Origin of the sequence: Mesorhizobium opportunistum WSM2075, from assembly GCF_000176035.2 — a bacterium.
Classification (GTDB): domain Bacteria; phylum Pseudomonadota; class Alphaproteobacteria; order Rhizobiales; family Rhizobiaceae; genus Mesorhizobium; species Mesorhizobium opportunistum.
This window is the reverse complement of record NC_015675.1, coordinates 6141457-6199127: the sequence shown is the minus strand read 5'-3', so window position 1 is coordinate 6199127 and position 57671 is coordinate 6141457. Positions and strand designations below refer to the sequence as shown.

The 57671-nt window shown below is 62.4% G+C and carries 50 protein-coding genes and 1 pseudogene (2 of these 51 only partly in view); 25 read left to right on the top strand and 26 right to left on the bottom strand.

Translation table 11 applies throughout. The features are described 5' to 3' along the window. The 6 genes from MESOP_RS29815 to ccoN all read right to left on the bottom strand — a co-directional run. Positions 1–298, bottom strand: the 5' portion of a protein-coding gene (locus MESOP_RS29815) for a FixH family protein (protein WP_013897071.1). The gene continues 200 nt to the left of window position 1, outside the view; 298 of the gene's 498 nt are visible here — the first part of the coding sequence; its start codon is at positions 296–298; its stop codon lies beyond the left edge, outside the window. Next, a complete protein-coding gene (ccoG, locus tag MESOP_RS29810; RefSeq protein ID WP_041165127.1) occupies positions 295–1854 on the bottom strand; it encodes a cytochrome c oxidase accessory protein CcoG in 1560 nt (519 codons plus the stop codon). The genes MESOP_RS29815 and ccoG overlap by 4 nt, the downstream gene beginning before the upstream one ends. 173 nt (positions 1855–2027) lie before the next feature. Next, positions 2028–2891, bottom strand: coding sequence for a cytochrome-c oxidase, cbb3-type subunit III (gene ccoP / locus MESOP_RS29805; RefSeq protein WP_013897069.1), 864 nt, complete (start codon positions 2889–2891; stop codon positions 2028–2030). Positions 2892–2893: 2 nt separating this feature from the next. Further along, entirely contained in the window at positions 2894–3043 is a 150-nt protein-coding gene (locus tag MESOP_RS29800) for a CcoQ/FixQ family Cbb3-type cytochrome c oxidase assembly chaperone (RefSeq protein ID WP_013897068.1), read from the bottom strand. A 10-nt stretch (positions 3044–3053) separates the two neighbouring features. Beyond that, the gene (ccoO, locus tag MESOP_RS29795; RefSeq protein WP_013897067.1) at positions 3054–3785 is read right to left on the bottom strand and encodes a cytochrome-c oxidase, cbb3-type subunit II; all 732 of its coding nucleotides are present in this window, start codon (positions 3783–3785) and stop codon (positions 3054–3056) included. 11 nt (positions 3786–3796) lie between these two features. Next, complete coding sequence (gene ccoN, locus MESOP_RS29790; protein WP_013897066.1) at positions 3797–5407, bottom strand: cytochrome-c oxidase, cbb3-type subunit I; 1611 nt, start codon at positions 5405–5407, stop codon at positions 3797–3799. Positions 5408–5614: 207 nt separating this feature from the next. Between ccoN and MESOP_RS29785 the strand changes: the two genes are divergently transcribed. Next, positions 5615–6049, top strand: coding sequence for a hemerythrin domain-containing protein (locus tag MESOP_RS29785; protein WP_013897065.1), 435 nt, complete (start codon positions 5615–5617; stop codon positions 6047–6049). A 2-nt stretch (positions 6050–6051) separates the two neighbouring features. Here MESOP_RS29785 and MESOP_RS29780 read toward each other — a convergent pair whose 3' ends face one another. Further along, a complete protein-coding gene (locus tag MESOP_RS29780) occupies positions 6052–6780 on the bottom strand; it encodes a Crp/Fnr family transcriptional regulator (RefSeq protein WP_013897064.1) in 729 nt (242 codons plus the stop codon). A gap of 162 nt (positions 6781–6942) precedes the next feature. Between MESOP_RS29780 and hemN the strand changes: the two genes are divergently transcribed. Further along, the gene (gene hemN / locus MESOP_RS29775) at positions 6943–8292 is read left to right on the top strand and encodes an oxygen-independent coproporphyrinogen III oxidase (protein ID WP_013897063.1); all 1350 of its coding nucleotides are present in this window, start codon (positions 6943–6945) and stop codon (positions 8290–8292) included. 50 nt (positions 8293–8342) lie between these two features. Here hemN and MESOP_RS29770 read toward each other — a convergent pair whose 3' ends face one another. From MESOP_RS29770 to MESOP_RS29760, 3 genes are all read right to left on the bottom strand, one after another. After that, positions 8343–8687 (bottom strand): DUF779 domain-containing protein, encoded by a 345-nt coding sequence (locus MESOP_RS29770; protein WP_013897062.1) that lies wholly within the window; start codon positions 8685–8687, stop codon positions 8343–8345. 65 nt (positions 8688–8752) lie between these two features. Continuing rightward, positions 8753–10270 carry an aldehyde dehydrogenase gene (gene adh, locus MESOP_RS29765; RefSeq protein WP_013897061.1) on the bottom strand — a complete coding sequence of 506 codons (1518 nt, stop codon included), beginning with the start codon at positions 10268–10270 and terminating at the stop codon, positions 8753–8755. Positions 10271–10414: 144 nt separating this feature from the next. Next, positions 10415–11383, bottom strand: a complete 969-nt coding sequence (locus MESOP_RS29760; RefSeq protein ID WP_013897060.1) for a GAF domain-containing protein — start codon at positions 11381–11383, stop codon at positions 10415–10417. A gap of 1005 nt (positions 11384–12388) precedes the next feature. Here MESOP_RS29760 and MESOP_RS35875 point away from each other — a divergent pair. From MESOP_RS35875 to MESOP_RS29745, 4 genes are all read left to right on the top strand, one after another. Beyond that, positions 12389–12556 carry a hypothetical protein gene (locus tag MESOP_RS35875; RefSeq protein ID WP_167313580.1) on the top strand — a complete coding sequence of 56 codons (168 nt, stop codon included), beginning with the start codon at positions 12389–12391 and terminating at the stop codon, positions 12554–12556. Between the two features lie 10 nt (positions 12557–12566). After that, positions 12567–16787 carry a beta strand repeat-containing protein gene (locus MESOP_RS29755; RefSeq protein ID WP_013897059.1) on the top strand — a complete coding sequence of 1407 codons (4221 nt, stop codon included), beginning with the start codon at positions 12567–12569 and terminating at the stop codon, positions 16785–16787. A 65-nt stretch (positions 16788–16852) separates the two neighbouring features. Next, complete coding sequence (locus MESOP_RS29750) at positions 16853–18547, top strand: type I secretion system permease/ATPase (RefSeq protein ID WP_013897058.1); 1695 nt, start codon at positions 16853–16855, stop codon at positions 18545–18547. A 19-nt stretch (positions 18548–18566) separates the two neighbouring features. Further along, positions 18567–19901, top strand: coding sequence for an HlyD family type I secretion periplasmic adaptor subunit (locus MESOP_RS29745; RefSeq protein ID WP_013897057.1), 1335 nt, complete (start codon positions 18567–18569; stop codon positions 19899–19901). 70 nt (positions 19902–19971) lie between these two features. On the opposite strand, the gene pqqE is transcribed toward MESOP_RS29745, so the two are convergent. Continuing rightward, positions 19972–20883, bottom strand: coding sequence for a pyrroloquinoline quinone biosynthesis protein PqqE (gene pqqE / locus MESOP_RS29740; RefSeq protein WP_245265005.1), 912 nt, complete (start codon positions 20881–20883; stop codon positions 19972–19974). Between pqqE and MESOP_RS35340 the strand changes: the two are divergent. Then, a pseudogene (locus MESOP_RS35340) lies at positions 20881–20989 on the top strand (IS5/IS1182 family transposase); the annotation flags it as partial. The gene pqqE and the pseudogene MESOP_RS35340 sit on opposite strands and share 3 nt — an antisense overlap. A 72-nt stretch (positions 20990–21061) precedes the next feature. Continuing rightward, positions 21062–22558 carry an aldehyde dehydrogenase family protein gene (locus MESOP_RS29735; RefSeq protein ID WP_013897055.1) on the top strand — a complete coding sequence of 499 codons (1497 nt, stop codon included), beginning with the start codon at positions 21062–21064 and terminating at the stop codon, positions 22556–22558. A gap of 299 nt (positions 22559–22857) precedes the next feature. Here MESOP_RS29735 and MESOP_RS29730 read toward each other — a convergent pair whose 3' ends face one another. The 4 genes from MESOP_RS29730 to MESOP_RS29715 form a co-directional block, all read right to left on the bottom strand. Continuing rightward, the gene (locus MESOP_RS29730; protein ID WP_013897054.1) at positions 22858–23670 is read right to left on the bottom strand and encodes an SDR family NAD(P)-dependent oxidoreductase; all 813 of its coding nucleotides are present in this window, start codon (positions 23668–23670) and stop codon (positions 22858–22860) included. A gap of 161 nt (positions 23671–23831) precedes the next feature. After that, positions 23832–24335, bottom strand: coding sequence for an SRPBCC domain-containing protein (locus MESOP_RS29725; protein ID WP_013897053.1), 504 nt, complete (start codon positions 24333–24335; stop codon positions 23832–23834). Between the two features lie 3 nt (positions 24336–24338). Then, entirely contained in the window at positions 24339–24938 is a 600-nt protein-coding gene (locus tag MESOP_RS29720) for an NADPH-dependent F420 reductase (protein WP_013897052.1), read from the bottom strand. Positions 24939–25025: 87 nt separating this feature from the next. Beyond that, positions 25026–25760 (bottom strand): SDR family NAD(P)-dependent oxidoreductase, encoded by a 735-nt coding sequence (locus MESOP_RS29715; RefSeq protein ID WP_013897051.1) that lies wholly within the window; start codon positions 25758–25760, stop codon positions 25026–25028. Between the two features lie 276 nt (positions 25761–26036). Between MESOP_RS29715 and MESOP_RS29710 the strand changes: the two genes are divergently transcribed. Beyond that, positions 26037–26945: a LysR family transcriptional regulator gene (locus MESOP_RS29710; RefSeq protein WP_013897050.1), complete on the top strand. Its 909-nt coding sequence runs from the start codon at positions 26037–26039 to the stop codon at positions 26943–26945. Between the two features lie 112 nt (positions 26946–27057). Here the strand turns inward: MESOP_RS29710 and MESOP_RS29705 are convergent, their stop codons facing one another. The 7 genes from MESOP_RS29705 to MESOP_RS29675 form a co-directional block, all read right to left on the bottom strand. After that, positions 27058–27870 carry an SDR family NAD(P)-dependent oxidoreductase gene (locus MESOP_RS29705; RefSeq protein WP_013897049.1) on the bottom strand — a complete coding sequence of 271 codons (813 nt, stop codon included), beginning with the start codon at positions 27868–27870 and terminating at the stop codon, positions 27058–27060. 19 nt (positions 27871–27889) lie between these two features. Continuing rightward, entirely contained in the window at positions 27890–28867 is a 978-nt protein-coding gene (locus MESOP_RS29700; RefSeq protein ID WP_013897048.1) for a sugar phosphate isomerase/epimerase family protein, read from the bottom strand. Positions 28868–28896: 29 nt separating this feature from the next. Then, complete coding sequence (locus MESOP_RS29695) at positions 28897–29676, bottom strand: SDR family NAD(P)-dependent oxidoreductase (protein WP_013897047.1); 780 nt, start codon at positions 29674–29676, stop codon at positions 28897–28899. 35 nt (positions 29677–29711) lie between these two features. Continuing rightward, positions 29712–30818 (bottom strand): ABC transporter ATP-binding protein, encoded by a 1107-nt coding sequence (locus MESOP_RS29690; RefSeq protein WP_013897046.1) that lies wholly within the window; start codon positions 30816–30818, stop codon positions 29712–29714. A 67-nt stretch (positions 30819–30885) separates the two neighbouring features. Further along, positions 30886–31791 (bottom strand): carbohydrate ABC transporter permease, encoded by a 906-nt coding sequence (locus MESOP_RS29685; RefSeq protein ID WP_013897045.1) that lies wholly within the window; start codon positions 31789–31791, stop codon positions 30886–30888. Beyond that, positions 31784–32719, bottom strand: coding sequence for a carbohydrate ABC transporter permease (locus MESOP_RS29680; protein WP_013897044.1), 936 nt, complete (start codon positions 32717–32719; stop codon positions 31784–31786). The genes MESOP_RS29685 and MESOP_RS29680 overlap by 8 nt, the downstream gene beginning before the upstream one ends. 59 nt (positions 32720–32778) lie before the next feature. Next, positions 32779–34032 carry an ABC transporter substrate-binding protein gene (locus MESOP_RS29675; protein ID WP_032922915.1) on the bottom strand — a complete coding sequence of 418 codons (1254 nt, stop codon included), beginning with the start codon at positions 34030–34032 and terminating at the stop codon, positions 32779–32781. Positions 34033–34189: 157 nt separating this feature from the next. On the opposite strand from MESOP_RS29675, the gene MESOP_RS29665 reads away from it, so the two are divergent. After that, positions 34190–35395 (top strand): ROK family transcriptional regulator, encoded by a 1206-nt coding sequence (locus MESOP_RS29665; protein ID WP_013897042.1) that lies wholly within the window; start codon positions 34190–34192, stop codon positions 35393–35395. Positions 35396–35463: 68 nt separating this feature from the next. Here the strand turns inward: MESOP_RS29665 and MESOP_RS29660 are convergent, their stop codons facing one another. Beyond that, positions 35464–36477, bottom strand: coding sequence for a LacI family DNA-binding transcriptional regulator (locus MESOP_RS29660; protein WP_013897041.1), 1014 nt, complete (start codon positions 36475–36477; stop codon positions 35464–35466). Positions 36478–36611: 134 nt separating this feature from the next. Here MESOP_RS29660 and MESOP_RS29655 point away from each other — a divergent pair, with 134 nt between their 5' ends. The 4 genes from MESOP_RS29655 (at position 36612) to MESOP_RS29640 (ending at position 41030) form a co-directional block, all read left to right on the top strand. Next, positions 36612–37598 carry a sugar ABC transporter substrate-binding protein gene (locus MESOP_RS29655; RefSeq protein WP_245265004.1) on the top strand — a complete coding sequence of 329 codons (987 nt, stop codon included), beginning with the start codon at positions 36612–36614 and terminating at the stop codon, positions 37596–37598. Positions 37599–37659: 61 nt separating this feature from the next. Continuing rightward, positions 37660–39171, top strand: a complete 1512-nt coding sequence (locus MESOP_RS29650; RefSeq protein WP_245265003.1) for a sugar ABC transporter ATP-binding protein — start codon at positions 37660–37662, stop codon at positions 39169–39171. Positions 39172–39187: 16 nt separating this feature from the next. Further along, positions 39188–40183 (top strand): ABC transporter permease, encoded by a 996-nt coding sequence (locus MESOP_RS29645; RefSeq protein WP_013897038.1) that lies wholly within the window; start codon positions 39188–39190, stop codon positions 40181–40183. Between the two features lie 10 nt (positions 40184–40193). Continuing rightward, positions 40194–41030: an N-acyl homoserine lactonase family protein gene (locus tag MESOP_RS29640; protein WP_013897037.1), complete on the top strand. Its 837-nt coding sequence runs from the start codon at positions 40194–40196 to the stop codon at positions 41028–41030. A gap of 93 nt (positions 41031–41123) precedes the next feature. Here the strand turns inward: MESOP_RS29640 and MESOP_RS29635 are convergent, their stop codons facing one another. Then, positions 41124–41774, bottom strand: a complete 651-nt coding sequence (locus MESOP_RS29635; protein ID WP_013897036.1) for a MarR family winged helix-turn-helix transcriptional regulator — start codon at positions 41772–41774, stop codon at positions 41124–41126. A 148-nt stretch (positions 41775–41922) separates the two neighbouring features. On the opposite strand from MESOP_RS29635, the gene MESOP_RS29630 reads away from it, so the two are divergent. From MESOP_RS29630 to MESOP_RS29585, 10 genes are all read left to right on the top strand, one after another. Then, a complete protein-coding gene (locus MESOP_RS29630) occupies positions 41923–43452 on the top strand; it encodes an MDR family MFS transporter (protein ID WP_013897035.1) in 1530 nt (509 codons plus the stop codon). 373 nt (positions 43453–43825) lie between these two features. Further along, a complete protein-coding gene (locus tag MESOP_RS29625) occupies positions 43826–44815 on the top strand; it encodes an ABC transporter substrate-binding protein (RefSeq protein ID WP_013897034.1) in 990 nt (329 codons plus the stop codon). Between the two features lie 246 nt (positions 44816–45061). Continuing rightward, the gene (locus MESOP_RS29620) at positions 45062–45814 is read left to right on the top strand and encodes an ABC transporter permease (protein WP_245265001.1); all 753 of its coding nucleotides are present in this window, start codon (positions 45062–45064) and stop codon (positions 45812–45814) included. Between the two features lie 13 nt (positions 45815–45827). Next, on the top strand, positions 45828–46631 hold the full coding sequence (locus MESOP_RS29615; RefSeq protein WP_013897032.1) for an ABC transporter ATP-binding protein: 804 nt from the start codon (positions 45828–45830) through the stop codon (positions 46629–46631). Between the two features lie 95 nt (positions 46632–46726). Then, a complete protein-coding gene (locus tag MESOP_RS29610; RefSeq protein ID WP_013897031.1) occupies positions 46727–48331 on the top strand; it encodes a GMC family oxidoreductase in 1605 nt (534 codons plus the stop codon). 141 nt (positions 48332–48472) lie between these two features. After that, the gene (locus MESOP_RS29605) at positions 48473–49747 is read left to right on the top strand and encodes a flavin-containing monooxygenase (RefSeq protein WP_013897030.1); all 1275 of its coding nucleotides are present in this window, start codon (positions 48473–48475) and stop codon (positions 49745–49747) included. 43 nt (positions 49748–49790) lie between these two features. Next, on the top strand, positions 49791–50231 hold the full coding sequence (locus tag MESOP_RS29600) for a RidA family protein (protein ID WP_013897029.1): 441 nt from the start codon (positions 49791–49793) through the stop codon (positions 50229–50231). A 5-nt stretch (positions 50232–50236) separates the two neighbouring features. Then, positions 50237–50911, top strand: a complete 675-nt coding sequence (locus MESOP_RS29595) for a DUF1028 domain-containing protein (RefSeq protein ID WP_013897028.1) — start codon at positions 50237–50239, stop codon at positions 50909–50911. 26 nt (positions 50912–50937) lie between these two features. Continuing rightward, positions 50938–52428 carry an aldehyde dehydrogenase gene (locus MESOP_RS29590; protein WP_013897027.1) on the top strand — a complete coding sequence of 497 codons (1491 nt, stop codon included), beginning with the start codon at positions 50938–50940 and terminating at the stop codon, positions 52426–52428. A 49-nt stretch (positions 52429–52477) separates the two neighbouring features. Further along, positions 52478–53413 carry a LysR family transcriptional regulator gene (locus tag MESOP_RS29585; RefSeq protein ID WP_013897026.1) on the top strand — a complete coding sequence of 312 codons (936 nt, stop codon included), beginning with the start codon at positions 52478–52480 and terminating at the stop codon, positions 53411–53413. A 6-nt stretch (positions 53414–53419) separates the two neighbouring features. Here the strand turns inward: MESOP_RS29585 and argE are convergent, their stop codons facing one another. After that, positions 53420–54589 carry an acetylornithine deacetylase gene (argE, locus tag MESOP_RS29580; protein ID WP_013897025.1) on the bottom strand — a complete coding sequence of 390 codons (1170 nt, stop codon included), beginning with the start codon at positions 54587–54589 and terminating at the stop codon, positions 53420–53422. Between the two features lie 280 nt (positions 54590–54869). Here argE and MESOP_RS29575 point away from each other — a divergent pair, with 280 nt between their 5' ends. Continuing rightward, the gene (locus MESOP_RS29575; protein ID WP_013897024.1) at positions 54870–56939 is read left to right on the top strand and encodes an oxidoreductase; all 2070 of its coding nucleotides are present in this window, start codon (positions 54870–54872) and stop codon (positions 56937–56939) included. Positions 56940–57124: 185 nt separating this feature from the next. Here MESOP_RS29575 and MESOP_RS29570 read toward each other — a convergent pair whose 3' ends face one another. Beyond that, positions 57125–57671 carry the 3' portion of an ABC transporter ATP-binding protein gene (locus MESOP_RS29570; RefSeq protein ID WP_013897023.1) on the bottom strand. The gene runs 530 nt beyond the window's last position, so 547 of the gene's 1077 nt are visible here — the last part of the coding sequence; its start codon lies off the right edge, out of view; the stop codon is at positions 57125–57127.

Here is a 57671-nt window from a genome sequence, read left to right as displayed (position 1 = left end):
CACCGTGTAGAGGAACCGGCTTGCCGGCTGCGTCGGAGAGGCTGTACCGGACTTCGCCCCATGCGATGGTCAGCTTGCCGGTCCAACCGAGCGCTGCTTGGGCGCGGCCGGCCTCGGCCTCCTTGTTGAATTGCTGGCTGGCCACATAGGTGTTCTCGACGACGAGGCCGGTCCAACTCGTATTGGCGAGCGTGGCCATGGTCAGGTTGACCGCGATGACCACCCCGAAAAAGGTGAGAATGATGGCCAGCATGTGCCTGCCTGTGAATTCGCGAGGCTTTTGGGCATTGGCGGTCATTTGGCGGCCTCTGGCGCGTTGAATGTGGCGGTGTACTCGTTCGACTCGAAGCTCGCTCCATCTTCGACACGGAACTTGAAGGTCTGTGCCGGTGCGTGGATCTGGTCCGCCGGCTGGCGAACGAAGACCTTCAACGTTTTCAGGCGGTCGGGCTCGACCGGGATGGCGAAAGACCGGCCGGCCGGGATGTCGTCGCCGACGACGGCCATATCGGCACCCTCCAGGCCCTGCATGGTGACGACGATTGTCCTTGGCTCAGGGATCATGTTGAGCAGCTTGACGGTATAGCCGTTGCGGATGGAGCCATCGGATAGCGTGACGAATTGCGGATTGCGGTCATGCAGCACGTTCAGCTCGAGCCGATCGCGCGTCAGCAGCGAATAGAGCAGGCCCAGCCCGATCAGCGACCACAGGCCCATGTAGACGTAGGTGCGCGGCCGGAAGATCTTGCGAATGTGAAAATGCGCCACCTGATCGGAGAAGGTGCCGACGCCAGTCCTGACCAGCGACGGATTGATTGAACTGGAGCCGCCTGCGGTCGCCAGCATCATATTGGCGTTGTAATCGGAGAGCGTCGCGTAGGAGATCAGCCCGCGCTCCTTGCCGAGCTTGTCCATGACGCCGTCGCAGGCGTCGATACACAGCGCGCAGGTGATGCATTCGAGCTGCTGGCCGTCGCGAATGTCGATCCCCATCGGGCAGACCGCGACGCAGGCATTGCAGTCGACGCAGTCGCCGACGGACTGCCCTGTCGCTTGCACCTTCTTGGCGTGACGCGAGCGCGGTTCGCCGCGCCAGTCATTGTAGGTGACGGTGAGCGAATTCTCGTCGAGCATGGCTGCCTGGATGCGCGGCCATGGGCACATATAGGTGCAGACCTGTTCGCGCATCAGGCCGCCGAACGTGTAGGTGGTCGCCGTCAACACGGCGATGGTGATGTAGGCGACAGGCGCGGCGGTACCGGTGAAAAGCTCGCCCACAAGTGTCGGTGCATCAGCGAAATAGAAAATCCAGGCGCCGCCGGTCGCCGCGCCGATGACCAACCAGACGGCGTGCTTCGATAGGCGCAGCATCAACTTGCGGGCGGTCCAGGGGCCAGCGTCAAGTTTCATGCGGGCGTTGCGGTCCCCCTCGACCGCACGTTCGACGACAAGGAACAGATCGACCCATACGGTCTGCGGACATGCATAGCCGCACCACGCACGGCCGACAGTCGAGGTGATCAGGAAAAGTCCAACGCCGGCCATGACCAGGAGGCCGGCCACGTAGAAGAATTCCTGGGGCCATATCTCGATGAAGAAGAAGTAGAAGCGCCGATTGGCAAGATCGAGCAGCACGGCCTGGTCCGGGGCAAATGGACCGCGATCCCAACGCAGCCACGGCGTCAGGTAGTAGATGCCAAGCGTGATCGCCATCACCAGCCATTTGAAGCGGCGAAAGTTGCCCGAGGCGCGCTTTGGGAAGATTTTCTTGCGCGCAGCGTAGAGGGGCTGACGTGTCTTGGCGGAATTGACCGCCTCGGCTTCCAGCCGTTCTACCTGCGTCTTGTCCAGCACGACTATCTCCACTTGCACGCAGACCGTGATTTTGAGCGCGCTGGGCAACATTGCCGCCGCCTGGACCGACCCGCGTTGATGCAGGTCAATCGGCGAATGCCGAAAAGATCGAGGCCCGGACTGGCCGGGCCTCGTCGCTCAGGCGGTGAAGGGCAGGAAATAGGGCCCCCGACCTATTCCCCACCGCCGAGCGAATGGATGTAGACCGCCAACTCCTTGACCTTGGTCTCGCCGAGACGCGCGCCCCATGCAGGCATCACGCCCTGCTTCGGTGCGCGAACCTGGTCGGCGATTGCCGTCTCGCCCGACCCGTAAAGCCAGATCGCGTCGGTCAGGTCGGGTGCGCCGAGTTCCCTGTTGCCTTTTGCATTGTCGCCGTGACAGGCGACGCAGTTTTCGGCGAAGACCCTGGCGCCGGGTTGAATAGGAGTTGCATCGCGGACCTTGCCGGACAGGCTGGCAACGTAGGCGCTGACCTGAGCGATCTGGTCGGCGGTGATGATGTCCCCGAAGGCCGGCATTTCCGACAGACGCGTGTCCGGATCTGAAGCGAAGCGGATGCCGTGCGTGATCGTCTGCTGGATCTGCTCGGCCTTGCCGCCCCACAGCCAGTCGTCGTCGTTGAGGTTGGGAAAGCCCTTGGAACCCTGGGCGCCGGAGCCGTGGCACTGCGTGCAGTTGACCTTGAATGCGGCGCCGCCGGCCGCGACCGCGAATTCCCGCAAGGCATCGTCCGCGGCGATTTCGGAGACGCTTTTCGACTCCACCGCCGCGACGTATTTGCCCTTCGCTGCTTCCGCCGCCGCCAACTCGTTCTTGACGTCGTTGCGGCTCGAATAGCCGAGAACACCCGTTGTCGCCGAGTGCAGCAGCGGCCATGCCGGATAGGCGATGGTGTAGCCGATCGCCCAGACGATGGTGACGTAGAACGTGATGACCCACCAGCGCGGAAGTGGGTTGTTCAGCTCCCGGATGCCGTCCCATTCGTGACCCGTGGTTGAGACGCCGGAGATTTCGTCGATGTGTTCGTCGCTCATGATCACTCGTCCTCGAGGGGAATCCGGGCTGCTTCGTCCGCAAGCTTGCGGCTGCCGGGGCGCAGCGCGAAGACAATTGCCCCCGCAAAGAAAAGCGCCATGGCGACAAGACCCCAGCTGTCGGCAAACTCCCGCATAAAATTGTAATTCATGGAAAACTCCTCAGCGGTAGCCGGCGGCTTCGTCGTAGTTCTTGAAATCGACCAGCGTGCCCAGCATCTGCAGATAGGCGACGAGGGCATCCATTTCGGTGACCTGTTGCGGGTTGCCGTCGAAGTCGCCGATCTTGGCTTTGGGATAACGGGCCTCAAGACCTGATGTGTCGGCGTTGGGATCAGCCTGCGCCATCAGATCGGCATTGGCGTGCGCGACCATATCATTGTCATAGGGGACGCCGACCCGCCGGTTGGCGACAAGGTGCGTCGAGAAGTCCTTCACGTCGATCGGCGCGTCCTTCAGGAACGCGTAGCTGGGCATGATGGATTCCGGCACAACGGAACGCGGATCGGAGAGATGCGCGACATGCCATGCATTCGAATATCGGTCGCCGACCCGGGCGAGATCCGGCCCCGTCCGCTTCGATCCCCATTGAAAGGGATGATCGTACATCGACTCGGCGGCCAGGCTGTAATGGCCGTAGCGCTCGACCTCGTCGCGGAACGGCCTGATCATCTGGCTGTGGCAGAGGTAGCAGCCCTCGCGCACATAGATGTTGCGTCCGGCAAGCTCGAGCGGCGAGTAGGGCCGCATGCCTTCGACTTTCTCGATCGTGTTATCGAGGTAGAAGAGGGGTGCGATCTCGACGATGCCGCCGACGGTCACCACAAGAAGGGAGCCTACGAGAAGCAGCGTGGCGTTCTTCTCGATTAATGCATGTCTATCGATCAAGCCCATGTTCTGGCTCCTTATTCGGCAGGCTGAAGGGCGGGAACGGAGCCCGGCATCGGTTGCTCCTCACGCTGGTGGCCGAGGATGGTCATGGTGATGTTCCAGGCCATGATCAGGGCACCCGAGAGATACATGGCGCCGCCCATGGCGCGCATGACGTAGTAGGGGTGCATGGCAGCGACGGTCTCGGCGAAGGAGTAGACCAGGAAGCCCTGCTCGTCGTATTCGCGCCACATCAGGCCCTGCATGATGCCGGACACCCACATGACCGCGGCGTAGACGACGATCCCCAGGGTCGCCAGCCAGAAGTGCCAGGTAACCAGCCGCAGCGAATAGAGCCGGTTACGGTTCCAGAGCTTCGGCACCATGTAGTAGATCGCGCCGAACGAGATCATGCCGACCCAGCCGAGTGCACCGGAGTGCACGTGACCAATGGTCCAGTCGGTATAATGCGATAGCGAGTTGACCGCCTTGATCGACATCATCGGGCCTTCGAAGGTCGACATGCCGTAGAAGGCGATGGCCATCACCATCATGCGGATGATCGGGTCGGTGCGCAGCTTGTCCCAGGCGCCGGACAGCGTCATCAGGCCATTGATCATGCCGCCCCAGGACGGCATCCACAGCATGATCGAGAACACCATGCCGAGCGTCTGCGCCCAGTCGGGCAGGGCGGTATAGTGCAGGTGATGCGGCCCAGCCCAGATGTAGAGAAAGATGATCGCCCAGAAATGGATGATCGAAAGCCGGTAGGAATAGACTGGACGGTTCGCCTGCTTGGGCACGAAATAATACATCATGCCGAGGAAGCCGGCCGTGAGGAAGAAGCCGACCGCGTTGTGGCCGTACCACCATTGCGTCAGCGCGTCCTGGACGCCGGAAAAGGCGGAGTAACTCTTGGAACCGAGGAAAGAGGCCGGCATCGAAAGGTTGTTGACCACATGCAGCATCGCGATGGTGACGATGAAGGACAGGTAGAACCAGTTGGCGACGTAGATGTGCGGTTCCTTGCGCTTCAGGATCGTGCCAAGGAACAGGATGAGGTAAGCGACCCAGACGATGGTCAGCCAGATGTCCACGTACCATTCGGGTTCGGCGTATTCGCGGCTCTCGGTGATGCCGAGCAGGTAGCCTGTCGCGGCCATTACGATGAAAAGCTGGTAGCCCCAGAAGACGAACCAGGCGAGATCGCCGCCGAACAGGCGGGCGCGGCAGGTACGTTGCACGACGTACAATGACGTGCACAGCAGCGCGTTGCCGCCGAAGGCGAAGACGACACCGGACGTGTGCAGCGGCCGCAAACGGCCGAAATTGAACCAAGGCTGAATATTGAGATCGGGGTAGGCCAGCTGCAGCGCGATGACCACGCCGACCAGCATGCCGACGACACCCCAGAACATCGTGGCGATGGCGCCGTAGCGGATTGGACCGTCCATGTAAGCGGATGGATCGATCGGAGCGGCGACTTCGAAGCTCGAGTTGCGAATGAGGATGGCGACAAAACCGAGCAGCATGAAGAACAGCACCCACATGTGCTGCCGGAACGGCTCGTCCACGCCGAAGCCGGCGGCCACCAAGGCCGCGAATGTAAAAAGGCTCAACGCGAAGATTTGTGTGCCGAACTTCATGACATTTCCCCGACCTCGAATTCCCTGCGCGGACGTCAATCCGCGGCAACACCAATTCCGCAGCCGGCACGTCCCCGCCTTGATCCATGTCAAAGTCATATGCATTTGGATTGGGCAGGCTTGATCCTGCGAACGATCAGGAGATTGCCGTTGAACTCGCAGACAGGAGGGGGACCGTTTCCACTGCATGCAGGCGGCAAAAATTCGATGCCGGCGGGGTCTGCTGCGGTGATGAAACGTGTACACTTGGAAAAACTGCAGCTCTGCGACGCCTTGGAAAGGATCGCGGACACGCTGCCCAAGGTCGACACTTTGGCATGCTTGGCGGTAGCGAACGCAATCGTTCCGCTGTTGCGCGACAGTCATCGATACGAAGAGACGGTCATATTCCCCGCATACGAGACGGCGTTGGCCGGCAGTGATGCCAATCTTGATTCAGCAAGGCGATTGAGCGCCGAGCATATCGAGGACGAATGCTTTGCCGGTGAGTTGACCGAGATGTTGCTGGCGATCGGCCACGGCAAGACGATCGACAATGCCGAGGCGGTTGGGTTCATGCTGCGCGGGTTCTTTGAAAGCCTGCGCCGGCATATCGCCTTCGAGCGCGAGCATGTCCTGCCGATGATTGGGTTTGTCGATTGAGCCTAGGCGCCGGAGCGGCGCTGCAGTCGATTCAAGCTATCGACGATGACATGCCGATTGTTCTCGATGCGGATCACGCCATCTGATCGCAGCCGGGTCAGCTGACGGCTGACAGTCTCGATCGTCAGACCGAGGAAATCGGCGATGTCGGCGCGGGTCAAAGGCAGATCGAAACTTGTCGACTGGGCGGCCGGATCAAGCGTGGGGTCGATGTTCCTGGCGATCATGAGTAGGAAGCTCGCCACCTTTTCCGAAGCACTCTTGCGGCCCAGCGTCACCATCCAGTCGCGGGCATCATCGAGTTCGTTCAGCGTCTGCTTGAAGAGACGATGCTGCAGTCCCGGCGATTCCTTCATCATCCGTTCGATGGCCGCCTTTGGGAACGAGCACAGGGAGACTGCGGTTGCGGCTTCGGCGTTGATCGCGCTTTCCACCTTGAAGGGCCTACCCAGAAAATCGGGAGCAAATTGAAGCCCGACAATCTGCTGGCGCCCGTCCGAAAGGCTTTTCATCAGCTTGACCACGCCGGAAAGCACATTCGCGTAGCTGTCGACGGCCTCGGCGTCACCGATCAATTCCACGCCCGCTTCGACGGTATGCTTCGATGAGGTCTTGGCGAGGCTCACCAGCTGGTCCGGATCGAGCGCGCCACAAACGCCATGATGCCGCGCTTCGCATGACTGGCAAAGCACGGGAATGCCGGCGCTATGTACATCCTGACGCACTGTCATCGTGGTCGTCCGCGAACCCAAAGGTTCCGTCAGGATATAGCATCGACCCAAGAAAAAGCCTTGCGGCAGTTTGTCCGCAGCCAATGGGCATTGACCGAAATCAAGGCGGCTACCGCCCCTCGCGAGCAGTATCGCGCGAAACATTCCGGAGTTGATAGCGACATGCGGCCAGAATTAGTTGCCAGGCTTGGCGAGAACGTGCCGCGTTATACGAGTTACCCGACGGCGCCGCATTTTCATCCGGGCGTCGATGCCGCCGTCTGTCGTGGCTGGCTGCAGGCGCTCAACGAGGGCGACGAGATCTCGCTCTATCTGCACATCCCCTATTGCGACAAGCTTTGCTGGTTCTGTGCGTGCCACACCAAGCAGACACGCCACTACGAACCGGTCACAAAATATCTGAGATCGCTGCATGCGGAGATCGCCACCGTCTCAAGTCTCGCCGAAGGCAAGGGCCGGGTACGTGCCGTCCATTTCGGTGGCGGCTCACCGACGATGCTCAAACCACAGGACATGGTGGCGCTGGGAGCCGTTCTGCGCAATAGCTTCTCATTTCTTCCCGGCGCCAAGATCAGCGTCGAAATCGAACCCAACGATATGGACGAAGCCCGCCTCGACGCGCTTGCCGAAATCGGCATGACGAGAGCCAGCCTCGGGGTCCAGGATTTCGATCCGAAGGTGCAGAAGGCCATCAATCGCGAACAGACCTTCTTGCAGACCAAGACAGTCGTCGACGGCGTTCGGTCACGCGGCGTCGAGTCGGTCAACCTGGACCTGCTCTACGGCTTGCCGCACCAGACCGGGGAGAGCGTCTTGTCCACTGTCATGCAGGCGCTGACGCTCGAGCCCGACCGGATCGCCCTTTTTGGCTATGCCCATGTGCCATGGTTCAAGAAACATCAGACAATGATCGACGAGGCCTGGTTGCCAGGCCCGGAGGAGCGGTTTGCCCAATCGCAATTGGCAGCTCGCGCCATACTCGACCAGGGATACGAAGCAATCGGGCTCGACCATTTCGCCAAACCGGGCGATGCGCTGGCGCTTGCCGCGCATGCGGGGATGTTGCGTCGCAACTTTCAGGGCTACACCGAGGATCGTTGCGAAACCTTGATCGGCCTCGGCCCGTCATCCATCAGCCAATTCCGGCAAGGCTATGTACAGAACATGCCTTCGACCGCCGAGTATGGCCGCATGGTGGATGACGGTGGGTTGGCTTCGGTTCGCGGAATTGCTTTTTCCGACGACGACCGCGCTCGCGGTTGGATCATCGAGCGGCTGATGTGCGATTCCGGCTTTTCAGCGATCGACCTGGTTGAGCGCTTTGGCGAGGCTGGCCAAAGGCTTCTCGGCAAAGCGAGTTCCACCGCCCTTCTTGATCCTGCCCGGTTGCTTGAACTTCACGGTGATCACTTCGTCGTGCCGGTCGAAAGCCGCCCCTTTGTCAGAAGCGTCGCGGCGAAGTTCGACAAATATCTCGAAACCGGCAAGGCGAGGCATTCCGTGGCGGTCTGAACATCGGCTGCGTCAGGAATGCTCCCGGGCCGGCAAGTCATGTGAAATGCCTATATCCCGGTCTGAACAGCGCAGATCGTCGACCGCGTCAGGAAACGCTTCTCCCTTCCGTTGTCCAGCGAGAACATGCCGCCGCGGCCTGGCACCACATCGATAATGAGATCGGTATGCTTCCAGGCCTCGAATTGCGAGGCGCCGATGTAGAACGGCGCGTCACCGATATGGCCGAGCAGGACATCGTGGTCGCCGACGATGAATCCGTCCAGCGGATAGCACATAGGCGAAGAGCCGTCGCAGCAGCCGCCGGATTGATGGAACAGCACCGGACCGTGCTCGGCGACGATCTCCGCGATCAGTTCAAGCGCTGCCGGCGTTGCCGTGACCTTGGCATGCATGGGTTTTCGATTTCCAGCCTGGGGCGCGGCCCCTGCGGAGCCGCGCCTTTGAGCCAAAGAGGCGATCAGAAGAAGCCGAGCTTCTTCGGGCTGTAGCTGACCAGCATGTTCTTCGTCTGCTGGTAGTGGTCGAGCATCATCTTGTGGGTCTCTCGACCGATGCCGGACTGCTTGTAGCCGCCGAAGGCCGCATGCGCGGGATAGGCATGGTAGCAGTTGGTCCAGACGCGGCCAGCCTGGATCGCGCGGCCGAAGCGATAGGCGCGGTTGGCATCGCGTGTCCAGACGCCGGCACCGAGGCCGTAGAGCGTATCGTTGGCAATCGCCAGGGCTTCGTCGTCATCCTTGAAGGTCGTGACCGAAACCACCGGCCCAAAAATCTCCTCCTGGAAGATGCGCATCTTGTTGTGGCCCTTGAACACCGTGGGTTGCACGTAGTAGCCGCCGGCCAGGTCGCCGGGCAGAAGATTGCGCGCCCCACCGGTCAGCAACTCGGCTCCTTCCTGGCGGCCGATATCGATATAGGACAGGATCTTTTCCATCTGCTCGGACGAAGCCTGGGCCCCGATCATCGTTGCCGGATCGAGCGGATCGCCCTGCACGATTGCCTCGACGCGCTTGAGGGCGCGTTCCATGAACCGGTCGTAGATCGATTCCTGGATGAGCGCGCGGCTCGGACAGGTGCACACCTCGCCCTGGTTCAGCGCGAACATGACGAAGCCTTCGATCGCCTTGTCGAAGAAATCGTCGTCCTCGGCGACGACATCCTTGAAGAAAATGTTGGGTGACTTGCCGCCGAGCTCGAGCGTCACCGGGATCAGGTTCTGGCTGGCATACTGCATGATCAGCCGGCCCGTCGTCGTCTCGCCGGTAAAGGCGATCTTGGCAATGCGCGGCGACGAAGCCAGCGGCTTGCCGGCCTCGAGGCCAAAGCCGTTGACGATGTTGAGCACGCCCGGCGGCAGCAGGTCGCCGACAAGATCGGCCCAGAGCAGGATGGCAGCCGGGGTCTGCTCGGCAGGTTTCAGGACGACGCAATTGCCGGCGGCAAGCGCGGGAGCAAGTTTCCAGCATGCCATCAGCAACGGGAAGTTCCACGGGATGATCTGGCCGACCACGCCGAGCGGCTCATGGAAATGATAGGCGACGGTGTCGTCGTCGATCTGGGAGAGGCTGCCTTCCTGGCCACGCACCGCGCCGGCGAAATAGCGGAAATGGTCGATGGCCAAAGGCAGGTCGGCCGCGGTCGTTTCGCGGATCGGCTTGCCGTTGTCCCAGGTCTCGGCGCATGCGAGGAGATCGAGGTTTTCCTCCATTCGATCGGCGATGCGGTTGAGGATGAGGGAGCGCTCGGCCACGCTGGTGCGCGCCCAGGCATCCTTGGCGGCATGCGCGGCGTCCAGGGCCGCCTCGATGTCCTGGCCGTCCGAGCGCGCTACTTCGCACAGCAGTTGGCCATTCACCGGCGAGTAGTTTTCGAAGTAGCGGCCGGAGCGGGGCTCGGCCCATTTGCCACCGATGAAATTGCCGTAGCGCTTGTCGAAGGGCGCTTTGACCGGGCGTGAGAATTCAACCTTGTTCATGTGTCTTCCTCCCAAAGCTGGCGTCGCGGGATGCGAACGCTTCGGGAGAGGCTTGCGATTTCCGCCTCCGGTTGTCACCGTATCGGTTGCCGCGGTTGGGCAAGATGTGTCGCAGAATTGCGACAGTCACGGGATCTCGGCGTTTCAGTGAGGCCGATGGACATCCAGGCGGTTGAGTTTGCGGTGAAGCGTCGCGCGGCTGATGCCAAGCGCCTGCGCCGCGGCCGAGACATTTCCGTCAGCCCGCGCGAGCGCACGCTGGAGGGCCCCGCGCTCTGCCTCAGCAAGAACCTTAGGGCCAATCTCAGCCCAGCCGAGCAGATCGGCGGCGGGCATTGGTTTGTCGAGACACTGCTGTGTAATGCCAAGCGCCAGGCGGGCCGAACGGGTAGCGCCGACCACGAGATCGTCCGCGTCGATGGCGATCAGCGCGCCCGAACCCTTGTCGGTCACCGGCGCAAGCAGAATTCGTGCCTTCGGGAATGCCATCTTGAAGTTTTCGCTTTCGATCCGGCGCGCCGCGTCGACGACAGCCATCGAGATGAGATTGACGAAGGCTTCGGTCAGGTCGGCCCGGCAGGAGGACACGTCAAGCGCGGCCACGAGGTTTCCCTCATGGTCGTGGATCGGGGCTGTGGTGCAGCTGAGCAGGGTGTTGCGCGTGTGGAAATGCTGGTCACGGTGGATCGTCAACGCCCGGCGTTCGACCAGGCAGGTGCCGATCCCATTGGTGCCCTGGCTTTCCTCATTCCAGACGGAGCCAGTCCACAAACCCCAGGAATGAAACGTCTCATCATCGACAGGCGCGCCGCGCCGTTCGACCGGCACGCCGTCGCGATCGGCGAGCAGGACACAGCATCCGACGCCGCCTACCGCGAGATAGAGACGGTCGAGACTGGCTTGGGCAGCACGAAGGAGAGGTTCGATCCGTTGCCGGGCCTGCGCCAGTTCGGCCTCCGTCAGATAATGTGGAGGGCTGCAATCGGCTGGTTCGAGCCGATGCAAATTGGAAGACCGTCGCCAGGAGGCAACCAGGGCGGACTTCGCCGCCGCGTCCGACGCAATCGCCGCCTGGATGCGGTCGGCATGATGACCGGATAGATCTTCTCCCATACTTATCCTCCAACCCTGATGAATTTCCTCCCGGTCTGATCCGGTCTGCGGTTCGATCGGCACTTAGTCAATTCGTCGAAAGGAGCAGAAGGACAGATCTCTTGCCTGCCATTGCCATCCCAATGGCCGCCCCATCGAGGAAGCCTATCAACAGAACGAATCGCGTTCATTGATCGGGAGCAAACTTCGCTTGGGCGGCTATCCACATTGCGAAACCTGGCCGGAAGCCCATCAATGCGAGGCATTTGGAGTTGTCGGAATGCTCACGGCCGCTGTCGCGTCATAGCCATCATCGCGCGGGCGATGATGGTCGAAAAGGTACCCACAAACGTACCCTCACATTCAAGACCGCTTCCGGCGCGAAGGAAGGTACGGGGAGCTAGCTCGATTGCCTGGTTGTCGCGGAACCATACGGATCGTCGGGGCGGTGACGGTACTTTTCGAAGCGGCTTGGACGTGTGCAAAAATCGACCGATTGATCTCCATAGCAGGTGAACACAAAAGATATTTCTTGCGGCTATTTACCTTTAAGATCAAAAGCTTAGCTTTCTTGACAGAACCATGCGTCGGCTCTCGGTGCCGCAAGACGGGCTGTCCGGTACGTGAAGTGATCTCAGTTGAATCCCCCGACCGTCCAAGCGAACTGACTGGCTGCCGGGTTGGCGTGCTGCACGAGGAATACGCAGCGGTGCGGCGTTGGTATGGTGGTGCGCTGGCGGGGCTCTCGTCACGCTGAGCCGCACGTCTGCCGCCTAGCTCATATCAGGCGTGCGCCCGTTCGATCTCACAACTCGATTCTAGTTGCTGTGGCCCCCTTATGCTCGACTATTAACTGTTCGGCCAAGTTGGGCGTTGACGCTTCCTCTCTATAAGAGTTAATAATCTCCTAATATAAGGGGCATCTAAAGTTCGTGGTCGATAACCGCGAGTTTGACGATGAAGTTTGGGTAGGGGAACGTAGCGCGACGACCGTCGCGTCCACCAGCATCGGGTCAATATCCGTCCGTGAACGGCCAGCTTGAGGCGGCTGTTCCAAGCGACGCAGTGTGCCTGGATGACGGCGACAATTCATACCTGCCCGGATTCGCGCGGCTTTTCTTCGGCTGGAAGCAGCCGGTCGTTCAGTACGGTCAAATGAAGCAGATGCTTGGACATCTGTTCTTTAATAACTAGGGGGTTGAAAATGGCTACTAAGATCGCCGATGCAGGTGGAACAACAGCGTCTTTTTCAAACACGCCGCAGGCGCAGGATGACGCTTACAATCTCACAGAGGATACGGTCGTCCTCGCGTCAGGTTCGCAAACCGTCATAGTTCTCGATGTGATGGCGAACGATCAGGGTGGAAACGCAAAATCCCTCTTTTCAGTAGACGACGGGATTTCCGGGTCGACGGCCACGAAGCAATACGCGCCCATTGACCTCACGCATCAGGACTACCAGACGCTCGGCATTTCAACCTGGGAGACCATCGGCGAGGGCGTTTCGATTCGCATCAACAGCGGCAAGGTCGAGATGGACCTTACCGGATATCTGGCGGCGCATGGCTTCTCCAGCCTGCAGGCCATGGGTCCGAACGACCATTTCAACGAGACCTTCACCTATGCGATCAAGCTCGGCAACGGAACGCTGAGCTGGGCCAGCGTGTCGGTCAACATCCAAGGCACGAATGACGCGGCTGTGATTTCCGGCGTCTCAACGGGCTCAGTTATCGAGGCCGGCGGCGTCGCCAACGCCATCGTCGGAACGCCGACGGTGAGCGGCACGCTGACAGACACCGACGTCGACAACACGCCCAATACGTTCCAGGCGGTCGCGGCCGGAGCCGCGAGTGATCATGGCTACGGGACCTACCAGATGACCGCGGGTGGTGTCTGGACCTTCACGCTCAACAACAACAATGCGGCAGTGCAGGGCCTCAACGTCGGCCAGAATCTCACTGAGACCTTCACCGTCCACACACAGGACGGCACCGCCCAGGTGGTGACCGTCACCATCCATGGCACCAACGACGCCGCCATCCTGTCGGCCGACGTGCGCCACCTGACCGAGACCAACTCGGCCACCGACATCTCGAGCTCCGGCACGCTGACCATCTCCGACGTCGACAGCCCGGCGACCTTCGTCGCCCAGTCCGGCACGCCCGGCAGCTACGGCGCGTTCTCGATCGATGCCGCCGGCGCCTGGACCTATACGGCCTCCTCGGCGCATAACGAGTTCGCCGCCGGCACCACCTACACCGACACTTTCGATGTCGTCAGCGCCGACGGCACCCACACCTCGGTGACCATCAACATCCATGGCACCAACGACGCCGCCATCCTGTCGGCCGACGTGCGCCACCTGACCGAGACCAACTCGGCCACCGACATCTCGAGCTCCGGCACGCTGACCATCTCCGACGTCGACAGCCCGGCGACCTTCGTCGCCCAGTCCGGCACGCCCGGCAGCTACGGCGCGTTCTCGATCGATGCCGCCGGCGCCTGGACCTATACGGCCTCCTCGGCGCATAACGAGTTCGCCGCCGGCACCACCTACACCGACACTTTCGATGTCGTCAGCGCCGACGGCACCCACACCTCGGTGACCATCAACATCGACGGCACCAACGACGCCGCCATCCTGTCGGCCGACGTGCGCCACCTGACCGAGACCAACTCGGCCACCGACATCTCGAGCTCCGGCACGCTGACCATCTCCGACGTCGACAGCCCGGCGACCTTCGTCGCCCAGTCCGGCACGCCCGGCAGCTACGGCGCGTTCTCGATCGATGCCGCCGGCGCCTGGACCTATACGGCCTCCTCGGCGCATAACGAGTTCGCCGCCGGCACCACCTACACCGACACTTTCGATGTCGTCAGCGCCGACGGCACCCACACCTCGGTGACCATCAACATCGACGGCACCAACGACGCCGCCATCCTGTCGGCCGACGTGCGCCACCTGACCGAGACCAACTCGGCCACCGACATCTCGAGCTCCGGCACGCTGACCATCTCCGACGTCGACAGCCCGGCGACCTTCGTCGCCCAGTCCGGCACGCCCGGCAGCTACGGCGCGTTCTCGATCGATGCCGCCGGCGCCTGGACCTATACGGCCTCCTCGGCGCATAACGAGTTCGCCGCCGGCACCACCTACACCGACACTTTCGATGTCGTCAGCGCCGACGGCACCCACACCTCGGTGACCATCAACATCGACGGCACCAACGACAATAGCGCCCCAGTTGCTGTCGCCGACACCAATTGGGCGAAGGAAGACACCAACACAAGCGCTACTGGCAACGTACTACAGACACTCGCGCATAATGGTGCACCATCGGGAACGTTCTCGGATCATGCTGACACCGATCCGGATGGCGATACTCTAGCTGTATCCGCACTCTCGGGCGGCATCGACAACGGCACCACGTACACCAAAACCGGAACCTACGGGACCGTAGTGATCACGAAGGCGACCGGCGCCTACACCTATACGCTGGCCAATGCTCAAGCCAATGTGCAGGCTCTGGCAGCGGGCCAGACCGTTACGGATAGCTTCACCTATACCGTCTCGGACGGGCATGGTGGAACAACATCCGCCAACCTGGCGGTGACGGTCTTCGGCACCGACGAGCCAAGCAGCACGCTAATCGGCACGGTTGTGCAGGGACATCAAGGCAGCAACAACGATCCAAGTATTGCTACCATCAATTTTAGTACGGCCGTCCATACAAATTTCGCAAACATATCCGACGCAATACACATTACGGCAGGTGGAGCTCTAGTACCTGGGACTGGAAGCTTCAATGCGGCTCATGATCAGTACACATTCAGCGTAATTAAAACTGGCAACAATGGATCGAGTTACAATCTCACGATAGACGCCGGCGCTTTTTCAGATAACAGCGGAGACACTAACGCAATAAAGATTATCAATGGCACCCTCAAACCCGCTGGCACCTCCGGCGAGCCCATCAATCTCGCCCTGACCGATCCATCGCATGAAGGTGCGCTCATCACCGTCACGGTGAAGGACGTGCCTTCGGGCTGGACCATCGACGGCGCGACGCATAATGCCGATGGAAGCTGGACGACACAGACCAACGACCTGCACGGGCTGACCGTCACCACACCGGCCAGTTTTACCGGCGCCGCCGTGCTCGACGTCCAGATGACCTGGACCAATGCCGACGGCACCTTGGGCAGTGCGTCGATCGCCGACAATGTCGAGGCCTACGCTCCGGGTTCGCCGATCTTTGCCTGGTCCGGCGACGACGTGCTGACCGGCTCCAGCGGCAACGATCTCTTCGTCTTCTCGCAACCGATCGGCGTCGACATGGTGCACAGTTTCGATGTGGCCGCCGACCAGATCGATCTCATCGGCTACAACGGATTGGCAGACTTTGCCGACCTTCAGACCCATATCGCCGACGATGCCCATGGCAATGCGGTGATAACGCTCGGCGACGGACAGTCGATCACGCTGGACGGCGTGCACTCGAACGCGCTGACGGCAGGCAATTTCGTGTTCGACCAGACACCGGTGGTCAACAACTCCGGCACCATGACGATTGGCGACGGCGCGTTGCTGCCGCTGAGCGGCATTATCGACAACAGCGGTCTCATCTCGCTCGACTCGGCCGGCGGCGATACACTGCTGCAGGTCATCCAGCATGGCGTGACCCTGCAGGGTGGCGGGCAGATCCTGATGTCCGACAGCGCTGCCAACATCATCTCCGGCACCGGGCCGGATGTCAGCCTGGTCAATGTCGACAACACGATCTCCGGCGCCGGCCAGCTGGGCGGTGGGATGCTCGGCCTCGACAACAGGGGGACCATCATCGCCTCCGGCTCGAACGCGCTAGTCGTCGATACCGGTGGCAGCGTCGTCATCAACTCCGGAACGCTGGAAGCAACGGGTTCGGGCGGCTTGACGGTCGCCGGCGGCGTGGCGAATTCAGGCATGCTCTGGGCCAATGGCGGCGACATCGTAATCCATGGCCAGGTTACCGGCGACGGCGACGCCACGATCGGCAATCTGTCGAAGATCGAGTTCGGCGGCGCTTCGTCGACGGACGTCACCTTCGGGCACGACGCTGCCGGCACGCTGCAACTCGACGATTCCTTCGATTACAGCGGACGGATCGGCGGCATCACCAATGATGACAAGCTGGACCTTGGGGACATCTTGTTCGGTGCGGGAACGACGGCTGTTTACCAGGCAAACCAGGATGGCAGCGGCGGAACGCTGACCGTTTCGGATGGCACCCACGGCGCCGCGCTGCATCTGGTCGGCAGCTACGATGCGAATGCCTTCAAGCTTGCCGATGATGGTCAGGGCCATACCGTCGTTTCGTACAATCCGGCGGAATTCACACTGACCGGCATCGGCGATGGAGCGATTTCAAGCGACTTCGTGGTGTGAACCAAAAAGGGCCGCCCTCAGCGGCGGCCTACCTGGCCTGACAAGTATCGAGTGGGGTTCTGGACGTGGACAGCAAGTCTCGAATTGTGAAGGATGCGCTTCGGGCATGCCGCCGCTATTTCTTGGTCGCTGCGGCATTCAGCCTGGCGATCAATCTGCTCTATCTCGCTTCCCCCCTCTACATGCTGCAGATCTACGACCGGGTCGTCACCAGCGGCAGCGAAACCACGCTGGTGATGCTGACCCTGGTGTTGCTGGCGGCCTTTCTTTCGCTGGCCGGCCTCGACCTGGTACGCGCCTGGATCCTGACGCGTGCCAGTGCGCGGCTCGACCGGTTGCTCTCGGCAAGGATCCTCGCCGCGTCGGTCGAAACCCCATCGCCCGGCTCCTCGCCGAGCCAGCCCATCCGCGATTTCGACACGTTCAGGCAGGTGATCACCGGCAGCGGCATCCATGCCCTGTTCGACCTGCCATGGTCACCCATCTACATCGGTATCATTTTCCTGCTGCATCCGTGGCTCGGCTTCTTCGCACTCGGCTGCTCGCTGCTTCTGATCGGCATGGCCGTGCTCAACGAGTATCTCGTGCGTTCGCCACTGAAGCAGGCCAACGATCTGGCGACGACCAACTATAACTTTACCGAGATGAGCCTCAGGAACGCCGAAGTCGTCCGCGCCATGGGGATGATCGACGGTCTCATCCGCCGCTGGGGGCGCGACCGCAACCTGGCGCTGCGGCGCCAGGCGGAGGCAAGCGACCGTGCCGCCCTGATGTCGGGCCTGATCCGTTTCCTGCGGCTCACCATGCAGTCGCTGATCCTCGGTCTCGGCGCCTATCTGGTCATCGAGCGGCAGATTACCGGCGGCACCATGTTCGCGGCAAGTCTCCTGCTCGGCAGGGGGCTACAGCCAGTCGAGCAGATCGTCGGCCTTTGGCGCAGCCTGATCCTGGCGCGGGCGGCACTGGCAAGGGTCGAGAAGCTGGTCGACGGGGGCGCGCGGAACGAAAGATCGTTCAACCTGCCAAAGCCCAGCGGCAAGATTTCGGTCGAGCAGGTCAGCTTTGCAATTGCCAGCCAGCAGAAGGTGCTTCTCCGGGACGTATCGTTCCGGCTGGAAGCAGGCGAGACGCTGGGGATCGTCGGCCCTTCCGGCGCCGGCAAGTCGACCTTGGCACGTCACCTTGCCGGCGTCATGCAACCCAGCCGCGGCACCATCAGGCTGGACGGCGCCGACCTGTCGCAATGGGGGCACGACGCGCTAGGCGACCACATCGGCTACCTGCCGCAGGATATCGAGCTCTTCTCCGATACGGTTGCCGCCAACATCGGCCGCTTCAAGACCAATGTCGACCAGGAGGTGATCGAGGCCGCGCGGCTCGCCGGCGTGCACGAGATGATCATTCGACTGCCGCAGGGCTACGAGACCCAGATCGGCGAGGGCGGCGCGGTGCTTTCGGGAGGATACCGGCAACGGATCGCTCTTGCCCGGGCGGTGTTCGGAACGCCGAACTTGATCATTCTCGACGAGCCGAGCTCCAATCTCGACGCCGATGGCGACCGGGCCCTGAGCGACTGCGCGATTGAGCTGAAGCGCCGCGGCAGCACGGTGATCATCGTCTCGCACCGGCCCTCCACCTTGGCGAATGTCGACAAGATCCTTCTGTTGCGCGATGGCGCCGTCGAGGCTTTCGGCATGAGAAACGAGATCGTGGCGCTGCTCAACCAGCGCGCGGCTCCAATGGCGGTGGCGACGCAATGAGCCGTGTTTGGAGAGAGCGATGAGCGACGCCCTTACCTACCGGAGCCTGCCTGGCGACACCGGCATGCTGGCCCCGGATTCGATCCGGGTGCCAGCCTATCTCGGCCTGCTGATCATCATTGCCTTCTTCGGCATCTTCGGCGGCTGGGCGGCCTTTGCCCCGCTGAACGGCGCCGTACTTGCCGACGCCATCGTCAAGGTGGAAGGCAATCGAAAGAGCGTGCAGCACTTCGACGGCGGAACGGTGAAGGAAATCCGCGTCAAGGATGGCGATGTCGTCAGGAAGGGCGACATAATGCTGAAGCTGGACGACACCAGGATCCGGTCCGAATTCAATCTCTATGCCCAGCAATATGCACTGTTGCGCGCTACCGATGCCAGGATTCGGGCCGAACTGGACGGCAGCGAGGCCGTTGCCTTTCCCAAGGACATTCTCAAAGAGCACGAGGACTACCTCAGGGATGCGATGGCAAACCAGATCGCCGACCTGGAAAGCCAGCGGGCCTCGATGGCCGGCGCCAAACAGATCCTCGAGCGGCGGATTGCCGAGCTCGAGGAGCAGATCCAGGGCAAGCAGTCTCGGGTCGAATCCTACCAGGCCCAGCTGCAATCGACGGTCGACGAGAAGGCCAGCCTGTCAAAGCTGCTCAAGGCCGGATTGACGACCCGCCCGCGCATCCTGGAACTGGAAAGGTCCGCCTCGGATCTGCAGGGCCTGATCGACGAGAACCTCGGCGCAATCGGCGGCAGTCGGCAAAGCAAAGCCGAACTCGAGAGCCAAATCGCGCAATTGACCAATGAGCGTCGGGCCAAGCTGTCGGCCATGCTGATCGATACGCAATCGAACCTTGCCGACCTCGTGCCCAAGATGTTTGCCGCCCAGGCCGCCATGGATCGGGCCGAAGTGCGTGCGCCCTATGATGGCCAGGTGATGGATCTCAGCGTCTTCTCGATCGGCGCCATCGTTGCCCCAGGCCAGACCATCCTCGACATCGTGCCGACTGAAAACTCGCTGATCGTCCAGGCGCAGATTCGCGTCGAGGACATATCGAACCTGCGACCCGATATGGCCGCCGAAGTTCGTTTCACATCCTACAAGCAGCGCTCGATACCCATAATTCATGGCCGGGTCACCCGCATTTCGGCGGATCGCATTACCGACAGCAAGACCGGGTTTCCCTACTATCTGGCTGACGTGGCGGTCGATCCGGGGGAGTTGGCGGCGGCTCCACAGATTGCGCTCTATCCGGGCATGCCGGCAGCGGTCATGATCGTCACCGAGGAACGCACCGCGCTCGACTACGTACTAGGCCCGTTGGTCGTGTCGTTCCACTCCGCCTTTCGCCAGAAATGACGGATTGAGCAAAGGATCGCGGTGAGCAGAAGACTCCGCTGTCGCTCGCCAGGAAGGGTCTGCCAGACAGTCAGGCGGGCTCGGCCACAACGCCTATCCGGCGATAGATGAAGGCTTCGTCCGCCGCAGTATCTGCCGCGGCGGGCCGCGTTTCGTCGATGAGCATAGCCATGCGAGCGTGGATCGGCGACTTGATGCACGCCGGATCCGTAGCCGCGGCGTCACCGGCAATCGCCATCGCTTGACACCTGCAGCCGCCCCAATCGATCTCGCGCCGCTCGCAGCCTCGGCACGGCTCCTGCATCCATTCGGCGCCGCGGAAGGCATTGAATGCCGGTGAATCGGTCCAGATTTCGGCAAGTGTGCGCTCTCCGAAGCGCTCGAAGCTAAGCGAAGGAATCGTCTGTGCGGCATGGCAAGGCAGCACGGTGCCGTCCGGCGCCACCATGAAGGCGTCGCGCGCCCAGCCGCCCATGCATGGCTTGGGATAGATAGCGAAATAGTCCGGCGGGACGAAATCGATGTTGATGACGCCGGCAAGCCGCTCCTGCGCCGCGGTGACGATCTCCGCCTGTCGGTCGACCGCGGCACGTTCGGGCATCAGCACATTGCGATTGGCCAGCGCCCAGCCGGCATACTGCACGTTGGCGATCTCGAGCCGCTCCGCGCCCAATGAAAGGGCCATATCGATGAATTCCGGCACTTCCTCGATGTTGTGACGATGGATCGGCGCGTTGATTGTGAGCGGCAGGCCGGCCGCGCTGGCGCGGCGTGCCGTCTCCAGCTTCTTTTCATGGCTGCCCCGGTGGTTGCCGATAAGGTCGGTGGTCGCCGGCCGGACACCCTGAAAGCTCAGCTGCACGTGGTCGAGCCCGGCTTCGGCAAAGGCCTCGATGCGGCCTTCGGCAATGCCGATGCCAGCGGTGATGAGGTTGGTATAGACACCGCGCGCCGACAGCCCGGCGATCAGTTGCTCGTCCACCAGCAGGGTGCGACGGCAAAAAGGGGATCGAGATCGTTGTCTCAGTCGCTCCCGAGGCGGACTGACAACTAAGATCCACGCTATTGTGAACGCCAAGGGCAAGCCATCTTTTAGCTTTCCTTGTTTGAGCTCGGCCGCGCCGGGAGTAATAGTCGCGTCGGAATTGCGAGGAGGAAAGATGACGCTGAACTTCGACCCGAGGGCGAAGGCCGCGACGCTCTACCATGGCGAATTCCGGCCGATGTTCATTGGCGGCAAGTGGGTGGCGGCGCAGTCCGGTCAGGAGATGCAGGCGCTGAATCCGGCGACCGGCGCGGTGCTGGCGACGGTGCCGCGCGGCTCGGCCGCCGATGTCGACGCGGCTGTGGCTGCCGCGCGCATGGCGTTCGAAGGGCCGTGGTCGACATTCTCGCCCTATGAGCGGCAGTGCGTGCTTTTGCGCATCGCCGATCTCTTCGAGATGCATTGGGAAGAGCTCAGTGTTTCCGACACGCTCGACATGGGACTGCCGATCACGCGCACGCTCGCCAATCGGCGCCGCGTCATCGGCATGCTGCGCTTCTATGCCGGCATGGCCACCGCGCTGCATGGCGAGGCGATCGACAATTCCATTCCCGGCGAGATCGTCACTTTCACCCGGCGAGAACCGGTGGGCGTCGTCGGCGCGATCATTCCCTGGAACGCTCCGACCGCCGCGTCGATCTGGAAGATCGCACCAGCGCTCGCCACCGGCTGCACCATCGTGCTGAAACCGTCGGAGGATGCGTCGCTGACGCCGCTGCTGATCGCGCGGCTTATGCAGGAAGCCGGCGTGCCCGACGGCGTCGTCAACATCGTCACCGGCACGGGAGCCGAGGCCGGCGCGCGGCTCGCCGAACATCCCGATGTCAACAAGATCGTCTTCACCGGCTCGACGCTGATCGGCCAGGCGATCGCCCGCGCCGGTGTCGCCAACCTCAAGCGCGTTTCGCTCGAGCTCGGCGGCAAGTCACCGATCATCGTCTGCCGCGACGCCGATATCGACAAGGCTGTCCCGGTCGCGGCGATGGCGGTGTTCGTTCATTCGGGTCAGATCTGCATTGCCGGCTCGCGGCTATTCGTGGCGCGCGAGATCCATGACGAGTTCGTGCGCCGGGTCGCCGAATTTGCCGGCAGGCTGCGCGTCGGCCACGGCATTGAGGCGGAGACGGAGATCGGGCCGCTGATCAACGCAAGGCAGGCCGGCAAGGTCGAGGGCTACATCAAGGCCGGCAGCGACGAGGGCGCCGAACTGGTCGCCGGCGGCTCGCGGCTGACGGGCGCGCTTTTCGATGGCGGCAACTTCATCGCGCCAACCGTCTTCGGTTCGGTATCGGACAACATGACCATCGCGCGGGAAGAGATTTTCGGTCCGGTCATCTCGGCGATGCCTTTCGACACGCTGGATGAGGCCGTCACGCGCGCCAACGCAACGCCTTACGGTCTGGCGGCCGGCATCTTCACCACCCATCTCGGCACCGCGCACAAGCTCGCGCGCCGCGTCAAGGCCGGCTCGGTCTGGGTCAACATGTACCATGCCATCGACCCGGCGGTGCCGTTCGGCGGCATGAAGATGTCGGGCTATGGCCGCGAGGGCGGCGTCGAGCATCTGCATGAGTATCTGGAGACAAAGGCGATCTGGATCCAGACGGATTAGAGCAATCCCAGGAAAAGTATGAGCGGTTTTCCGTACGAGCAATTCACCGTTTCACGGAAACGGCGAACCGCTCTATCCCTTTGTTTTTACACAATTCCGGACGGAAAACCGTATCACACTTTTCCTGGAATTGCTCTATTGCAGGGTATGTCGAGAAACAGGTGAAGATCACGGCCAGTATTCGGCCTGAAGACACCGGGTCGGCCTGAAGACACTGGGCAGGAAAACTCAACGGAGGCTCACCCAATGGCGTCGACCATCCGCTGGTCGGCGCCATTGACCCATAATCTTCTCGGCAGCTACGCGACGAAACGGACCACGCCGCCATCCACCCGTAAAGCCGCGCCGGTTGTCGCCGAAGCCTGCTCCGAGCATGCATAGGTGATCATGTTGGCCACCTCATCGGTGGTCGCGAAGCGTTGGATGAGGGTGGTTGGGCGCATCGCCTTCAGGAAGCCCTGCTCGGCTTCCTGCTGCGTGATCCCGTTTGCGTCAGCCTGCTTCGCCATGAAGTCGCCCAGGATCTCGGAGCGGGTAGGACCCGGCAAGACGGCGTTGACGGTGACGCCCGTGCCCGCGACCGCCTCGGCAAGCCCGCGCGAGATCGCGAGTTGAGCTGTCTTGGTCATGCCGTAGTCAAGCATTTCCTTGGGGATGTTGACCGCGGACTCGCTACTTACAAACACGACACGGCCCCAGCCTTTCGCCACCATCCGCGGCAGGTAATGACGGGTCACGCGCACGCCACTCATCACGTTCAACTGGAAGAGGTCGAGCCAGTCCTCGTCGGGGATCTTCGCGATGTCCTCGACGCCATTGTAGCCCCGGATATGAGCCGTACCAACGTTGTTCACAAGGATATCGGCGTCCGGCGCCTGCGCGATCAAGGCCTCGGCACCCTCCGCTGTCGCAAGATCGGCGGCGATGCCCGAGATGTCGCTTCCGGGAAAGGCCTGCCGCATCTGCCGCACCGCCTCGTCGACCCGGCTATTCCCACGGCCGTTGACGACGACCGATGCGCCGGCACGGGCCAGCCCCTCCGCCGTCGCGCGGCCGATACCTGCGGTCGATCCGGTGACAATCGCCTTGCGGCCCTTGAGTTCAATATTCATATCATTCGTCTCCAATGGTAGGTGGTGATCATCCGCCGATCCAGGCTAGAACCGCCCGTCGCCAGTTGAATACCGACAATATTTGGACGAAGGCGGGCCCAGCATTGTTCGGTCGAAAGTATCGCGGCTCAGGCGACGCAGCGAGACCTCAGGACAGCACGTCAATCCGCCTTGTTCGCGACTTCCGCCTCCGCAGCGCGGGCGAGGCCTTCAACCCATTCCTGGTGATAACGGTAGAGTGCACCGGGATGCTTGCGCCCGAGTTCCTCAAGGAACCAGGGGCCCTGCTGCGTTTCTTCCGTCAGCACGTGGCAGCCATCGGCTGTAGGAGTGATGACCCAGCCGTGGTACGCGCTCGATCCGGTAACGTCGCCATCGACTGTTGTCGCCCATGCCAGCCTGCGGAAGGGTTCGCACTCCGTCACGACCAGACTCATCGGAAAGCCAACCGTCACCCGGACGTATCTGGTTTCAAGCGCCAGTTCCGGCTTGCCGCCCAGGATCTTGACCTGATCCTCGGCGGGAAAGTAGCTCGACCAATTCTCGGCATCGACCAGCAGCTTCCAGACCACTTCAGGCGGCGCCTTCACGTCAATGTCGTTGAGTGCGTAGATAGCCGACATTTTCGGATCATATCGCTCGGGCCAAATCACGTGGTCATACATCGGTCACTGTTCCTTCTTGAACAGGTCCTGGAAGATGAGCTGGCCCCAAGTGCGGCCGCGTGCGTGCACCAGCGCGCCACCCTCGTTGAGCTTTCCCAGCTTGACGGGTGCGAACCCGAGTTGTTTGGCCAAGGCCGCCACGGGAGCGATCGCGTCCTCATCGTCAGCAGACAGAAAGACGACACGGTGCCCGCCCTCGACGATCGGATCGGCAGCCAGGGTGGCCGCAATCAGGTGATTGAACCCTTTGACGAGCTTGGCGCCGGTGAACGCCTTCGCGACGAAGGCGGAGGACGGGAGACCGTCCAGCTCTTCAGGGACAGGAAACGCGTTCGTCGCGTCGATGACCGTCTTGCCTTCCCAGCTCGGCAGGGCCTTCGCGACCTCGCGATGCTCCCCGAACGGGACCGCCAGGATGATTGTGTCGGCCTCGAGTGCGTCCCGCAGCGACTTGGCGACGACCGTGGGTCCGATCGCCCGGGCCTGTGCCGCCAACGCCTCGGGCGGACGGCGGCTCGCGACGGCCACCTCGATGTTTTTACGGGCGAAGGCGTGGGCGAGGGCCTGGCCTATCTTACCGAATCCTACAATCGCATAGCTCATAATATTTCTCCGTTCCGTGTTGATGTCGATTCCCAGCCCTCAACGGCGCTGGTTAGTTGAATGGAGTGACGGGCCGGGCGTGGCGCGTCAGAGTTGCGCAAGGCCGCCGTCGACGGCGACCTCGCTGGCGGTCATGAAGCTGCTGTCCGACGACGCGAGAAAGGCGGCGACAGCCCCGATCTCCGCCGGATCGGCCATGCGCTGGAGCGGCGTCATCGCGGCGAAGACCTTCTGGCCCTCCTCGCCGAGCGCTTCCTTCGCGAGCTCGGTTGCTGTCGCGCCGGGCGACAGCACGTTGACCCGTATGCCGGTGCCCTTCAGATCCTCCGCCCAGGTCCGGGCGAGGTTGCGCACCGCCGCCTTGCTCGCGCTGTAGGCGCTCATTGCTGGGGCGCCCGTGGTGCCGGCGCTCGATCCGGTCAGGATTATCGAACCGCCCTGGCCCATCAGCGGCAGCGCCTTCTGGACAGTGAAGATCGTACCCTTCACATTGGTGTCGAAGGTTTCGTCGATGTGCTCGGCGGTGATCTTGCCGAGCGCAAGCTGGCTTCCCGCCCCGGCATTGGCGAAGACGATGTCGAGGGTTCCGCGCTCGGCCTTCACCGTCGCGTAGAGTCGGTCGAGGTCGGCCTCATCCGAGACCGAGCCCGTCACCGCGCGGGCATTGGGCCCGAGCTCGGCCAGAGCCGCGTCGAGCGTTTCCTGCCGGCGGCCGAAGATGAAGACGAAGGCGCCCTCTTCGATGAAGCGCTTTGCCGCGGCGCGGCCGATGCCGGTAGCGCCACCCGTGATGACTGCAACCTTACCGTTTAGCTTTCCCATGACTTTTCCTTCCAGGCTCTGCCTTTGATCGTTCGGGAAGAACCCCGAGAGCCTGGAAATAGGCCTGCAGGGGTCAGGCTTTGAGTGCGGAAGTGCGCACATCGGTGGTGCAAAATCGATCCGGTCGGACGACCGCCGCCAGTCGCGACGACCGGTGTCCGCCGTTCGGAATTGCGCCGCGCTCGTCGACACAAGCTATGATGAGCGCCCACACTGCTGTACGACTGCGTTGGATACGGGCTTTGGAAGGCGCACCGCGCGGTGCGGGATCGCACCATGATCGACTGGGATGACGTTCGCTATTTTCTGGCCGTGGCGCGCGGAGGCTCGGTGCGGGCTGCCGGCGAGCGCCTCGGTGTGAACCACTCGACCGTGCTGCGGCGCGTTGCACAGCTCGAGGAACGCCTCGGGGCGCGGATGTTCGAAAAGCTGCCTTCGGGCTACCGCCTGACGGCTGCGGGCGAGGAGGTGCTCGAGCTCGCGAACCAGATGGAAGCGTCGTCGCACCAGTTGGAGACACGCGTCTTCGGGCGCGATCAGAGCGTGCGCGGGCTGCTGCGGGTGACATTGGCTCCGACCCTCGCGACACACCTGCTCATGCCGGATTTCGCCGAGTTCGCGCGTCTGCATCCGGACATCGAGATGGACGTCTTGTCGTCCGGCGAGCTGGCAAATCTGACCAACCGAGAGGCCGACGTGGCGATCCGCGTCGTCTACGACCGAAAAACCCTGCCGCTCAACCTTCACGGCCTGAAGGGCCCGGAGCTGTTCGGGGCCGTCTACATGTCTCGCGATCGACTAGCCGCATGGCGTGCGGGCGCCTCTGATCCCATCCGGTGGATCGTCATAAGCATTCATGGAATTCCGGAATGGGCCAGCGAGGGTGAGCTTCGCACGACGGGGGTTCCATTCAGGACCACGGACGCCGCAGCGCAGATCGTTGCTGTACGGCAAGGGCTCGGGATCACGACACTGCCGTGCTTCGTCGGAGATGCCGACCTCCTCCTGGTGAGGGTGCCGGGCACCGAGCTGCATTTGTACGGAACGCTCTGGCTTCTCACCCAGGGTGAGACACGCAAGACGAAGCGCGTGCGGCTCTTCACGGAGTTCGTGTCCGGCAGGCTCGCCGCGTACGCTCCGCTTCTCGCGGGGCTGTCCATACCTGAAGCAGACTCTCGCAGGTGACGTTGAGCACCACCATTTAGTGGGCGCTCGATGGGGTTCAGGTCAGTCGGCAGCCGATTCAACCTGGAAAGCCAACCCAACCCTGGAAAGCCCATTCAGCTTGAAAGCCCATTCAACCTGGAAAGATAGTGAAACCGCCATCGACGCGGATGACCTGGCCGTTGATGAAGCGCGCGCGCGGACCGGCGAGAAAAGCCACCGCCTCAGCGATCTCTTCCGGCTCCGCATACCGGTTCAGCGATTTCCTGCTCGAATCCATGCGCTCCGGATCGACCACACGGGTCGCCTGGAACCGTGCCGTCTTGGTGGCGCCGGGGCTGACCGCATTGATGCGGACGCCATCGTCGATCAGTTCCTTGGCAAGGCAGCGCGTGTAATGCACGACCGCCGCCTTCAACGTCGAGTAGACGACCTCGGGCGAGCAGCCGAGATGTGCCGCCGCCGACGCGATGTTGATGACGGAGCCGCCGCCGCGCTGCTTCATGGGGGGCACGAAGGCCTGGCAGACCAGCATCGTGCCGATCAGATTGTTCTCGGTCAGCACGCGGATGTCGTCCAGTTCAATGTCGAGGGCGTTATTCGGGTTCGGCTTGCCGCCCTTGGCGCCGATGTCGCCGCCGGCGCAATTGACCAGCACATGGACGTCGCCGAGATCGGCCTCGATCTTGCGCTTCATCTCGGCCACCGCCTTCTGGTCGCCAATGTTGCCGGTCACCGACGTGACCTTCGTCCCATGCCGCTTCAGGCGCTCGACTACCTCGCCGAGATTGGCGAACTCGCCGTATTTGGCCGGTGCCGTTTCGTCCATGTCATGGATCGCGACATTGGCGCCCAATTCCGCCAGACGTTCGGCCATCACGCGACCGAGGCCACGGCCGGAGCCGGTTACGAAGGCGGTCAATCCATCGAGTTCGCGTGTCGTCATCAGATATTCTCCACTTTCGTCAAACCAGGTTGCGCATGTTGGCGGCGCTGCGCCGGATCATGTCGAGCTCATAGGAAACCAGGGAACCGTCGTCTTCGCGTTCCCAGGGGGTACGGTAGTCGGCATCATCGGGTAGCCGATTGCGCTGCGCTGCCCGCAGGCAGGCGGCAAATTCCCGTGCCGTCTTCGGCGGATAGCCGTGCCACCAGTCGTCGCGCAGAAAGCGGACATGCCGCGCCTCCAATGCCCCCGGTTCGAGAACGGCGGTCATGCGATCGTGGTGTTGGCCGAGAATTGCGAACATTTCGGCAAACGGCACCGCGCCATCGCCGATGGCGCAACGGATCAGCCGGTAGCCTTCGGTCGTGAACTGTACGCGGTAGTCCTTGAGGTGGACATGGCGGACATAAGGAGCGATCCGCCGCGCAAAATCGAGCGGCGCTTCGCCGACCGGGAATGTGTTGCCGGTGTCGAAGGTGACACCGACGCCTTCGCCGCCGAGCGCGCAGAAATCGACGATTTCCCCGCTGGTGAAGTCCTGGTGGTTTTCGATCGCAAGGACATGGCCTTCGGCGCTGGCGCGCGGACCCCATTCCGTCAATCTGTCTCGAATGATGCCAGCGAACTCGCTCCATTTCTCGCCAGCGGCGTTGCGGTCGCCGCAGAGAACCGGCGTCAGCGCCGTTCGGATGATCTTGGCCCTCAGCAGGCGTGCGGCCCGAAATGCCGCGTCGAGCGGTTCGCCCACCAGCAGGCCGCCGCTAACGATCGGTGTGATCCCAAGGCCGGCGAGCCTTTCGCGCAGCGCGATCACCGCGTCATCGGAAAGCTCCGCCAGCCATGGCACCCAGATCTCCAGCACCCGCGCGCCGAGTTCGGTCGCGAGCGCGATGAAACCTTCCAGCCCCGCCGGCTTGGGATTGGCGCGTGGCGTGCCGCGGGCCTGGAGCCCGAGATGATAGGTCAGGCCATAGGGGTTCAGGCCGACCTCGAGCATGGAGCGATCCTTTGATTCGGGTTTTGCGGTCATCGCAGGCCGGCATCCACGGTGATCGACTGCTTGGTGATCATGCGGCTGTCGTCGGCGGCAAGGAACAGCACCGCGCGCGCGACCTCTTCGCCGAGCAGAACGCGGCGGATCATCTGCCGCTGCACGACCTGGTCGACCGATGCCTGCGTCCTGAACCAAAGCTGCCGTTGCCGGTCGGTGATGACGGCACCCGGCTCGATGGCGTTGACGCGGATGTTGTCGGGGCCAAATGCCCGCGCCAGCGCGAACGTCAACCCGACCACCGCAGCCTTGGCCGTCGCATAGGGCGCCATCTCCGCCGCGCCGAAACGCCAGGCGATCGAGGAAAAATTGACGATCGAACCAAAGCCCAACTCCTTCATATGCGGATGCACGGCTTGGGCGGCAAAGAAGTGGTGCCTGAGGTTCACGTCCTGGGCGTGGTCCCAATACTCCTGCGTCACGTCGGCGACTGGGTGGCGATTGTCGTTGGCGGCGTTGTTGACCAGCACCGCGACAGATCCGAGGTGGTCGCGCACCGTGCCGATCGCAGCCTGGAGAGCGGGAATATCGGTCACGTCGCAGCGCAAGAATAGTGGTGCGTGCGGTGCCGTGGCGGCGAGTTCCCGCGCGAGGTCCTCGCCGGCCTCCTGCTGCAGATCGAGAAACGCGACGCGCGCACCATTGGCGGCGAAGGCGCGGACCGTGTCGGCGCCGATGCCTGACGCGCCGCCGGTGATCAGCACGACGCGGTCGGCCAGGCTCGGATAGATGGCAAAGGACAATGCGGAGCTCATTTCAGATCAGGCGTTGGTCAGATCAGGCGTTGGGGTCAGATCAGGCGTTGGGTCGTCGGGTCGAACAAGCAGGCCCGCGCCATGTCGATACCGAGCGTCACCGTCTCACCCATCCGTGGCGTGCTGTCGGGGTCGAAACGACCGGTGATCTCCTTGCCGCCCAGGCGCAGAACGGCCATGGTCTCCGCACCTGTCGGCTCGACCAGTTCGACCACGGCATCGATTTGCGCGATGCCTGGCTTGCGACGCTGAAGATCGGGATCGAACCGGTAGATGTGCTCCGGCCGGATGCCGAGCACGACCTGTCGCGGCGTATCGGCGGCAAGTGTCTGGACGATCGACAGGCTGGCCGTCTTGCCGTCGGCGGTCTGCAAGGCAACGGTGGGGCGACCGCCTTCCTGGCTCAGTTCGGCCGGCAGGAAGTTCATCGCCGGCGATCCCATGAAGCCCGCGACGAACATGTTCGCCGGACGGTTGTAGATCGTGGCCGGCTCATCGAATTGCTGGACCTCGCCCTGATGCATCACGGCGATGCGCGAGGCGAGTGTCATCGCCTCGACCTGATCGTGGGTGACATAGACCGTCGTCTTACCGACGCGGTGATGCAGTTTCTTGATTTCGGTACGCATGTCGACGCGCAGCTTGGCGTCGAGATTGGAGAGCGGCTCGTCGAACAGGAACAGTTTCGGATCACGCACCAGCGCCCGGCCCATCGCGACGCGCTGGCGCTGGCCGCCCGAAAGCTGTCCGGGCTTGCGCCCAAGCAGCGGTTCGATCTGCAGGAAAGCGGCAACCCGCTTGACGGCCTCGTCCTGCTGCGGCTTCGGCACGCGGCGGCTTTCCATGCCGAACGTGATGTTCTCGCGCACCGTCATCGTCGGGTAAAGCGCGTAGGACTGGAACACCATGGCGATGTCGCGGTCCTTCGGCGCAACCGAATTGACCAGCCGGCCGTCGATGCGGATCTCGCCGGAGGTTACGGTTTCCAGCCCGGCGATCATCGCGAGCAGGGTGGACTTGCCGCATCCGGATGGTCCGACCAGCGCGATGAACTCGCCGTTCTGCGCCTCGAGATCGATGCCCTTCAGCACCTCGACCGCGCCGAAGTTCTTGCGCAGGGATCGGATGGTCAATGTCGACATGCGATGCCCTTCTTGCCGGTCCGCGCGATCGGCGACATGAGACAGGCTCCGCTCATTTGATCGCGCCTCATTTGATCGCACCCTGGGTCAGGCCGCGGACGAAATACTTGCCGCCGAAGAGATAGATCAGCAGCGGCGGCAGCGCGCCGATCAGTACGGCGGCGCTCATGACATCGTAGGCGCGTACATTCGTGCCGCTTGCCGTCAGCGCGACGAGCGCGGCCGTGATCGGCTGTTGCTGCCCGGAGGTGAAGACGACACCGAACAGATATTCGTTCCAGATGCCGGTGAACTGCCAGATCACCGTGACGATCAGGATCGGTGAGGAGAGCGGGAGAATGATCTTGCGGAAGATGCGCCAGAAGCCTGCGCCATCGATGCGCGCCGCCTTGATGAGATCGTCGGGGATGCTGACGTAGTAGTTGCGGCAGAACAGGGTGGTGAACGAAATGCCCTGGATGACGTGGATGACGATGAGCCCGTAGGTCGAATTGCTGAGGCCCAGATTGCCGAGGATGAACGCCCAGGGCATCAACGAAATCTGGCCTGGTATGAAGACGCCGAGCAACATGCAGGTGAACAGTGCTTCCGAACCCTTGAAGCGCCATTTCGACAAGATGTAACCGTTCATCGCGCCGACCGCCGTCGAGATGATCGTCGCCGGGATCGTCATTTTCAGGGAGTTGTAGAAGTTGCGCTGCATGCCTTCGCAGGTGCCGCCGATGCAATAGGTGCTCCAGGCCTCGCCCCAGGCTTCGAGGCGGAAGCTGCGTGGCAGCGAGATCAGCCCGTTGCGCGCGATCTCTTGCTGATCGCGGAATGAATTCAGCACCACGACCAGCAACGGGACCAGGTAGATCGCCGCGAAGACAACCAGCAGCCCATAGATGACGAAGCGGGTGAGGAAATGCCTGCGCGTCGCGACTGCGGCAGCGCGATGATCGTGCGACTGGTCCAGCGCTGCGTCAGCCATGGCCGGCTTCCTTGCGCCGGCGCCAAACCACCCAGAACGAATAGGGCACCAGCACGACGGCAAGAGCGGCAAGCATCATGATGGCCGCCGCCGCACCTTCGCCGATCTGGCCGCGTTGGAACATCAGGTCATAGACGTAGATGGCGGGGAAGGTGGTCGATATTCCCGGACCGCCTTTCGTCAGCGCAGCCACGAGGTCGAAGGTCTTGATGGCGAACTGGATCTGGATGACGGCGACCGCCAGGAAGATCGGCGCAATCGTCGGCAGAAGCACTTTGCGATAGATGCGGAAGGTCGATGCGCCGTCGATCTGCGCGGCCTTGACGAGGTCCGAATCCACCGAGCGCAGACCAGCCAGGAACAGCGCCATGGCAAAGCCCGAGGATTGCCAGACACCGGTGATGATCACCGCGTAGATCGCGTAGTGCCGATCGCTGGCGAGTGCGAAACTGAAATTCGTCCAGCCCAATCCGCGCACCATCGCCTGGATACCGTCGGTGGGGTTGTAGAGCCAACTCCAGACCGTGCCGGTGACGATGAAGGAGACGGCCAGCGGATAGAGGAAGATCGTCCGCCAGACCGCTTCGCCTCGCACCCGCTGGTCGATCAGGATCGCCAGCAGCAGTCCCACGGCCATCGAGCCGACGATGTAGAAACCGCTGAAGAAAAAGAGGTTGTTGTAGGCGATGTTCCAGCGCCGGTTCGCCCAGAGTGACGCGTAGTTGTCCAGGCCGACGAAGCCGTAGGTCGGAAGCAGCGAGGAGTTCGAGAGCGAGATGTAGAGCGTCCAGCCGGTGAACACGAAGACGTAGACGAAGCTCGCCACGAGGGAGGGGCCGAGCACCAGCAAGGGCATCGCCGAGCCCAGCCGCTGCCGCCAGGGGCGGGCGGGCGCCGGGACCGATAGGATCAGGTCGTGATTTGACATCTGGAGCGCGGGACTAGGATGGCCGGGTGCTGATAGAAATTGCGCCCGGCCGTTCCCGTCTACTTTTGTGCTTCTGCCGCGTCGGCCATCGCATTGGCGCCGTCCTCGGCTGACATGTCGGGCGTAGCCACGAACTCGGTAATGGAGTCCATGATCGCGCCGCGCATCTTCTGCGGGATGGTCATGTTGTGCGCCATCGAACGGACCAGCGTGCCGTCCTTGATCGAAGCCTGCAGATCCTTCTGCGAGAGCTGCTGGCACGGATTGAAGCCCTTCGACAGATCGATATCCAGGCGTGCGGGGATCGAGCCTTTTGCCTGGTTGAAAACCGTCTGGAAGTCGGGCGACAGGATCAGGCTGGCAAGCAGCTTCTGGCCGTCGATGTAGTCCTGGTCCTTCTGCTTGAAGAACACGACCGAGTCGGAGTTGAGGATGAAGCCGGGTTTGCCCCAATCGGTCGGCGCCTGGGCGCAGACATAGTCGGTGCCTTCCTTGAAGCCGGCGGCGGTCAGCAGGCCGATCGTCCAGTCGCCCATGATGTGGAACGCCGCGTCGCCCTTGCCGACGAGCGCCGACATCGAATCCCAGTCGCGGCCAACCATGCCTGGATCCATGTACTTGGTCGTCATCAGGCGCATCTGCTCGAAGGCCTTGACCATCCCCGGGCTGCGCATGGATTCGACATCGCCTTCGACGAAGGCCTTGCGATAGAGGTCGATGTCCTGGCCATAGAGCACGACCTCGAACACGGTCGAATCCGTCCAGTCGGCGGTCGAATGCGAGATGCAGATCTTACCTGAGGCGACGATCTTGTCGCAGGCTGCGTTGAACTCGGCCCAGGTCTTGGGCATTTCCGCCACGCCCGCCGCCTGCATGACCTTCGGCGAGGCCCAGAGCCAGTTGATGCGGTGGATGTTCATGGGAGCCGCGACCCATTTGCCGGTCGGCTTCATCACCGGAAGCAATTCCGGCGCCACCACTTTCTCCCATCCTTCCGAGGCCGCCAGTTCGTCGAGATCGGCGGTCATGCCGGTCTTGTTCCACTCGGCGATTTCCGGGCCTTTGAGCTGCACGGCAGGCGGCGCATTGCCTGCGATCACGTCGGCACGCAGCTTGGCCAGCGTATTGGCCGTGTGACCGGCGATCGACGTCTGTTCCCATTTGCCGCCCTTGGCAGTGAACATCTCGCCGAGCTTGGCGATCGCCTGGGCGTCCGATCCGGTCGCCCATTGGTGTAGCAGGTTCGTCTTGGGCTCGGCTAAGGCTGCCCCCGCGAAAAAGGTGCACACAGTAGCGGCCGCGAGGGCGGTCATGACGGATTTCATCGTTTCACTCCCATATGGTGTTGCACGGTTCGTATCGACCGCTTATGGCCGCGGTTTGAAGCCGCAGTCGGCGAGATGTGTTAATCTCGAGTTCTTTCCAAGATGACATATTGGCGCTATCAGTCAACGATGTTTATGTTGATCCATGACAAAACCTTCGCTTAGGACCTGGCTGATCGGCAGGCCGTCCGCGTCGCCGGAGAGCATGATCGTGCGGTGCTTGAGTGAGCGCGGCGTACTCTCCGCCTCGCAGATCACACACGTCACCGGTCTGGCGCGCTCTACTGTCTCAACCGCGCTCAATGGCTTGAGAAAGTCGGGAATGGTGATCGAGGCTCCGACCAGCCGCGATGGGATCAGAAGTATCGGCAGGCCAGCTGCGGCCCTGACGCTCAATCCGACAGCGGGCACCTGCGTCGGAATTCACTTGGGTCTTCAAGAGATGCGGCTCATCGTTGCCGATGTCTCGCATTCCGTCATTGCCGAACAAACTATCCCCATGGCTCTGGACTACCAGCCGCAACAGGCGGCCCAGATGGCCAAATCGGCAATTGCCCAATCTTACGAGGAAAACGGTCTGCCGGCGGCGGGGCTCCTGGGAGTTGGGGTTTCCGTGTCCGGCCCTGTCAGCCGCGATGGAGTGGTGCTGCGCGCGAGCATCGTTCCAACATGGGCCGGCGTCAACATACGAGATGTGTTCGGGCCGGTCCTGGAGCGGCCGATCTTCGCCGACAATGAAAGCAACTGCTCGGCCATTGCGGAGCTGATGTGGGGTGCGGCCATCGGCCAAGATGATTTCGTGCTGTTCAAGATCGACCTGGGCGTCGGCGGGGCCATTGTCCAGCATGGCCGGCTGGTGACGGGCATCGCCGGTGGCGCCGGCGAATTCGGGCACATCAGCATCGATCCCGGCGGCGATCTTTGCCGATGCGGCAATCGCGGATGCCTGGAACTCTATGCGAGTTTTGCCCGGCCACTCGAACAGATTTCGCGTATCGTGCGGCGGCAAGTCACGATGGACGATGTCATCACGATGGCCGAGCAGGGCGACATCAGGGCCTTGCGGATGATCGAGGATACCGCCGAGATCGCCGGCCGGGGGCTCGGCTTGATCGGATCGGTGCTCAATCCGCCGCTCATAATCATCGGCGGCCACATGGCTTTGGCGGGTGACATTCTGCTGACGCCGCTGATCGCGTCCTATGAACGCCACACGCTCATCAAGTCCCGCGATATCGCTCCGGCCCTGCGCACGCGGATCACTGTTGGCAAGCACACCCAGAACGATGCATTGCTGGGCGCGGTTGGCCTTGTGCTGAGACATCAGACGAAGGAGCTGTCGCTCGGCTGATCGTCGGGATCAGTCATCGGCGGGGGACAATCCGCTGGCTGTCGGCATCGGAATTGTTCCGGCTCCGATCAATGCGTTGGCAGCTTGAGTGGCGAGCAGCTTTCTCCAACCACCAGCGCTGGCTGGAAAACCACGTTGCGGGCAGGTTGGGCTCCCTTGCCTTCGATGCGGTCGACCAGCATGCGCAGTGCCTCATTGGTCATGTCGGTAACCGGATGCTCGGTACGGGTAAGGCGCGGCTTCAGCCCGCCTGCTCCTGCCACCGTGTCGGTCGAGGCGATCGAAACGTCCTCGGGGCAGCGCAGCCCGAGATCGGCAACGGCCCGCATGACGCCGATGGCCATGACGCCATTGGCGACGTAGAGGGCGGTTGGCCGGTCCGGCTGTCCGAGCAGATCGCGCGCGACCGAATAGGCGGTGTCTTCACGGAACTCGCCGGAACGGACATGCCCGGTTTTCGGGGCAAGCCCGCGCGCCGCCATCGCTTCGAGCATGCCTTGCAGCCGGCCGCTGCCCGTCGTCAATTGCATGGGCCCGGTGATCGAACCGATATGGCGGTGGCCAAGGTCCAGCAGGTAGTTGGTCGCCTGCTTGCCGGCCGACAGATTGTCGATGGTGACGGTGTCGACGCCGGCGTCGCCGATCGAACGGCCGAGCAGGACCACCGGCATGCCCTCGAAATCCCGCCGCTGGTAATGGCTTTCGGGTCCCACCGGAACGACCACCGATCCATCGCACCCCAGTGTTCGAATGCGCGAAAGAATGCGTCTTTCGATGTCGGGCTTTTCATCGCTGTTGAACAACACAAGCGAGTAGCCCCAGGCGGCGACCGCCGCCTCGGCCGCGGTGACGATGCGGGCATAGAACGGGTTTGCCAGATCCGCCACGGCAAGCGCGATCAGTTGGCTGCGGCCGCTGCGCAAATTCCGCGCCACCAAGGAAGGCGCATAGCGAAGATCGCGCACAGCGGCGAGCACGCGACCACGCAATTCCGGACTCACGTAGGCGGTGTCGTTGACGACCGCGGATACCGTCGCCGTCGACACACCGGCAGCCCTTGCGACGTCTTTTATAGTGGCCATTTGCCCTCTTAGCTAATCGTTTAGCTGAACCTAAACGCGAATCCTTCGCCCATTTTGTGCTTCTTTGCACGAATTTTCTTGCGAAGCTGCCTAAGATGGGAAAATCTGCCGAAACGGTTAGGCGATCATCAGCTTTGAATCTGAAGGTGCACGTCCAACCTCACAAGGGAGAGAGAACCATGCAAAACCTGACGTTCGGCATTTGCGCCGTGGCCCTGGCATTGTCCGGCGCGCAGGCCAGCGCGGCCGACAAGCCGCTGCTCGGTATCGTGTCGATCAGCGCCACGGAAGCGAACAATGTCCGCTATATCCAGGGCGCAACCAAAGCGGCCGACGAACTCGGCTGGAAAGTCACTGTCGTCGACGCGGCGGGCAATGCAGACCAGGCCAACGCAGCCATCCAGAACTTCGCCCAGCTGGGCGCGCATACCATTGTCGACATGGTGTTCCCGTTCTCATCGATCGGCGCCGGGCTTGCCGCGGCCGGTTCCGCGAGCATTCCTGTCGTCACCTGGGGCGGCGGGCTGGGCGGCACCGTTGCCGCCACCAACGGCTCGGGCGGTCCGATGGCCATCCCGGTCGTGGACCTGATGCTCAAGAACATGAACGGCAAGGGTTCCATCCTTGCCCTCACCTATCACACGGGTGAGGTTTGCCGGAACCGCGAGCAGGTCATGGATGAAATGGTCGCCAAATACCCCGACATCAAGGTGACCAAAAACGAAGTGCGCATTCCCGGCTACTTTGAAGACGGCGCGCAGTACGCCAACGCATGGCTCGCCTCGCATCCTGCGGGCGCCGAGAACCTGGCGATCTGGGGCTGCTGGGATGATCCGGCGATCGGCGCGATCGGCTCGCTGCGTGCCCAGAACCGCACCGATGTGATGGTGTACGGCATCAACGGAAATGCCCAGGCGCTTGAAAATATCAAGAACGGCTTCATGACCGCAACGGCATGGCAAGACAGCTACACCGAAGGCTATAGCATGGCGAAGATGATTGAGGAGATCACCGCCGCCGGAAAGAACTGGGCTCCCAAGGCCGCCGAAGTGCCGGCGGTGCTGGTGACCAAGGATACGGTGGCGGATTTTCTGACCAAGCATCCCGACGCGATCCAGTAGGCGCAGCCAGCTTTTGACCGATAGGGTACCAGGAGATGCGGCAATGGAGATGGCGGTGCCCATGGCGCCTCCATTTCTTGTCGTGCGCAACATTAGCAAAGCCTTCGGCGGCGCCCAAGCGTTGCGAAACGCCTCCCTCGACATTGTCGCGGGGGAGGTTCACGGGCTGGTCGGCGCCAATGGCGCGGGCAAGTCGACGATGATCAGGATTCTTGCCGGCCTCAACCACCCGGATCGGGGCTCGATCGAGGTCGACGGGCAAATCGTCGGCATCGAGACCGCGCACCGCGCCACGGAATTCGGCATGAGCTTCATTCACCAGGAACTGGCTTTCGTTCCGGGCATGACTGTTCTCCAAAACATCATGCTCGGCGTGCCAAAACGATCGCGCTTCGGCTTGACCGATTGGGCGGCCATCGCCCGCGACGTCGAGCCCATCGCGAGGCGCGTCGGCATCACCGCCTCGCTCAACGCAAATGTAAAAGGGCTGTCGACAGCCGAGAACTGGTTGATCAATATCTGCCGCGCGCTGGTCCGCAAGTCGCGGCTCATCGTCATGGACGAGCCGACAGCCTCGCTCTCCGCCGCCGAGAGCGAGAAGCTCTTCGTGATCATCAAGGATCTCGCCGCCTCCGGCGTCGCCGTGCTTTACGTCTCGCACCGCCTGGATGAGATCCTGAAACTCTGCGATCGGGTGTCGGTGCTGCGCGACGGCAATTCCGTCGCCGAATTCGCCCGTGCCGGATTGACCAGGAAGGCGCTGGTCGAGGCGATCGTGGGCTCCGCCCATGTCGGCAACGATAGCAGGCCTGAATATGCGCCGCAGAACCATGAGGTTGTTCTGCGCGTCCAGAACCTGACACGCTTGCCCAAGGTGCGTGGCGTAAGTTTCGAACTTCGCCAGGGCGAAGTTCTGGGCATAGGCGGCCTGGTCGGTGCCGGACGCAGCGAATTGGTGCGGCTGATCTATGGTGCCGATCGCGCCGACGCGGGCAGCATGACGCTCAAAGGCAAACCTTTCGCGCCGAAAACGCCACGAGCGGCGGTTGCCGCCGGGCTCGGCCTGGTGCCGGAAGAGCGACGTACGGAAGGGCTTTTCCTGTCGAAGAGCGTCGCCTTCAATCTTGGTCTGGTCAATTTGGACAAGCTTGTGCTCGGTCGCAGGATGCCGCTTCTCAGCCGAAAATCGCAGTCCTCGCTCGCCCGCGAGACGATGAAGCTGCTGGCGATCAAGACGGCAGGCATGGACACCCCTGTTGGCCGGCTAAGCGGCGGCAACCAGCAGAAAGTGGTTATCGGCCGCTGGCTGCAGCGCGCGCCGCACATCCTCATTCTCGATGAACCGACCCGCGGGGTCGATATCGGCGCACGCGCGGAGATCCACCGTCAAATCCGCGACCTGGCCGCGGCCGGCATGGCGGTTCTCGTCATCTCGTCCGAACCCGATGAACTGCCGGACCTTTGCGATCGCGTGCTGGTGATGGCGGAAGGCCTTGTCGTTCGCGAACTGAGCGGCACGTCGATGTCGCGCTCCGCTATTGTCGAGGCAAGCTATGGTGAGCGGAGCCATTGACCGAGGAGATGATCACATGAGCGATGTCTCGACGTATAACAGGCGCCTGACCCCACGAACCAAGGCTGCGCTCGGAGTTTTCGCGCGCTATGCGACCATCCTCGGCTTGCTGGCAATGATCGTTGCCTTTTCGATCCTGTCGCCGAAGGCATTCTCGACCTTGGGCAACTTCACCAACGTCCTCAATCAGGCCTCGCTAGCCATGATCATCGCCGGCGGCCTGACATTGGCGGTCGTCGTCGGCGAGCTCGACCTGTCGATCGGCTTTGCCGCCAGCCTGCACGGCATTCTCGTCACCGGCTTCATCGTCCATGACAAGCTGCCGATCCCTGTGGCCATTTTCATCGTGCTCGCCCTTGGCGCGCTGATCGGCCTGGTCAACGGCTTCATCGTCACCAAGATGAAAGTCAATTCGGTGATCGCGACGCTGGGCGTCGGGACCATCATCACGGGCCTCGCCTTCGCCTACTCCGCCGGGGTGCCCATCGTTGCCGGCGTACCGGAGGCCTTCCTACAGCTTTCGCTCGGCCGCTGGCTCTTCGGCATCCCCAACAACATCGTCGTCATGGTTTTTGTGCTGGGCATCCTATGGGTGCTGGTCGAGCGCACCTCCATTGGCCAGGAGATTCAGGCGGTCGGCGGCAACCCTGCCGCGGCGCGCCTTGCCGGTATCAACGTCGATCGCATCAAGACGCTTGGTTTCGTCATTTCCGGCATGTGCGCCTCCCTCACCGGCATTCTCCTGGCCTCGCGGCTGGGCAGTGGTACAACCAGCGCGGCCGATTCCTATCTGCTGACTGCGTTCGCGGCGGTATTTCTCGGTTCGGCGACTTTGCGCGACGGCGAGTTCCATGTCCTCGGGACATTGGTCGGCGCCCTGATCATCGCTTCCGGCTTCAACGGCCTCAACATTTTCGGCGCCCCGACCTTTTCCCAATACGTGTTCCAGGGCGCCATTTTGATCATCGCGGTCGGGCTTTCCAGCCTTGGCCGCTCACTTGCGGAAAGTTGAGGAGGATCACATGGCACAGGCTGAGCATTGGCAGATCTATGTCATCGAGTTCGCACGATCGAAGAACCAGCCATGGGTCGATCTGGTCAACGGGATGTATGATGACGGCCCTACGGACCTGCCCTTTTCGTTTATTCTGGCGCAGCGCGGCGACCGCAACGTGCTGGTCGACACCGGTTTCATGAAGGACGAAACCGGCCCGAATTTCTCCGACAAGTTCGGCATACCCTGGTGGATTTCCCCGGTTCGCATGCTTGCCGAACTGGGGCTGGCGCCGGACGACATCACCGACATCATCGTCAGCCATGCGCATTTCGATCATATGGGTTCCATCGATCAGTTTCCCAAAGCCCGCCTCTATATGCAGAAGCAGGAGTTGCTGTCCTGGCACGAGGCGATGGCGCTGCCGCCGCAATATGGCTTCCTCACCGCCATCATCGATCCCGACGATCTGCGCGCTGCCTTCGACGCCTCGGTGGAACACCGGTTGACGCTGGTCGACGGTGACCGCGACGATCTTCTGCCAGGCATCCATGTGAGGCTGGGGCAGGGCCACACGATGGGCCAGCAGTTCGTCATCGTGGAGACGTCGCGCGGCCGCATCGTACTTTCCGGTGATTGCGTCTACTCGTCCCGCCAGCTCACCGGCCATAAGCACGACGGCGTCTATCAGCCGCTCAACAACGCCGTCGGCAGCGTGTGGGACCAGCTCAAGACCATCGACCGCATCAATACCGAGATCGGCGGCAACCTGGAACGGCTGATCATTCTTCACGATTCCGAACGCTGGAAGGGCTTGCCGGTGGTCAAGGAGGTTGAAGGATTCCGCATCGTCAAGGCGGCTTAGCAATCATCATCTTTTGATTTGGAAAACTGCCAGGCAGCCGCGCATAAGCCGTCCAGTGGTCGAGATTTAACCTGGGGATGGAACGCGCTGGGTCTATTTCTCTCCCGGCGACTTCACTGGTTCCGTCTCGTCTATCATCTGCTTGACGGCATCGGCCGCCTTGCTCATTCCAGCTTCGTCCATGGCCCAATCCGCGAAGCGTTCGAACAGGAGAGCGAACGTCACCAGGTCCTGCTCATCCCATTGCGCCAGTGAGCCAGCGAAAATCCGCCATTTGGTCTGACGCACCGCCGTCACGAGACGTTCGCTCCTGGCGGTGAGTTTGAGGCAAATGCGCCGGGCGTCGAATTGCGATGCGACACGGAAGGCGTAGCCGCGCTCGACGAGATCGGCGGAGATGCGGCTGGCGCGTGAGGGGTCGATCCCCAGGCGCTCGGCGATGATGCCGACCGTCACTTCGTCCTGCGAGGTGCCGTTGACGACCGCGCTGAGCGCGATAATTGCATCGAGATGGCTCACTTCCAGCGAAGGATCGATGCGGGCCAGGATCAAACGACCGAAGTCCCGGCGCTGGATCGAGCGGCGCACCTTGGTCATCACTGCATCGATGGTGGCGACGGCCTCGGCTGCTGCTTCGGAGAGGCCACTGCTGCGCGCCAGATCCGCGAGGTCCTGATCGCCATGTATTTGACACAGGGCGGAAGATCGGTCCGGATTGCCTGATCCGGTATTTTTGATGCTCATATCCAGCGCGCTAGCAAAAATATATGCGGATGTCAATTATATGCCAAAAGCATATATTTGATGTTGACATGTATATGCCACCAGCACATAAACCGCGCCCAGTCTGGAGAAACCCCAGTCTACGGATACCCAGTCTACGGAGATATCAATGACCCTCGACTCGACCCTTCCGGAGGCATCGCCCGTAGAGGCCGGAGCCAGACCCGATCTCACGACATTGATCGTCTATTTCGGCGCTCTGATCGCCATGTTCATGGCCACCATCGACATGCAGATCGTGGTCACGGCCTTGCCCACCATCGCCGGCGAATTGGGCAACCTGCATCTGTTCGGCTGGGTCGGCGCCGCCTATCTGCTCTCGACCGCCGCCGTCGCGCCGTTCTACGGCAAGCTCGGCGACATGTATGGCCGCAAGAACGTGGTGCTGACGGCGATCACCCTGTTCCTGCTGGGTTCGCTCGTCTGCGGCACCGCATGGTCGATGGAGAGCCTGATCGCCGCACGCGTCCTGCAGGGCATCGGTGGCGGCGGCCTGATGGTCTCCGCCTTTGCCATGATCGGCGAATTGTTCAGTCCGCGCGACCGCGCAAACTATCAGGGCTACAGTTCGGCGGTGTTCGCGCTGTCGTCGGTCCTTGGCCCGTTGGCCGGCGGCTATATCACCAGCCTGTTCGGCTGGCGCTGGGTGTTCCTGGTCAACCTGCCGATCGGCATCGTCGTGCTGGCGGTCCTGGCGTTCGCCATGCGCGGCCGCTTCAACGAGAAGAAGCACCGTATCGACTATCTCGGCGGCCTGCTGCTGGCCATCGGCACCACAGCCATCGTCTATTGGGGTTATCACGTCCTGGACCCGGCCGGGCCGGACGTGCTCACCTTCGCACTGCCGGTTCTCGCGCTGGCGGCAATCGCCTCGTTCATCATGGTCGAGCGGCGGGCGCAGGAGCCGATCGTGCCCTTGCGGCTGTTCGGCAACTCGACGGTCCGCATCGTCTCGGGCGTGTCGGTGGTCGCCGGATCGGTGACGCTGGGCATGTTCTTCTATTTCGCGCTCTACATGCAGACGCTGACCGGGCTGAGCCCTGCCAAAGTCGGCTTCCTGTTCCTGCCGGCGTCCTTGACTTCGATGGTCATCTCGATCCTGGCCGGGCGGGTCATTGCAGCGACCGGCCGCTACAAATGGATGCCGGTGGTGGCGATGGGAATTGGTGGCCTGCTGATGATAGGTTTTATCTTCATCACTTCGCACACGCCGATCTGGGTGCTGGCGGTGATGATGGGTCTGTTCGGCATCAGCATGGGCCTGCAGTTCCAGGTGCTGATCGTGGCGATCCAGGCGGCGGCCCCCTTGCAGGACATCGGCGCGGTGACCTCGCTGATCACCCAGGCGCGGACCATCGGGGCATCGCTGGGGCTGGCGCTCAACGGAGCGGTGATGACCTGGGCCCTGAACCGCCAGACGTCAGAGCTTCCCGCCGATGCCGCCGCTCGGTTGCCGGAGGGCCTGACCGGACTGAGCCCACACCTTGCGGCGAGCCTGCCGGACGCGGTTCGCGATGTGGTGCTCGGCCACTATTCGAGCGCCTTCAACGTGATGTTCATCTGGGTAGCAGTGCTCTACTTCGTCGCCATGGCGCTGACGCTTCTGCTCGAGGACATCCAGATACCCAAGCGGGGTTGAGCCCCGTCCAGGCCTCACCCCGATCGATCGCCGCCAGCGCCTTTTGATCATCGGCGCTGGCGCATGTGAGGCTTGGATGTCCTGGTCACGGATGTCGCGAGCCTTGTCCATCACGCCGCGCAACCCCGACCGGCTTCGCCTGATCGATCGGTTTGCACTTCAGGACGAAGTGGCGGCGGGCTGTCGGTTAGGCCCAGCCTAAGCAGAATTATCGAAAATCATTATTTGTGCAGCGCACACAGCGTGCTTTGCTCCACCTGCCGGCTGAAAGAAAAAAATAAGAACGTCAGGCGGCAGCCTTCGGCGATGCGTCCGAAGCGGGTCGTTTTGGCGCGGACAGCGCCCGACCTCAGAAAAAGACAAGGGGAACGTGATGACGACAATGATCTCGAAGTTTCGCCGTGCCGCGCTTGCGGCCGGCATTGCCCTGAGCGCCCTCTCGGTGAGCCTCCACGCCGAAGCCGGCAGCTTGAAACTGGGCATGACGACCTGGGTCGGATACGGCCCGCTCTTCCTTGCGCGTGACATGGGCTACTTCAAGGAGGGGGGCCTCGATGTCTCGCTCGAAATCATAGAGGAAGCATCGCTGTACATGGCGGCCGTCGCCGCCGGCGAACTCGACGGCAGCGCCTCGACCATAGACGAAATCATGAAGTACCGTTCGAAGGATGTCTGCTTCAAATCGGTCTATGCCCTGGATGACAGCCATGGCGGCGATGGCGTCCTGGCACCCAGCGAGGTCAAGAGCGTCGCCGATCTCAAGGGCATGGAAGTCGGGCTGAACGAAGGTTCGGTATCGCAGTTCTGGTTCAACATCCTGCTCAAGCAAGCCGGTCTCACCCAGGCCGATGTGAAGGTCACCAACATGACGGCGGACGATGCCGCCGCCGCCTTCATGGCCGATCGCATTCCCGTTGCCGTCACCTGGGAACCGCATCTGACGCTGGCCAAGAAGGCAAACAAAGGACAGGTCCTGATCGACTCATCGAAGACGCCGGGCGTGATCGTCGATGTGGTGGCGCTGAACTGCGACTACATCACGAAGAATCCTGCGGACGTCGAGGCGCTGGTGAAGGGTCTCTACAAGGCAAACGAGTTCATCAAGGAAAATCCTGCGAAGGCTTATGAGGTGATGGCCAAGGGCGTCGGCGGTTGGTTGAAGGATCCGAAGGACTTTGCCTCCTCCGCCGCGGGGGTGAACTTCTACGGCAAGGCGCGCAATGCCGAGTTCTTCGCCGGCGGCGAGAGCAGTGAAGCCGGCAAGCTGATCAAGCTCGGTGGCGATGTGTGGGGCGGCTTCGGCAAACTCAAGATGGACATCAAATACGACGACCTCGTCGATCCGTCCTTCCTTGCAAAATGATCTGGCCTTGCAAAGTGACTGGCCTTGCAAAGTGATCTGGCCTTGCAACGCGGTTAGGCCTTGCAAAGTGAGCTCGCTGGACCGCAGGCCGAGCCTCGCGCCTGCGGTCCATCCAGCCCAAAGGGTTCCCCTGTGACACTGGCACCGAATACAACGTCTCCCATCAGCCATATCGTGACCACGAGCGTGGAAAAAAATCAGCCCGGTCGATCCGCCTGGAAAGCCATCGCCACGCCTTTTCGGGCTGTGTCGCGTCCTCTCTCCATCACGCTCAGCGTTTTGGTCTGGATCGCGGTCATCGGCGGCTGGTTCGCTTTGACCTATTCCGGGGCGGTCAAGGAAATGTTCCTGCCTCGCCCCGAATCCGTCTTGTCCACCACCATCAGTATGGCGCTTGACGGATCCTTGTGGGAGCACGTCCTGGCCAGTGTCCAGGTGGTGCTGATCGGTTTCGTCATTTCTAGCATCGTGGCGGTGCCGCTTGGGTTGACGATGGGCACCTATCGCATCGTCCAGGCCGCGCTCGATCCGCTCGTCAACTTCATCCGCTACCTGCCGGTGACGTCCTTCGTGCCGCTTTTCATCCTGTGGATCGGGATCGGCATCGAGCAGCGCGTTGCCGTCATCATCTTCGGTATCTTCTTCCAGCAATTGGTGATGATCGCCGACAGTGCCCGCGGCGTTCAGCGCGACCTCGTCAATGCAGCCTATACGCTCGGCACGAAACGCGGTGACACGGTCTTCCACATCGTCTTTCCGGCCACGCTTCCGAACGTGCTCGACGTGCTGCGCGTCACCATGGGCTGGGCCTGGACCTATCTCGTCGTGGCCGAGCTCGTCGCCGCGCGCAGCGGACTTGGCTACATCTCGCTCAAGGCAATGCGCGGCTTCCAGGTCGACGTCATCTTCATGGCCATCGCCATGATCGGCATCCTTGGTCTTTGCACCGATCAATTGTTCCGGGGCATTCGCCGCATCTTCGCTCCGTGGGCCAATTGAGGAATTCGCTGACATGGAAACCCTTGCTCTCGCGACGAAACCAAAGAGCTCCGACATCGGCATAGACAATGTGGCCTTGCGCTACGGCACGGGCGACAACGCCGTGCTGGCGCTGGACGGCATCTCGTTCCATGTCGTGCCCAATGAGTTCTGCGTGATCGTCGGCCCATCCGGCTGCGGCAAGTCGAGCCTGCTCTATCTTGTCGCCGGCCTCGAGGAACGCACCGGCGGCATGATCTCCGTCGGCGGCAAGCCGGTCACCGAGCCGGGCCCGGATCGCGGCATGGTGTTTCAGGCCTATACGCTGTTCCCCTGGCTCACCGTGGCGCAGAACGTCGAATACGGCCCGAAGCGCAAGGGCATGCCGGCGGCCGAACGCAGGGCCATCGTCGAGCATTTTCTCCATGAAGTCGGCCTGGCGAAATTCGCCAATCATTATCCCTCGCAGCTCTCGGGCGGCATGAAGCAGCGCGTGGCGATTGCGCGCGCGCTCGCCAACGATCCGCAAGTGCTGCTGATGGACGAACCCTTCGGCGCGCTCGACAGCCAGACCCGCCACTCGATGCAGAAGCTTTTGCTGAGGATCTGGGATCATTCCAAGAAGACGGTCCTGTTCGTCACCCACGATATAGACGAGGCGATCCTGCTGGCGGACCGCGTGCTTGTCATGTCAGGCCGGCCCGGCCAGATCAAGAAGGAGATCCGCGTCGGCCTCCCGCGCCCACGCAGCATGGATCTGGTCATGGAACCGAACTTCATCGCCATGAAACGGGAAATCCTCGAGCTCCTGAAGAACGACGAAGAGGACGAGCACTAATGCATGCCGCGCAAAAGTAACTCTCGGTTTTGGGAAGACGACATGCATGAAACCAAGATCGGCGGTCTCTGGATATGGCATGAAACGGGCAGGGCATGAGCGTCGAGACCACGGAATTTGACTACATCGTCATTGGCGCGGGCTCGGCCGGTTGCGTGTTGGCCAACAGGCTGAGCGCGAACCCGGCAAACCGCGTCTGCCTGGTCGAGGCTGGCGGCAGCGACGACCGCACACGGGTGCGCGTGCCGGCCGGCATTCTCTCGCTCTATGGCAATCCGAAATTCGACTATGGCTACAGGGGCGTGCCGCAGCCGCTGCTCGACAACCGCCGCATACCGGTCAACCGCGGCAAGCTTCTTGGTGGATCGAGTTCGATCAACTCGATGGTCTACATTCGCGGCGCCGCGCAGGACTACGATGAGTGGGCAGCCCTTGGCTGCGCGGGGTGGTCCTATGCCGACATACTGCCGGTCTTCAAGAGACTGGAGCGGAACCTTCTGTCGCAAAACCCGGCCTATCACGGCTTCGAGGGCGAACTGCGGGTCGACGATCCGCGCGATCCCAACATCGTCTCCAGGCTGTGGGTAGAGGCGGGCGGAAGCGTGGGTCTGCCTGAAAATCGCGACTTCAACGGCGACAGCCAGCTCGGCCTCGGCATCTACAATGTCACCCAGGACAAAGGTGAGCGCTTCTCGGCCTACACCGCCTTCGTCCGGCCGGTTCTCGGCCGCCCCAACCTCCAGGTCATGTCGGGCGTCGAGGTGCTTGATCTTGCGGCTGATCACGGGCGCGTCACCGGCGTCAATGTGATCAGGCATGGAGCAACTCAACGGCTGGTGTGCCGCGCCGAGTTGGTCTTGAGCGCCGGCGCGATCGGATCGCCGCGCATCCTGCTTGCTTCCGGCATCGGCCCGGCCGAGGAGCTGAAGGCGGCGGGGATAGAGCCGGTCGCAAACGTGCCCGGCGTCGGCAAGAACCTGCGCGATCATATCGACGGCATGATCACCGTGCGGTCGAACAGCACCAGGACACTCGGCCTGTCGCTCGCCAACCTGCCGGCGATGCTGGCGGCGCCTTTTCAGTATTTCGCCCGGCGCAAGGGCATGCTGACGACCAACTATGTCGAGGCCGGTGGCTTCGCGAAGACGAAATACGCCGGCAGCGTTCCGGACGTCCAATTCCATTTTGTCCCCGGCTACCGCAGCCATCGCGGCCGGCTCGTCGAATATGGCCACGGCTATGCGGTGCACGCATGCGTGCTAAGACCCGGAAGCGTCGGCGAAATCACGCTGGAGCGCGACGGAACCCGCCGCAACGTGCTGATAGATCATCGCTTCTTCAGCGACGGGCAAGATGCTCTGACCCTTGTCGAAGGCATCAAGCTGGCGCGCTCGATCCTGGCTTCGCCGGTCTTCGGCGATATTCGAGGAGGGGAAATCCTGCCGGGACCGAATGTCGTCACCGACGATGAGATCCTCGCCTATCTGCGTGCCGAGGCGCTGACCGTCTATCATCCCGTCGGCACGGCAAAGATGGGCAACGACGCCATGGCGGTGGTCGATCCCGCCGGCCTCAAGGTGCACGGCTTCGACAACCTGCGGGTGGCCGATGCCTCGATCATGCCAACGCTGATCGGCGGCAACACCAATGCGCCGTCCATGATGGTCGGCGAAAAAGCTGCAACGGCGATGTTGTCGTAGCGCTCCCGTTTTTCCTGGCATTTAGGGACAAGCTAACCACTGCCACGTGAAATCGTAATTTTCGCTATCCAGCCCCTCCAGTACACCACCGATCTGACCTCCTCGCATCCGCAGAAACTCTTGGGGGGAAAGGGCGCAGAAATGTCGGTGGAAAAAATAGACACGCTTGTCGTCGGTGGTGGCCAGGCGGGGGTGGCTATGAGCGAGCATTTGAGCAAATGCGCGGTGCCGCATCTGGTCCTCGAGCGTGGCCGGATCGCCGAGCGCTGGCGTTCGCAGCGATGGGACTCGCTCGTTGCCAATGGCCCGGCTTGGCATGATCGGTTCCCGGGCATGGAATTTCCGGTGACGGGTCCCGACGGCTTTCCCTCCAAGGAGGAGGTTGCGGACTATTTCGCAGCCTATGCGAGGAAGATCAATGCGCCGATCCGCTGTGGCGTAGAGGTCAAGCTCGCGCAAAGAAATGTCGGTCGACCGGGGTTCCGCGTCGAGACGTCGGATGGGGTGGTCGAAGCCAACAGCATCGTCGCGGCGACGGGACCTTTCCAGGTTCCCGTCATCCCCGCCCTTGTCCCCGGTGATGCCGGCATTCCGCAGTTTCATTCCAGCGCCTACCGCAACCCCGGACAGTTGCCGAAGGGCGCGGTGCTGGTGGTCGGGGCGGGCTCCTCAGGTGTCCAGATCGCCGATGAGCTACAGCGCTCGGGGCGGCGCGTCTATCTCTCGGTCGGCCCGCACGACCGCCCGCCGCGCGCCTATCGCGGGCGCGATTTCTGTTGGTGGCTTGGCGTTCTCGGCAAATGGGATCTTGAAACTCCAGGGCCTGGCACGGAACATGTCACGATTGCGGTGAGCGGCGCACGTGGCGGCGAAACGATTGATTTCCGTCGGCTGGCCGCGCAGGGGCTCACGCTGGTCGGCATGACGAAGACATATCGGGACGGCGTGCTCACCTTCGCGCCCGACCTGGCGAAGAACATTGCCCGTGGTGACGCCAGCCTGATGTCACTGCTTGACGAGGCCGATGCCTATGTCGCGCGCAACGGTCTCGACCTTCCGGAGGAGCCAACGGCCCGTCGGATCGACCCGGATCCCGACTGCTTGACCAACCCGATCGGCGAACTTGACCTGGCTGGCGCCGGGATAGCGGCGATCATCTGGGCGACAGGCTTTGCCGTCGATTACAGCTGGTTGAAGGTCGATGCTTTTGACGAGAAGGGCCGGCCAAAGCATCAGCGCGGCGTCTCGACCGAGCCCGGGATCTACTTTCTGGGTTTGCCTTGGCAGTCGCGAAGAGGGTCGAGTTTCATCTGGGGCGTCTGGCATGATGCCAAGCATGTCGCGGACCGCATTTCGACGCAGCGCAAATATCTGGCCTATCACGCTGCCGCGCAGCGCGAGACAGTGGACGCCTGAACGACGTTGGCAACAGCATGAGCCCGATCTGATGGAGACCAGGATGGTGCATACGAGAATCCGCAAATTCAACACGAAAGACACCTATCCCGAGCAGAAACTCGACAATGATCTGTGCCAGGCGGTCGTCACACGGGGCGGACGGACGATCTATCTGCGTGGCCAATGCCCGCAGGATCTCGACACGGCCAAGAATATCGACAGCCACGATCCGGTCGAGCAGACCCACAAGGTGATGCAGAACATCAGGCAGCTCATCGAAGAGTGCGGCGGCACCATGGAGCATCTGGTCAAGGTGGTGGTCTACATCACCGACGTGCGCCATCGCGAGGCCGTCTACCGCACCATGGGCGAGTATATCAAAGGCGTGCATCCCGTTTCGACCGGCCTCGTCGTGCAGGCCTTGGCGCGGCCGGACTGGCTGGTCGAGATCGACGGAACCGCAGTAATTCCGGATGATGGCACCGCCATCATCCCGGACTGACGGTCATGACCTTTTCCATTGTCGCTCGATGCAGCCGCACCGGCATGTTCGGTGTCGCGGTGTCGTCCTCCTCCCCCGCGGTGGCGGCTCGCTGCGCCTACGCGCAAGCGGGGGTCGGTGCGGTCGCCAGCCAGAACGTCACCGATCCGACGCTCGGCACAAGGGGGCTCGAACTGCTGGCGCGCGGCGCTTCGGCCGCGGAGGCGGTTGCCATCCTGAAGCGCACCGGCGCTTATGCCGAATATCGGCAGGTGCTGGCGGTCGATGCCGCCGGGACCACCGCTATTCATTCCGGACCCAAGGCGCTTGGCATCTGGGCGCAAGCGCATGCCGACAATGTCGCCTGCGGCGGCAACATGCTGGCCCATGACGGCGTACCGCAAGCCATGGTCGAGGCCTTCCTGGCTTCGGACGGGCATCTCGGCGACCGCCTGATCGCGACCATGCGCGCCGCGCTGAAGGCGGGTGGCGAGGCGGGTCCGGTCCATTCCGCCGGAATGAAGCTGGTGCGCGAGGTCGCGTGGCCCGTCGCGGACCTGCGCTGCGACTGGAGCGACGGCTGCCCGATCGAGGAACTGGCGGCCCTGTGGGATCGCTACAAGCCGCAGCTCGATGCCTATGTGACCCGCGCGATCAATCCGTCCGACGCACCGAGCTACGGCGTGCCGGGCGACGAGTAGCCGGCATACAAGGGGAGGCCATCCGGATGAGCGAGCTCAGTCACAAGGACTGGATCAGCAAAGCGTCCGCGCTCCGTTTTCGCGACAAGGCGTTCATCGACGGCAAGACGGTTGCCGCGCGTTCGGGCCACACCTTCGCCAGCATCAATCCGGCCACGGGGGAAACGCTGGCCGAGGTGGCGTCGTGCGGCGAGGAAGATGTCGATCTGGCTGTTGCCGCGGCGCGGCGCAGCTTCGAGGCCGGCGTCTGGTCACGCACCAGCCCGGCACACCGCAAGGAGGTGTTGCTAAGGCTGGCGCGGCTGCTGCGCGAAAACCTGCTGGAGTTGGCACTGCTCGAGTCGCTCGACATGGGCAAACTCGTCAGGGATGCCGCCTCCGTCGACGTCCCGGGTTCGGCGGCGATCTTCCAGTGGTATGGTGAGGCCATCGACAAGATCTACGACGAAGTGGCGCCGACCGGCGGCAACGATCTGGTGCTGGTGCGGCGCGAGCCGCTCGGCGTGGTCGGCGCCGTGGTGCCCTGGAATTTCCCGCTCGACATGGCGACCTGGAAGTGCGCGCCGGCACTGGCGGCCGGCAATTCGGTGGTGCTCAAACCCGCCGAGCAGTCGCCTCTGTCGGCCCTGCGGCTGGCGGAATTGGCGATGGAAGCGGGCCTGCCTGCCGGTGTGCTCAATGTCGTGCCCGGCCTTGGCGAGACGGCCGGACAGGCGCTCGGCCGCCACATGGATGTGGATTGCCTCGCCTTCACCGGATCGACCGCGGTCGGCAAGATGTTCCTGCAGTATTCTGGTCAATCGAACATGAAGCAGGTCTGGCTGGAAACCGGCGGCAAGAGCCCTAACCTTGTCTTCGCCGATTGCGGCGATCTCGATGCGGCAGCCGATATGGCGGCGTTCGGCATCTTCTTCAACCAGGGCGAGGTCTGTTCGGCCAACTCGCGCCTGCTCGTTGAACGCTCCATCAAGGATGCCCTCGTGGAAAAACTGGCTGAGCGCGCGGCGGCCACCCAGCCTGGCGATCCGCTCGACCCGGCCTCGAAAATGGGCGCCATGGTCGATATCAGCCACGCGGTCAACGTCATGCGGTTCATCGAGGCCGGTAAGAAGACCGCGCGCCTGGTTGCCGGCGGCGATCGGGTCACGGTCAATGGTCGCGGCAGCTTCATACAGCCCACCATCTTCGACAACGTTGCCCATGACGACCAGATTGCGCGCGATGAGATATTCGGGCCGGTGCTTTCGGTCATCGCTTTCGACCACGAAGAGGAGGCCATCAATATTGCCAATGACAGCCCCTATGGCCTGGCCGCGTCGGTGTGGACCAACAGCTTGTCACGCGCGCACCGCGTCGCCAGTCGGCTCCGCGCAGGCACGGTTTCCGTCAATACCGTCGATGCGCTGAGCCCGATGACACCGTTCGGCGGCGTCAAGCAATCCGGCTTCGGCCGCGACCTGTCGCTGCACGCGCTCGACAAGTATACCGCGCTGAAAACGACGTGGATCAAATACTGATGGGTGCCAAGGCTTGATCGAAGCACCCAAACCGGCAACATAGCCAGCCATGCCGCTACGCTTCACGCTCCGACAGCTGGAATATTTCGTCGCCGTCGGCGAGGCTGGCTCCATCACCAAGGCGGCCGAACAGGTCAATGTTTCGCCGCCTTCGATCTCGGCTTCCATCGCGCAGCTGGAGGCCGAATTCGGTGTCCAGCTTTTTGTTCGCAAGCATTCGCATGGACTGTCGCTTACGGCAGGCGGGCGCGTTTTCCTGAAGGAGGCCGCCAAGCTGCTTGCCGACGCCGACGCTCTGCACGATATCGCCGGCGATATCGCCGAGAAAGTGCGCGGACCGCTGGCGATCGGATGCCTGCTGACCTTCGCGCAGATCGTCATGCCGACCCTGCGCATGAAGTTCGAGCGCGCCTATCCCGAGGTGCGGTTCAGGCAGTTCGAACGCAACCAGGGTCAGTTGCTTGAAATGTTGCAGCGAGGCGAAATCGACGCGGCGCTGACTTACGATCTCGAACTGTCGCAGGACACGACTTTCGAACCGCTGATGCTCGTGCCGGCCTATGTCATGCTGCCGCAGGGACACCGCTTCGCCGGCAAGCCTTCCATCACGACGGAAGAACTGGCCGACGAACCGATGGTGCTGCTCGACCTGCCGTATAGCCGCGAATATTTCCTTTCGGCTTTTCATTCGCGGGGAATCCGGCCGAACATTGCCGAACGCACCGGCGACATCGCGGTGATGCGTTCGATGGTTGCGAACGGTTTCGGCTATGGCATCGCCAACATGCGGCCGCTGAACACGCTGGCACCTGACGGCAAGCCGTTGGTCTTCGTGCCCCTGGAGGGGGATTTGCGGCCTCTTACCATGGGGATCGCATTGCCCAACGCCGAGCACCGCACACAGACGGTGCAGGCATTCATTGACCATTGCCGCCGTTTCGTGGTCGAACAGGGTGTCTTCGGCAGTGGGCGGGTCATCGAATAGCGGCCTTCAATCACGCAATTTGAATTGGTGATCGGAAAGCTGCTCCAGCAATTTTTCCAGCATGTCGTCGCAGCGGCGCATTTGTTCGGCGCTGACGAATTCGTCGGGCTTGTGCCCTTGCGCCATCGATCCTGGTCCACACACGACCGTCGGCGTGCCGAGGTCGCGGCTGAACAGGCCGCCTTCCGTGCCGAAGGCGACCTTGATGGTGTTGTTGGCGCCGGTCAGCGATTTGACGAAAGCGACGGCCTGCGAATTGGCAGGCGTATCCAGGCCAGGATAGGTGTTCGTGATGTCGATGTCGATCGCCGCCTCGGGTGCGATGGCCGAGGCTTCGGCAGCGATGCGTGAGGCCTCCTTGCGCAGGCCGTCGAGGATCTCCTGGGGGTTGTCGGCCGCGACGTTGCGGATCTCGAAGTCGAGTTGGCAGAGGTTTGGCACGATGTTCAGCGCCACGCCGGCATTCATCCTGCCAACGTGGACGGTCGTGTAGGGAATGTCATAGTCGCCGTCTCGCGTGCCGTCGCGCGCCAGCCGGTCCTGTTCCCGGCGCAGGGCGGAGACGAAGTCGCAGCCGAGATGGATGGCGTTGAGCGCCAAGGGAGCCAGAGCCGAATGGCCCTCGCGCCCCCTGCAGATGGCGCGTGCCGCGAGCTTGCCCTTGTGCCCGGTCGCCACCTGCATGCCCGTTGGCTCGCCGACGATGCACAGCAATGGCCGTTGCGGCGCAGTCGCCAGCATATCGATCAGGCTGTGCACGCCGATACAGCCGATCTCCTCGTCGTAGGAAAGCGCCAGATGCAAAGGTGTTCGCAGGGTCATTTTCGAGGCCTTGAGGCACGCCGCAAGCGCGCAGGCCACAAAGCCCTTCATGTCGGCCGTCCCGCGCCCGTAAAGCTTGCCGTCGCGCTCACTCATCTCGAAGGCCGGCAGCGTCCAGTTCTGTCCCTCGACAGGAACAACGTCGGTATGACCCGACAGCATGATGCCGGGAGCGTCGGTCGGCCCGATGGTGGCGAAGAGGTTCGCCTTGTGGCCATCGGGGCTGCGGATGATCTGACAGATAATGCCATGTGCCGCCAGCAGGTCGGTCACATAGGCGATGAGGTCGAGGTTCGAGTCACGGCTGACGGTCGGAAAGGCAATCAACCTTTCAAGGATTTGGATGCTGTCCATGCGTCTCACGTCTCGTTGGCCGTGCGCGCTATCTAGCATCGCGCGACCATGCCCTTGAAGTCGCATTTGGCTCAGCCGGGATTCACTGAATGCTAACCCAGGCGGCGGAGGCGGATTAGGCGCGTCCTAATCGGCACAGAAGAAATCTGTAGTTTTCCGGCACGCGCCGCAACTTATGAGTAGTTTCACGACATCTACCCGCCGGGCGGACCGGCTCGCGCCAAGGTTTGAAACCATCACCGCGCACGCCGCGATGTGACGTTGGCAGGAAGGAAGCACCATGCGCGATCCACGCTACGACATTCTGTTCGAACCTGTGAAGATCGGGCCGGTCACCGCCAAGAACCGTTTTTACCAGGTCCCGCACTGCAATGGCGGTGGCTATCGCGATCCTTCGGCCGCGGCCGAGATGCGCCGGATCAAGTCGGAAGGCGGCTGGGGCGTCATTTTCACCGAGCAGACCGAGATGCATCACACCTCGGAGATCACGCCCTTCATCGAGCTCAGGCTATGGGACGACGCCGATATTCCGGCGCTTGCCAAGATGGCCAAGGCCATGCACCAGCATGGCGCGCTGGCAGGCATACAGCTCGCCTATTCGGGCATCAACGGTCCGAACCTCTACACCAAGGAGGTGCCGCGCGGGCCGTCGGCCTTGCCCATCCGGACTTTCACCAACGATCCGGTTCAGGCGCGCGCTATGGACAGGCAGGATATACGCGACCTGCGCCGCTGGCATCGCAATGCCTTCAGACGTGCCAGGCAGGCGGGTTTCGACCTGGTGTGCCTCTACGGCGCGCACGGCTTCGGCATCATCCAGCACTTCCTGTCCACCGCCACCAACCAGCGCAACGATGAATATGGCGGCTCGCTGGAAAACCGCTCGCGGCTGATGCGCGAGCTGATCGAGGAAGGGCGCGACGCCATTGGCGACACCTGCGGCCTGACGCTGCGTTTGTCGCTGGACGAGATGATCGGCGAGCTCGGCTTTGCCAATTCGGAGGTGCGCGATCTGATCGAGATGCACGCCGACCTGCCCGACCTCTGGGACCTGGCCCATGGCGCCTGGGAGGACTGTTCGGGGCCGTCGCGGTTCAAGGAGGAGGCCGCGCAGGAAAGCCTGGTGTCCGGCATCAAGAAGCTGACTTCGAAGCCGGTCGTGGGCGTCGGCCGCTTCACGTCGCCGGATGTCATGGTCAGGATGATCAGGTCCGGCACGCTCGATTTCATCGGCTGCGCCCGCCCGTCGATCGCCGATCCCTTTCTGCCGAAGAAGGTGGAGGAGGGGCGCATCGAGGACATCCGCGAATGCATCGGCTGCAACATCTGCATCACCGGCGACATGACCATGTCGATCTCGCGCTGCACGCAAAACCCCACCTTCATGGAGGAATGGCGCAAGGGCTGGCATCCCGAGCGCATGCAGGCCAAGGGCGACAGCGAGAGCGTGCTAATCGTCGGCGCCGGTCCCGCCGGGCTGGAGGCCGCTCGCGCGCTCGGCCAGCGCGGCTATCAGGTCGCCATCGCCGAGGCCGGCACCGAACTTGGCGGCCGTGTCGCCCGCGAGTGCCGCTTGCCTGGCCTCTCGGCCTGGGGGCGTGTGCGCGACTATCGCCAGTATCAGCTCAATCAGATGCCCAATGTCGACATCTATTTCGAGAGCCGGTTGTCCACCGAGGACATCCTGGCCTTCGGCTTTCAGAACATCGCCATCGCCACCGGCTCGACATGGCGCCGCGACGGTGTGGCGCGTGCGCATGTCATACCGATGCCGGCGGACCCGGCGATGCCGGTCTACACGCCGGACGATTTGATGGGTGGCACCGTGCCGACCGGCACCATCGTGCTGTTCGACGACGACCACTATTACATGGGGGGCGTTCTGGCTGAGCTCATGGCGCGCCAGGGCGCGAAGGTGACGCTGGTGACGCCATCCGCCTATGTGTCCGACTGGACACGCAACACGCTGGAGCAGGGCGCCATCCATCGTCGGCTGGCCGAGCTTGGCGTCGATATCGTGCTGAACCGGGTCGTGACGCGCATTGTATCGGGCGGTGTTGTCACCGCCTGTGCCTATACGGGTTCCCGACACGACATCGCCGCGGATGCGGCGGTGCTGGTGACATCGCGCCAACAAGACGATGGGGTCTGGCACGAGCTGAAAACACGGCGCGACGAGTGGGCGCGTAGCGGCATCCGATCGATCAAGGTCATCGGCGATGCCGAGGCACCGGGTCCGATCGCCTGGGCAACTTACGCCGGCCACCGTTTCGCCCGCGAGCTGGATGAAGCCGATATTGGCGATGCGCTGCCATTCCGGCGGGAAGTGACGGCCCTCGCGGCGGAATAGGGCGACCTGAAAATATGGGTTTCCGCAAACGACCCTTTGCCGGCGGCTGATCGATATCCCGATCGGCTATCGTCTCCGGCAATACCAATTCGCCGGTCATCATGATCGCGGAGAAGGCGGCGAGAATAATCTTGCGGGACGCGTTGCCGTAGCCTGGGGTTTATCCCGAGCCACTTTTGGAAAGCTCAGGCGGGAAACAGGAACGCGGCCTCCGGGTCGAAAAAGACCTGTCGGCTCGATGGCGACACATCCCGCGATTGCATGGCGGCGGAGGTCGGTCTGATATCGACCTTCTGTCCGTCGGCGGTCTGCGCGACGATGCGCCGGCGCTCGCCATAGAAAGCGGTATCGACCACATCGACGGTGAGTTCCGCACTTGTCGGGCTCCGCTCCATGCGAAAGGCTTCGGGTCGGATCATCAGCCGGGTCTTCTGGCCTTTGCCGAAAGTACCGTTGACCTTGACCCCGGAAACGACCGAACCGTCCGCCAGCCGGATCGTTGCCGTGCCATTGCTGGTGCCGAGATGTTCGGCGGCAAGGAAATTCGAATTGCCGATGAAGCCGGCGACGAAATCGGTCGCGGGTCTCAGATAGAGGTCCTCGCCGGTGCCTGTCTGCTCGATGCGGCCGTCCCTGAACAGGGCGATCCGGTCCGACAGGTGCAGTGCCTCTTCCTGGTCGTGGGTGACATAAAGGATGGTGACGCCGGTTTCGCGATGGATGCGGCGGATC

Coding starts and splice junctions, on each gene's coding strand:
- MESOP_RS29595 (WP_013897028.1), top strand. CDS start 50,237: ATGACCTTTTCCATTGTCGCTCGATGCAGCCGCACCGGCATGTTCGGT.
- MESOP_RS29745 (WP_013897057.1), top strand. CDS start 18,567: ATGAGCGACGCCCTTACCTACCGGAGCCTGCCTGGCGACACCGGCATG.
- MESOP_RS29715 (WP_013897051.1), bottom strand. CDS start 25,760: ATGGGAAAGCTAAACGGTAAGGTTGCAGTCATCACGGGTGGCGCTACC.
- ccoN (WP_013897066.1), bottom strand. CDS start 5,407: ATGAAGTTCGGCACACAAATCTTCGCGTTGAGCCTTTTTACATTCGCG.
- MESOP_RS29720 (WP_013897052.1), bottom strand. CDS start 24,938: ATGAGCTATGCGATTGTAGGATTCGGTAAGATAGGCCAGGCCCTCGCC.
- MESOP_RS29755 (WP_013897059.1), top strand. CDS start 12,567: ATGGCTACTAAGATCGCCGATGCAGGTGGAACAACAGCGTCTTTTTCA.
- MESOP_RS29630 (WP_013897035.1), top strand. CDS start 41,923: ATGACCCTCGACTCGACCCTTCCGGAGGCATCGCCCGTAGAGGCCGGA.
- MESOP_RS29610 (WP_013897031.1), top strand. CDS start 46,727: ATGAGCGTCGAGACCACGGAATTTGACTACATCGTCATTGGCGCGGGC.
- MESOP_RS29800 (WP_013897068.1), bottom strand. CDS start 3,043: ATGAATTACAATTTTATGCGGGAGTTTGCCGACAGCTGGGGTCTTGTC.
- MESOP_RS29780 (WP_013897064.1), bottom strand. CDS start 6,780: ATGACAGTGCGTCAGGATGTACATAGCGCCGGCATTCCCGTGCTTTGC.
- MESOP_RS29760 (WP_013897060.1), bottom strand. CDS start 11,383: ATGGGAGAAGATCTATCCGGTCATCATGCCGACCGCATCCAGGCGGCG.
- MESOP_RS29590 (WP_013897027.1), top strand. CDS start 50,938: ATGAGCGAGCTCAGTCACAAGGACTGGATCAGCAAAGCGTCCGCGCTC.
- MESOP_RS29645 (WP_013897038.1), top strand. CDS start 39,188: ATGAGCGATGTCTCGACGTATAACAGGCGCCTGACCCCACGAACCAAG.
- MESOP_RS29625 (WP_013897034.1), top strand. CDS start 43,826: ATGACGACAATGATCTCGAAGTTTCGCCGTGCCGCGCTTGCGGCCGGC.
- adh (WP_013897061.1), bottom strand. CDS start 10,270: ATGAACAAGGTTGAATTCTCACGCCCGGTCAAAGCGCCCTTCGACAAG.
- MESOP_RS29615 (WP_013897032.1), top strand. CDS start 45,828: ATGGAAACCCTTGCTCTCGCGACGAAACCAAAGAGCTCCGACATCGGC.
- MESOP_RS29685 (WP_013897045.1), bottom strand. CDS start 31,791: ATGGCTGACGCAGCGCTGGACCAGTCGCACGATCATCGCGCTGCCGCA.
- MESOP_RS29710 (WP_013897050.1), top strand. CDS start 26,037: ATGATCGACTGGGATGACGTTCGCTATTTTCTGGCCGTGGCGCGCGGA.
- MESOP_RS29665 (WP_013897042.1), top strand. CDS start 34,190: ATGACAAAACCTTCGCTTAGGACCTGGCTGATCGGCAGGCCGTCCGCG.
- MESOP_RS29700 (WP_013897048.1), bottom strand. CDS start 28,867: ATGCTCGAGGTCGGCCTGAACCCCTATGGCCTGACCTATCATCTCGGG.
- MESOP_RS29600 (WP_013897029.1), top strand. CDS start 49,791: ATGGTGCATACGAGAATCCGCAAATTCAACACGAAAGACACCTATCCC.
- MESOP_RS29585 (WP_013897026.1), top strand. CDS start 52,478: ATGCCGCTACGCTTCACGCTCCGACAGCTGGAATATTTCGTCGCCGTC.
- ccoP (WP_013897069.1), bottom strand. CDS start 2,891: ATGAGCGACGAACACATCGACGAAATCTCCGGCGTCTCAACCACGGGT.
- MESOP_RS29680 (WP_013897044.1), bottom strand. CDS start 32,719: ATGTCAAATCACGACCTGATCCTATCGGTCCCGGCGCCCGCCCGCCCC.
- MESOP_RS29675 (WP_032922915.1), bottom strand. CDS start 34,032: ATGACCGCCCTCGCGGCCGCTACTGTGTGCACCTTTTTCGCGGGGGCA.
- argE (WP_013897025.1), bottom strand. CDS start 54,589: ATGGACAGCATCCAAATCCTTGAAAGGTTGATTGCCTTTCCGACCGTC.
- MESOP_RS29735 (WP_013897055.1), top strand. CDS start 21,062: ATGACGCTGAACTTCGACCCGAGGGCGAAGGCCGCGACGCTCTACCAT.
- MESOP_RS29770 (WP_013897062.1), bottom strand. CDS start 8,687: ATGCATGCCAAGGTCACGGCAACGCCGGCAGCGCTTGAACTGATCGCG.
- ccoO (WP_013897067.1), bottom strand. CDS start 3,785: ATGGGCTTGATCGATAGACATGCATTAATCGAGAAGAACGCCACGCTG.
- MESOP_RS29725 (WP_013897053.1), bottom strand. CDS start 24,335: ATGTATGACCACGTGATTTGGCCCGAGCGATATGATCCGAAAATGTCG.
- MESOP_RS29640 (WP_013897037.1), top strand. CDS start 40,194: ATGGCACAGGCTGAGCATTGGCAGATCTATGTCATCGAGTTCGCACGA.
- MESOP_RS29695 (WP_013897047.1), bottom strand. CDS start 29,676: ATGAGCTCCGCATTGTCCTTTGCCATCTATCCGAGCCTGGCCGACCGC.
- MESOP_RS29575 (WP_013897024.1), top strand. CDS start 54,870: ATGCGCGATCCACGCTACGACATTCTGTTCGAACCTGTGAAGATCGGG.
- hemN (WP_013897063.1), top strand. CDS start 6,943: ATGCGGCCAGAATTAGTTGCCAGGCTTGGCGAGAACGTGCCGCGTTAT.
- MESOP_RS29650 (WP_245265003.1), top strand. CDS start 37,660: ATGGCGCCTCCATTTCTTGTCGTGCGCAACATTAGCAAAGCCTTCGGC.
- MESOP_RS29785 (WP_013897065.1), top strand. CDS start 5,615: ATGCCGGCGGGGTCTGCTGCGGTGATGAAACGTGTACACTTGGAAAAA.
- MESOP_RS29690 (WP_013897046.1), bottom strand. CDS start 30,818: ATGTCGACATTGACCATCCGATCCCTGCGCAAGAACTTCGGCGCGGTC.
- MESOP_RS29605 (WP_013897030.1), top strand. CDS start 48,473: ATGTCGGTGGAAAAAATAGACACGCTTGTCGTCGGTGGTGGCCAGGCG.
- MESOP_RS29730 (WP_013897054.1), bottom strand. CDS start 23,670: ATGAATATTGAACTCAAGGGCCGCAAGGCGATTGTCACCGGATCGACC.
- MESOP_RS29660 (WP_013897041.1), bottom strand. CDS start 36,477: ATGGCCACTATAAAAGACGTCGCAAGGGCTGCCGGTGTGTCGACGGCG.
- MESOP_RS29705 (WP_013897049.1), bottom strand. CDS start 27,870: ATGACGACACGCGAACTCGATGGATTGACCGCCTTCGTAACCGGCTCC.
- MESOP_RS29635 (WP_013897036.1), bottom strand. CDS start 41,774: ATGAGCATCAAAAATACCGGATCAGGCAATCCGGACCGATCTTCCGCC.